At 61.8% G+C, this 57,671-nt stretch carries 43 protein-coding genes and 2 pseudogenes (2 of these 45 cut by a window edge); 27 read left to right on the forward strand and 18 right to left on the reverse strand.

The genetic code is table 11. From position 1 onward, the window contains the following. Both trxC and M1B34_RS23065 read right to left on the reverse strand, forming a co-directional pair. On the reverse strand, positions 1–203 hold the 5' end (the start) of the coding sequence (gene trxC, locus M1B34_RS23060; protein WP_268266306.1) for a thioredoxin TrxC. It extends 232 nt beyond the left edge of the window; only the first 203 of its 435 coding nucleotides appear in the window; its start codon is at positions 201–203; its stop codon lies off the left edge, out of view. Between the two features lie 91 nt (positions 204–294). Then, positions 295–648, reverse strand: a complete 354-nt coding sequence (locus tag M1B34_RS23065; RefSeq protein WP_268266307.1) for a DUF7716 domain-containing protein — start codon at positions 646–648, stop codon at positions 295–297. A 211-nt stretch (positions 649–859) separates the two neighbouring features. Here M1B34_RS23065 and M1B34_RS23070 point away from each other — a divergent pair, with 211 nt between their 5' ends. Together M1B34_RS23070 and M1B34_RS23075 are read left to right on the forward strand one after the other, a co-directional pair. Beyond that, positions 860–1,156, forward strand: a complete 297-nt coding sequence (locus tag M1B34_RS23070) for a type II toxin-antitoxin system HigB family toxin (RefSeq protein WP_123329419.1) — start codon at positions 860–862, stop codon at positions 1,154–1,156. Continuing rightward, positions 1,153–1,554: a helix-turn-helix domain-containing protein gene (locus tag M1B34_RS23075; RefSeq protein WP_268266308.1), complete on the forward strand. Its 402-nt coding sequence runs from the start codon at positions 1,153–1,155 to the stop codon at positions 1,552–1,554. The genes M1B34_RS23070 and M1B34_RS23075 overlap by 4 nt, the downstream gene beginning before the upstream one ends. Positions 1,555–1,564: 10 nt before the next feature. Here the strand turns inward: M1B34_RS23075 and selO are convergent, their stop codons facing one another. The 3 genes from selO to M1B34_RS23090 all read right to left on the reverse strand — a co-directional run bounded on the left by selO (position 1,565) and on the right by M1B34_RS23090 (position 8,241). Further along, positions 1,565–3,028: a protein adenylyltransferase SelO gene (gene selO, locus M1B34_RS23080; RefSeq protein WP_268266309.1), complete on the reverse strand. Its 1,464-nt coding sequence runs from the start codon at positions 3,026–3,028 to the stop codon at positions 1,565–1,567. Between the two features lie 49 nt (positions 3,029–3,077). Continuing rightward, positions 3,078–6,431 (reverse strand): mechanosensitive channel MscK, encoded by a 3,354-nt coding sequence (mscK, locus tag M1B34_RS23085; RefSeq protein WP_268262970.1) that lies wholly within the window; start codon positions 6,429–6,431, stop codon positions 3,078–3,080. 67 nt (positions 6,432–6,498) lie between these two features. Next, the gene (locus M1B34_RS23090) at positions 6,499–8,241 is read right to left on the reverse strand and encodes a potassium/proton antiporter (RefSeq protein ID WP_123329427.1); all 1,743 of its coding nucleotides are present in this window, start codon (positions 8,239–8,241) and stop codon (positions 6,499–6,501) included. A 407-nt stretch (positions 8,242–8,648) separates the two neighbouring features. On the opposite strand from M1B34_RS23090, the gene M1B34_RS23095 reads away from it, so the two are divergent. Together M1B34_RS23095 and M1B34_RS23100 are read left to right on the forward strand one after the other, a co-directional pair. Then, on the forward strand, positions 8,649–8,879 hold the full coding sequence (locus M1B34_RS23095; RefSeq protein ID WP_123329429.1) for a hypothetical protein: 231 nt from the start codon (positions 8,649–8,651) through the stop codon (positions 8,877–8,879). Further along, a complete protein-coding gene (locus M1B34_RS23100) occupies positions 8,876–9,178 on the forward strand; it encodes a cell division protein ZapA (RefSeq protein WP_123329430.1) in 303 nt (100 codons plus the stop codon). The genes M1B34_RS23095 and M1B34_RS23100 overlap by 4 nt, the downstream gene beginning before the upstream one ends. A 126-nt stretch (positions 9,179–9,304) precedes the next feature. Here the strand turns inward: M1B34_RS23100 and M1B34_RS23105 are convergent, their stop codons facing one another. Next, complete coding sequence (locus M1B34_RS23105; RefSeq protein WP_268266310.1) at positions 9,305–11,107, reverse strand: acyl-CoA dehydrogenase; 1,803 nt, start codon at positions 11,105–11,107, stop codon at positions 9,305–9,307. A 183-nt stretch (positions 11,108–11,290) separates the two neighbouring features. Then, entirely contained in the window at positions 11,291–15,244 is a 3,954-nt protein-coding gene (putA, locus tag M1B34_RS23110) for a trifunctional transcriptional regulator/proline dehydrogenase/L-glutamate gamma-semialdehyde dehydrogenase (RefSeq protein ID WP_123329434.1), read from the reverse strand. A gap of 461 nt (positions 15,245–15,705) precedes the next feature. On the opposite strand from putA, the gene putP reads away from it, so the two are divergent. After that, positions 15,706–17,190 carry a sodium/proline symporter PutP gene (putP, locus tag M1B34_RS23115; RefSeq protein WP_123329436.1) on the forward strand — a complete coding sequence of 495 codons (1,485 nt, stop codon included), beginning with the start codon at positions 15,706–15,708 and terminating at the stop codon, positions 17,188–17,190. An 81-nt stretch (positions 17,191–17,271) separates the two neighbouring features. On the opposite strand, the gene M1B34_RS23120 is transcribed toward putP, so the two are convergent. Both M1B34_RS23120 and M1B34_RS23125 read right to left on the reverse strand, forming a co-directional pair. Further along, on the reverse strand, positions 17,272–17,766 hold the full coding sequence (locus M1B34_RS23120) for a DUF2165 family protein (RefSeq protein WP_123329438.1): 495 nt from the start codon (positions 17,764–17,766) through the stop codon (positions 17,272–17,274). Positions 17,767–17,955: 189 nt separating this feature from the next. Then, positions 17,956–19,227, reverse strand: coding sequence for an O-acetylhomoserine aminocarboxypropyltransferase/cysteine synthase family protein (locus M1B34_RS23125; RefSeq protein ID WP_268266311.1), 1,272 nt, complete (start codon positions 19,225–19,227; stop codon positions 17,956–17,958). A gap of 199 nt (positions 19,228–19,426) precedes the next feature. Between M1B34_RS23125 and M1B34_RS23130 the strand changes: the two genes are divergently transcribed. Continuing rightward, positions 19,427–20,263, forward strand: a complete 837-nt coding sequence (locus M1B34_RS23130) for a 23S rRNA (adenine(2030)-N(6))-methyltransferase RlmJ (protein ID WP_268266312.1) — start codon at positions 19,427–19,429, stop codon at positions 20,261–20,263. A 119-nt stretch (positions 20,264–20,382) separates the two neighbouring features. On the opposite strand, the gene msrA is transcribed toward M1B34_RS23130, so the two are convergent. The 4 genes and pseudogenes from msrA to aceE form a co-directional block, all read right to left on the reverse strand. Continuing rightward, on the reverse strand, positions 20,383–21,030 hold the full coding sequence (gene msrA / locus M1B34_RS23135; protein WP_123329443.1) for a peptide-methionine (S)-S-oxide reductase MsrA: 648 nt from the start codon (positions 21,028–21,030) through the stop codon (positions 20,383–20,385). Between the two features lie 73 nt (positions 21,031–21,103). Then, positions 21,104–23,797, reverse strand: a complete 2,694-nt coding sequence (locus tag M1B34_RS23140) for a putative bifunctional diguanylate cyclase/phosphodiesterase (protein ID WP_268266313.1) — start codon at positions 23,795–23,797, stop codon at positions 21,104–21,106. A gap of 313 nt (positions 23,798–24,110) precedes the next feature. Continuing rightward, positions 24,111–26,062, reverse strand: a pseudogene (aceF, locus tag M1B34_RS23145) (dihydrolipoyllysine-residue acetyltransferase). A gap of 11 nt (positions 26,063–26,073) precedes the next feature. Beyond that, positions 26,074–28,718: pseudogene (gene aceE, locus M1B34_RS23150) on the reverse strand (pyruvate dehydrogenase (acetyl-transferring), homodimeric type). A gap of 384 nt (positions 28,719–29,102) precedes the next feature. On the opposite strand from aceE, the gene glnE reads away from it, so the two are divergent. The 15 genes from glnE to M1B34_RS23225 all read left to right on the forward strand — a co-directional run bounded on the left by glnE (position 29,103) and on the right by M1B34_RS23225 (position 47,450). Then, positions 29,103–32,042, forward strand: coding sequence for a bifunctional [glutamate--ammonia ligase]-adenylyl-L-tyrosine phosphorylase/[glutamate--ammonia-ligase] adenylyltransferase (glnE, locus tag M1B34_RS23155; RefSeq protein WP_268266314.1), 2,940 nt, complete (start codon positions 29,103–29,105; stop codon positions 32,040–32,042). Positions 32,043–32,176: 134 nt separating this feature from the next. Continuing rightward, on the forward strand, positions 32,177–33,211 hold the full coding sequence (gene waaF / locus M1B34_RS23160) for a lipopolysaccharide heptosyltransferase II (protein ID WP_268262835.1): 1,035 nt from the start codon (positions 32,177–32,179) through the stop codon (positions 33,209–33,211). Between the two features lies 1 nt (position 33,212). Beyond that, positions 33,213–34,274, forward strand: coding sequence for a lipopolysaccharide heptosyltransferase I (gene waaC / locus M1B34_RS23165; protein WP_123329455.1), 1,062 nt, complete (start codon positions 33,213–33,215; stop codon positions 34,272–34,274). Next, on the forward strand, positions 34,274–35,395 hold the full coding sequence (locus M1B34_RS23170) for a glycosyltransferase family 4 protein (protein ID WP_123329457.1): 1,122 nt from the start codon (positions 34,274–34,276) through the stop codon (positions 35,393–35,395). Before waaC ends, M1B34_RS23170 begins: the two co-directional genes overlap by 1 nt. Further along, the gene (rfaP, locus tag M1B34_RS23175) at positions 35,395–36,201 is read left to right on the forward strand and encodes a lipopolysaccharide core heptose(I) kinase RfaP (RefSeq protein ID WP_268266315.1); all 807 of its coding nucleotides are present in this window, start codon (positions 35,395–35,397) and stop codon (positions 36,199–36,201) included. The genes M1B34_RS23170 and rfaP overlap by 1 nt, the downstream gene beginning before the upstream one ends. Further along, entirely contained in the window at positions 36,201–36,935 is a 735-nt protein-coding gene (locus M1B34_RS23180) for a lipopolysaccharide kinase InaA family protein (RefSeq protein ID WP_268266316.1), read from the forward strand. Before rfaP ends, M1B34_RS23180 begins: the two co-directional genes overlap by 1 nt. Further along, positions 36,932–37,684: a lipopolysaccharide kinase InaA family protein gene (locus M1B34_RS23185; RefSeq protein WP_268266317.1), complete on the forward strand. Its 753-nt coding sequence runs from the start codon at positions 36,932–36,934 to the stop codon at positions 37,682–37,684. The genes M1B34_RS23180 and M1B34_RS23185 overlap by 4 nt, the downstream gene beginning before the upstream one ends. Continuing rightward, entirely contained in the window at positions 37,684–39,138 is a 1,455-nt protein-coding gene (locus M1B34_RS23190; RefSeq protein WP_268266318.1) for a lipopolysaccharide kinase InaA family protein, read from the forward strand. Before M1B34_RS23185 ends, M1B34_RS23190 begins: the two co-directional genes overlap by 1 nt. A gap of 199 nt (positions 39,139–39,337) precedes the next feature. Continuing rightward, the gene (locus M1B34_RS23195; RefSeq protein ID WP_123329466.1) at positions 39,338–41,095 is read left to right on the forward strand and encodes a carbamoyltransferase family protein; all 1,758 of its coding nucleotides are present in this window, start codon (positions 39,338–39,340) and stop codon (positions 41,093–41,095) included. Continuing rightward, entirely contained in the window at positions 41,079–42,209 is a 1,131-nt protein-coding gene (locus M1B34_RS23200) for a glycosyltransferase (RefSeq protein ID WP_268266319.1), read from the forward strand. Before M1B34_RS23195 ends, M1B34_RS23200 begins: the two co-directional genes overlap by 17 nt. Further along, complete coding sequence (locus M1B34_RS23205) at positions 42,209–43,105, forward strand: antimicrobial resistance protein Mig-14 (protein WP_268266320.1); 897 nt, start codon at positions 42,209–42,211, stop codon at positions 43,103–43,105. The genes M1B34_RS23200 and M1B34_RS23205 overlap by 1 nt, the downstream gene beginning before the upstream one ends. A gap of 8 nt (positions 43,106–43,113) precedes the next feature. After that, entirely contained in the window at positions 43,114–44,538 is a 1,425-nt protein-coding gene (locus tag M1B34_RS23210) for a PIG-L deacetylase family protein (protein WP_268266321.1), read from the forward strand. Beyond that, entirely contained in the window at positions 44,535–45,491 is a 957-nt protein-coding gene (locus M1B34_RS23215; protein WP_268266322.1) for a glycosyltransferase family protein, read from the forward strand. The genes M1B34_RS23210 and M1B34_RS23215 overlap by 4 nt, the downstream gene beginning before the upstream one ends. Before the next feature lie 41 nt (positions 45,492–45,532). Beyond that, positions 45,533–46,300: a glycosyltransferase family 2 protein gene (locus M1B34_RS23220; protein WP_268266323.1), complete on the forward strand. Its 768-nt coding sequence runs from the start codon at positions 45,533–45,535 to the stop codon at positions 46,298–46,300. Next, positions 46,290–47,450, forward strand: coding sequence for an O-antigen ligase domain-containing protein (locus tag M1B34_RS23225; RefSeq protein WP_268266324.1), 1,161 nt, complete (start codon positions 46,290–46,292; stop codon positions 47,448–47,450). Before M1B34_RS23220 ends, M1B34_RS23225 begins: the two co-directional genes overlap by 11 nt. Positions 47,451–47,489: 39 nt before the next feature. Here the strand turns inward: M1B34_RS23225 and M1B34_RS23230 are convergent, their stop codons facing one another. Further along, positions 47,490–48,134, reverse strand: a complete 645-nt coding sequence (locus tag M1B34_RS23230) for a BUD32 family EKC/KEOPS complex subunit (protein ID WP_268266325.1) — start codon at positions 48,132–48,134, stop codon at positions 47,490–47,492. 115 nt (positions 48,135–48,249) lie between these two features. On the opposite strand from M1B34_RS23230, the gene msbA reads away from it, so the two are divergent. The 4 genes from msbA (at position 48,250) to hldE (ending at position 53,063) form a co-directional block, all read left to right on the forward strand. After that, positions 48,250–50,052, forward strand: coding sequence for a lipid A export permease/ATP-binding protein MsbA (gene msbA / locus M1B34_RS23235; RefSeq protein ID WP_425273533.1), 1,803 nt, complete (start codon positions 48,250–48,252; stop codon positions 50,050–50,052). A gap of 175 nt (positions 50,053–50,227) precedes the next feature. Then, a complete protein-coding gene (locus M1B34_RS23240; protein ID WP_268266327.1) occupies positions 50,228–50,932 on the forward strand; it encodes a sulfotransferase family 2 domain-containing protein in 705 nt (234 codons plus the stop codon). Next, positions 50,925–51,536 carry an adenylyl-sulfate kinase gene (gene cysC, locus M1B34_RS23245; RefSeq protein WP_268266328.1) on the forward strand — a complete coding sequence of 204 codons (612 nt, stop codon included), beginning with the start codon at positions 50,925–50,927 and terminating at the stop codon, positions 51,534–51,536. The genes M1B34_RS23240 and cysC overlap by 8 nt, the downstream gene beginning before the upstream one ends. A 102-nt stretch (positions 51,537–51,638) precedes the next feature. After that, a complete protein-coding gene (gene hldE, locus M1B34_RS23250; RefSeq protein WP_123329909.1) occupies positions 51,639–53,063 on the forward strand; it encodes a bifunctional D-glycero-beta-D-manno-heptose-7-phosphate kinase/D-glycero-beta-D-manno-heptose 1-phosphate adenylyltransferase HldE in 1,425 nt (474 codons plus the stop codon). 51 nt (positions 53,064–53,114) lie between these two features. Here hldE and M1B34_RS23255 read toward each other — a convergent pair whose 3' ends face one another. The 4 genes from M1B34_RS23255 to M1B34_RS23270 all read right to left on the reverse strand — a co-directional run bounded on the left by M1B34_RS23255 (position 53,115) and on the right by M1B34_RS23270 (position 56,533). Further along, positions 53,115–54,086: a metal ABC transporter ATPase gene (locus M1B34_RS23255; protein ID WP_268262826.1), complete on the reverse strand. Its 972-nt coding sequence runs from the start codon at positions 54,084–54,086 to the stop codon at positions 53,115–53,117. A gap of 41 nt (positions 54,087–54,127) precedes the next feature. Next, positions 54,128–54,940 (reverse strand): aldo/keto reductase, encoded by an 813-nt coding sequence (locus tag M1B34_RS23260; protein ID WP_123329488.1) that lies wholly within the window; start codon positions 54,938–54,940, stop codon positions 54,128–54,130. Beyond that, positions 54,937–56,112 carry an NAD(P)/FAD-dependent oxidoreductase gene (locus M1B34_RS23265; protein WP_268266329.1) on the reverse strand — a complete coding sequence of 392 codons (1,176 nt, stop codon included), beginning with the start codon at positions 56,110–56,112 and terminating at the stop codon, positions 54,937–54,939. The genes M1B34_RS23260 and M1B34_RS23265 overlap by 4 nt, the downstream gene beginning before the upstream one ends. Before the next feature lie 88 nt (positions 56,113–56,200). Beyond that, positions 56,201–56,533, reverse strand: a complete 333-nt coding sequence (locus M1B34_RS23270; protein ID WP_123329491.1) for a DMT family transporter — start codon at positions 56,531–56,533, stop codon at positions 56,201–56,203. 109 nt (positions 56,534–56,642) lie between these two features. On the opposite strand from M1B34_RS23270, the gene M1B34_RS23275 reads away from it, so the two are divergent. Both M1B34_RS23275 and waaA read left to right on the forward strand, forming a co-directional pair. Further along, a complete protein-coding gene (locus M1B34_RS23275; RefSeq protein ID WP_425273430.1) occupies positions 56,643–57,527 on the forward strand; it encodes a LysR family transcriptional regulator in 885 nt (294 codons plus the stop codon). A gap of 22 nt (positions 57,528–57,549) precedes the next feature. Further along, on the forward strand, positions 57,550–57,671 hold the beginning of the coding sequence (waaA, locus tag M1B34_RS23280) for a lipid IV(A) 3-deoxy-D-manno-octulosonic acid transferase (RefSeq protein WP_268266330.1). It continues 1,162 nt past the right edge of the window; the window shows 122 of its 1,284 coding nt (coding positions 1–122); its start codon is at positions 57,550–57,552; the stop codon falls past the right edge of the window.

Genomic DNA, 57,671 nt, shown 5'->3' on the forward strand with positions numbered 1-57,671 from the left:
CACCAGTCTGCCCAAACGTCCACCAGCAATGGCAGGTCGCCCTTGATCTGGCTGGCGTAATCACCCTGTTTCAATTCGAAAGGCTTGCCCAGCAGGACCTCGGCTTTGCAACGCCCGCACTTTGGCTGATCGCCCAGGCGTTCGCCGGGAATGCGGTTGAGGCCGTTGCAATGGGGGCAGGGGATCAGCAGTGGGGCGGTCATGCTCAGGGCTCCGAAGCGGGCGGTAGAGGTGCAGTAGATGATGGCAGCGGCCGCCAATATCAAGTAGCGGCAGGTTCGTCCGTGGCGCGGTTCAGTGGCTGGCGGGCCGCTCGAAACTCATGAAGCAATCGTGCTCGGTGTAGTAATCAATGGCGGCCAGCAACTCTTCATTGCTCGCCGTGGGCTTGTGCAGCAGGGCGCTCATGATCACGTCTTCCAGCAAGGCGTCGCTGAAGCAGAACTCCAGGCCCTGTTGCAGCACGTAATCCGGGTAGATTTCCTGGTCGTCGTCATCGATCAGTGGGAACGACTCGATCACGCACGGGCTGTCCAGACGGATGGCGGCATCGCCCGGCGCTATGTAGACGCAAAACTCTAGGGTCTTCTGCTGGGGGCGCAAGAGGTCGATCAACTGGTCGAAACTGAGGTGCTGCCGGTAATGCATGAACAATCTCCAGGGTGGTGCCCGGTGTCGCGGCAGCCTGCGGCGGTCATAACGCCTCACATATTCCGTGGGCCTGGGTGCCGCTGTCTATCTAGGCTTCCAAGTCGGGTTTTCAAATAGCTGAAACCGCCCGTCTGATCCGCCCTATAGCACCTTGCTATGGGGTTGTGACGGGGCTAGGTTTCATAGCGATATGCGATAGGGAGATTGCATGCACATCATCACCGTAAAGCGCATCAGGGAGGCCAAGGAGCGATGGCCGCAAGCGGCTCGTGCCCTGGATGTCTGGTATCGCCAGGCCAAAGGCGCCAGGCCCGAGGGTTTCGCCGATATGAGGGCCTTGTTTCCGGCGGTTGATAAGGTCGGGCGCTTCCATGTTTTCGACATTGGTGGCAATAAATTGAGATTGATCGCCCTGGTGCGTTATGGGGTTCAGCGCCTCTATATCAGGCATGTGCTGGACCACCAGGAATACGACAAGGGGCGTTGCAAGGAGGAATCGGGATGAGTGTTCTGGTCAAGCAGGCGGCAGAGCATTGGCAGTTTGTCGCGCCACTGCTGCGCAAGCCCCGGAGTGAGGCTGACTACGACGGATTGGTGCTGGCTCTGGATGAGTTGCTGGACATCATCGGGGAGGACGAGGCACACCCACTGACATCACTGGTGGACATCATCGGCGACTGGATCGAGGCCTACGACGAGGAGCACCACCCGATGCCAAGGGTCAGTGGCGTGGAGATGTTGCGTTGCTTGATGCGTGAGCACGGCCTGACTCAAGGTGACCTGCCCGGTGTCGGCGCGCAATCGGTGGTCTCGGAAGTGCTGAGCGGCAAGCGCCAGCTCAACCTGCGGCAGATCCGCTGGTTGGCCGGGCGCTTCAAGGTGTCGATGGAGGTTTTTACCTGAGGCCCGAGGCTCAGGACGAGCAACTGATTTCCAGGTGCTTGCCCCACTCGGGCGGGCGCTGGGCGTAGGCGGCCATGCCCGGTTGCTCTTCGAAGGGGCGGCTCAGGACCTGATGCAAACGGCGCACTTCGCTGTAGTCGCCGGCCTGCGCGGCATCGATGGCGTTTTGCGCCAAATAGTTTCGCAGGATGTACAGCGGGTTGACCTGGTGCATGCGCGTGCGGCGTTCTTCCTCGCCTTGCGCCGGGTCCCGGGCGACCCGTGCCAGGTAGCGCTCGGCCCAGGCGTCAAAGCCCTTGAGGTCGACAAAGTCATCCCGCAGGCGCGCCACCGCCAGCTCCGCAGGTTCATCCCCCAGGCGGCGGAAGAACAGGCTGTAGTCGACGCTGCTGCCCTGCATCAATGCCAGCAGGTTCTCCACCAGCGCCTGGTCATCGTCTTCGGCGTTGGTCAGCCCCAGGCGACGGCGCATCAGGTCCAGGTAATGGGCCTGGTACAGCGGCAGGAACAGGCCGAGGCATTCACGCAGTGCGTCGACGCTGATGAACGGCGTCAGGGCCTGGGCCAGGGCACTGAGGTTCCACTGGCCAACGGGCACCTGGTTGCTGAAGGAATAGCGGCCCTGGTCATCGGAATGGTTGCAGATGAAGTGGGCGTCGAAATCATCGAGGAAGGCAAAGGGCCCGAAGTCGAAGGTGATGCCCAGGATCGACATGTTGTCGGTGTTCATCACCCCGTGGCAGAAACCGTAGGCCTGCCATTTGGCGATCAGCTCGGCATTGCGCTCGACAATCTCGCGGAACATCGCCAGGTGGGGCTCGGGTTGTTCCAGGCAATGGGGGAAGTGCAGGGCCAGGACGTGTTCGGCCAGTTGCTTCTGCTGCTCGGGTTTTTTCGTGTAGTAGAAATACTCGAAATGGCCGAAGCGTACATGGCTCGGTGCCATGCGCAGCACCATGGCCGCCCGCTCCTGTTTCTCGCGCCACACCGGCGTGTCCGAACCGATCACACACAGTGCCCGGCTGCTGGGGATGCCCAGGGCATGCAGGGCTTCGGAGGCGAGGAACTCACGGATCGACGAGCGCAACACCGCCCGGCCGTCGCCCATGCGCGAGTAGGGAGTTTGCCCGGCGCCTTTGAGGTGCAGGTCCCAGTGTTCGCCGGCGCTGTTGTACACCTCGCCCAGCAGCAAGCCGCGACCGTCGCCCAGTTGTGGGTTGTAGGAGCCGAACTGATGGCCGGAATAGATCATCGCCCGTGGCTCGGCCTCGGCCCAGAGCTTGTGCCCGCCGAACAGCTCGGCGAACACCGGCTCCTCGGCCAGCGCCGGGTCCAGGTCCAGCAGCGCCATGGCCGCCGGGCTGACCGCCACCAGGCGTGGGTTGTCGATGGGCTCGGGCAGCACGTGGGTTGAGAAGGCATCGCCCAGGCGGGCGAAGCGATTGTCGAAGGTCAGTTCGTCGAGGGCTTTCAACGGCCGTCTCCCAGCAAAATGTCCGAGCATTCTGCTGGGGATTGGCGCCTTAGTCGAGTTTGCTCGGTGGCGGTTCCTGCAGCGGCTTGCCTTCGGGCACCGGGACGATGGTTTTGGTTTCCGGGTCGATCGGCACCATCTTGTACTCCTGGCCGTGGAGGTTCTTCAGGTAGACCTCCATCTGCCGGAACGAGATGTTGATGTGCTGGTTCTTGAACTCGCGGTTGATGAAGCGGTTGACTTCATCGATCACCGGGTTGCGGTCCCCGAGGTCGCGCACATGCATGCGCAGCTCGTGGTCCAGGGTGCTTTCACCGAAGTTCAGGAAGTACACGTGGGGCGCAGGGTCCTTGAGCACCCGCGGGTTGTCCTGGGCAGCCTTGAGCAGCAATTCCTTGACCAGGTCCAGGTCCGAGCCGTAGTCGACGCCGAGCTTGAGGGTCACCCGAGTAATGGTGTCGGTCAGCGACCAGTTGATCAGTTGCCCGGTGATGAAGGTCTTGTTCGGGACGATGATGTCCTTGCGGTCGAAGTCGGTGATGGTGGTGGCGCGGATGCGGATCTTGCTCACCGTGCCCGACAGGTTGCCGATGGTGATGGTGTCGCCGATGCGCACCGGGCGCTCGAACAGAATCATGATCCCGGAGATGAAGTTGGCGAAGATCTCCTGCATGCCGAAACCCAGGCCCACCGACAGCGCCGCCACCAGCCATTGCAGCTTGTCCCAGCTGACCCCGAGGGTGGACAGGGTGGAGACGAAGCCGATCCCGGCAATGGCATAGGACAGCAGGGTGGTGGTGGCGTAGGCGCTGCCCTGGGCCAAGTTCAGCTTGGACAGCACCAGCACTTCCAGCAGCCCCGGCAGGTTGCGCGCCAGGGCGAAGGTAATGCCGATGATGATCAGCGCGCCGAGCATGTCGCCGATGCTGATGGGCACCATGCTCATGTTGGCGCCGGTACCACTGGTGTATTCGTAGAGGGTGATGTTGTCGAGGTAGGAGAACACCGTGATCAGGTCCGACCACACCCAGTACAGCGCCGCCATGAAGCCGCCCAGCAGGGCCAGTCGAATCAGGCGCAGGGATTGTTCGTTGACCTTCTCGATATCCAGGGTCGGTTCTTCGATCACCGCTTCGCCGCTTTCCCCGGCCTCTTTGGCCGCTTGCCGCTTGCTCAGGGCGCGCTGGTAGGCCAGGCGTCGTGCCGCCACGCCCAGGCCGCGGACGAAGGTGGCTTCGATCACCAGCCAGAACATCAGCAGGTAAAGGGTGTTGATCAGGCGATCGCTGAGCTTTAGCGCGGTGTAGTAGTAGCCGAAGCACACCGCGATGAACAACGCGATGGGCAGCGCGGTGAACAGCACCCCCACCGATTTGCGGAACAGCGAGGCGTTCTGGTGCGTCGGGCTGCTGAGCAACAGGCGGCTGAGCAGCCAGGCCATCAGCGCGTAGCAGGTCAGCACCACGGCGATGCCTAGCACGTCTTCGGCCAGGGCCGCCGGTTGATGCTCGGCAACGGCCACCACGGCCACCAGTGCCAGCACCACCAGGCCCAGGCGCCGGATCCAGCCTTGGAGGAATTCGACCTGGGGCTTTTCCCAGCGGAAGTGCAATTCGGCCACGCCGCCCGGGGCGAGGATTCGGTACGCGGTGTAGAACACCAGCCAGGCCTGGGATATCTGCAGCAGCGCCGCCCCGAGGTTGGCGTTCTGCCCCCGGGCGTCGATCTGCAAGGCGTAGCCGCACAGCGCCAGGGCCAGGCTGACCGGCATGGCCAGGAGGATATTGACCAGGATCGCCAGGGGTGTGTGCCACTGGCTGTCACGCTTGAAGTGGCCGATGTCCTGGTGAACCTTGTTCAACTTGCCGTACAGGTAGCGACGTTTCCACAGCAGGGCGCCGATCAGCAGCAACAGCGGCAGAAACAGCAGCGGCCGTTGCGCCAGGCCGTCGGCCAGCTCGCTCAGGCTCGACGCCCAGGGCAGGGTGGTGACTTGGCGCTCCAGGCGCAGCGGCACGCCTTCCAGCCATTCCACATCCAGAGGCTTGTTGCTGGGGATCCAGAACATCTGCTCATCGAGGGTCGCCCGCAGGTTTTGCGAGGTGCTCAGCAGTTGCTTCTGGTTCAGTTGCAGGGTGATGGATTCATTGAGCAGTGCGCTCAACTCGCGGTTCAGCCGTTCCAGCAAGTCGGCGCGGGTCAGCGCCAGGTCCAGCAGGGTCTTGCGCAACTGCGGGGTGACTTGCTCGGAAGGCTGGCTGGCCAGCAGGTTGTCGACGTAGGTGCTGGGGCTGCTGATCAGCTCGCGCTGTTGATTGACTTCGAACTGGTACAGGCGGATGTCGGCGATCTGGTCGGCCAGGTCGCGGTCCAGACGCAGGCGCGGCAGGGACTGTTTCTGCTTATAGAGGATCTTCGACAGCAGCAGGCTGCCCTTGAGCACGCTGATCTGCTCGTCCAGGGCCGCGTCGCTCTGGGTCACGCTGTCCAGTTGCTGCTTGGTCTGCAGGTTCTGCTGGGTCAGTTCGTTGAGGCGGTCGGTGCTCTTGAGCAGGTAGTCGGAGAGCTTGAGGTTGGCCGCGCTCTCGGTGGCCAGCAGGCTGCTGCTGCCGGCTTTTTGTGCCTCGATGGACTGCTGGGTCACGGTTTCCTGGGACTGGGCCAGGCGCTTCTGGTTGATCAGGGTCTGCAGGTCCTGGATCTCTTGCTCCAGGCGCGCGGTCTTCTCCATCAGCAGGTCGTGCTGGCTGTTGCCCAGGTCCTGCAACTGGCTGTTGCCGGCCAGTTCCTGGCGGCGTAGCGGAATCAGTGCGTTCAAGGCCGCCAGCTCGGCATTGAGCTGGTTGCGCTGGTCGTTGCTGAGCAGCTTGCCGTTGTCGCGACCGGATTTGAGGGTGGCGTTGATTTGCAGGATGCGCGACTGGCTGTTACTGATTTCCGCCTGGGCGCGCTCGGGGCGGGTCTGGGCGGTGATGGTCAGGCTGTTGGCATCGGCCAGGGCTTTTTGCAGGTCGCCCTGCAAGGTGCTGCGCTCGGTCAGCAGCTGTTCCAGCTGCGACACCGGCAATGCGGCGTAGCGTTGGGCCACGGGCAGCACTTTAGTGGCCTTGAGGCGCACCAGCTCACGCTGGTTCTCCGTCGTCTGGCGCGGCGCGTTGTTCAGCTGTTGCTTGAGGTCGTTCAGCCGCTGCTCGTAATCCTGTTTGTTGCTCAGGTGGGTCAGGGTGGTTTGCAGCACCGTCTGCAGGGCTTTCTGATCGGCCTCCGGCAGTTTGCGATCGGCGATCTTGTCCAGGCTTTGCTGGACCGACTCGGCGCTGGGGGGATCAGCGGCCAGTGCGGTGCCGACGGAAAGACTCAGGCCCAGCAGGGCAACGGCGAAAAAAGTGCGCAGGGTTGGCATAGAGACCGGTCAAGCAAGTTGAAAAGGGGGGGAAGTGTGCCGGACATCTGCCGGCACGCCACCGAGTTTAGAGGAAGAGACCGGGGCCCGGGCGACTTCCTTCGGGGAATCTGACGCCCACTTTGCTGATCTTGTTCCCGTCCATCACCGCGACCGTCCAGATGGTGTTGTTCCACTCCACCTGGTCACCCACCACCGGCGCACCACCGACTTTCTGGGTGATGAAGCGGCTCAACGGCATGTCCGCATCGACGCCTTCCAGTTGCAACCCGTAGAGGGCCGAAACCGCGCCCAGCTGGGCGTCGCCTTCGAGCACGAAGTCGCCGAAGAAGCGCAGGTCCAGGCCCCGTTGCGGTGCCTGGCTGAAGAGTTTGCCCAAGGCCGGAAGGTTGTGTTCGTGGCCGATCACGCACAGCAGGTCATCGGCCTCAAGCACCGTACTACCCGACGGATGGAGCAGTTGCTGGCCACGGAACAGGGCAGCGATCCGCGTACCCTCGGGCATTTTCAGCTCGCGCAGGGCAGCACCGATGCACCACTTTTCCGCACCGAGGCGGTAGACGAACAGCTCCCACTCGCTGGTGACATGGACTTCCAGGGCAGCGCGGGAAATCGGCGCCGGCTCGGGTGGCACCGTGACCTTCAGCCACTTGGCGACCCACGGCAGGCTGGTGCCCTGGACCAAGAGCGAGATCAACACGATAAAGAACGCCAGGTTGAAGTACAGCTGGGCCTCCGGCAGCCCGGCCATCAACGGGAACACCGCAAGAATGATCGGCACCGCGCCGCGCAGGCCGACCCAGGAGATAAAGACTTTTTCCCGGCCGTGGAAGGCCTTGAACGGCAGCAAGCCGACCATCACCGACAGCGGCCGGGCGAACAGGATCATCCACAGCGCCAGGCCCAGGGCCGGCAAGGCGATGGGCAGCAGGTCGTGGGGCGTGACCAGCAGCCCCAGCACCAGGAACATGCCGATCTGCGCCAGCCAGGCCATGCCGTCGAGCATGTGCAGGATGCCGTGGCGGCTGCGCACCGGGCGGTTGCCGATCACCAGGCCGCACAGGTACACGGCGAGGAAGCCGCTGCCGTGCAGGGCGTTGGTCAGGGCGAACACCAACAGGCCGCCGGCGATCACCAGGATCGGGTACAGGCCGTTGGCCAGGTTGATGCGATTGACCAGTTGCAGCATCAACCAGCCGCCACCCAGGCCGACCACGCCGCCAATGCCGAACTCGCGCACCAGGTGCCCCAGCAGGCTCCAGTGCAGGCCGGTCTGGCCGCTGGCGAGCATGTCGATCAGGGTCACGGTGAGAAACACCGCCATGGGGTCGTTACTGCCGGACTCGATTTCCAGGGTGGCGGTGACCCGTTCGTTCAGGCCCTTGCCCCCAAGCAGGGAAAACACCGCTGCCGCGTCCGTGGAACCGACAATGGCGCCGATCAGCAAGCCCTGGATCGGGTTGAGGTCGAACAGCCAGGCGGCAGCCATGCCCGTCAGGCCGGTGGTGATCAGCACCCCCACCGTTGCCAGGGACAGCGCCGGCCATAGGGCCACGCGGAAACTGGCCACCCGGGTGCGCAGCCCGCCGTCGAGCAGGATCACCGCCAGCGCCAGGTTGCCGACCAGGTAGGCCGTTGGGTAGTTGTTGAAAATAATGCCGCCGCCATCGACCCCGGCGGCCATGCCCACGGCCAGGATAATCACCAGGATGGGGATGCCCAGGCGGGAGGACAGTGAACTCACCAGAATGCTTGCACCTACCAGCAACGCGCCGATCAAGAACAGGCTGTTGATGGTCGTCGCATTCAAAGGCAGTACTCCAGGGGGGGTTAAGGCGGGCACAAACTGACCATGCAGTCTGCGTGCCAGCGATTCTAACCTGTTGAAATACGATGATGTCAAAAAGCTTTTTAACTCTTTACTCATCCTTTTCCAGTCACTTCCCGCATCGCAAGGGCGGCGCTTGGTGCGGTTGTCGAGGCGGGTCTGCCTGGCCTATCGAGCGCCTCAATCTTTTTTGCCTTGGCGGGCGTGTATTCAGAAAAATCTGACGGGGCGACGAGGTGTCAGGAACCAGATGGGGCATCGGCAGTCTTTAAAGCTCGCAGACAAGGTTGCCCACCAGGTAAATCAAGGCCTTGCGCCCTGATAAGCCTGGTATCGACGGTGACTTTTCTTTATCGTACGCGCCCTTTGAAAATGCTCGGAAAATCAAAATGTTGGAAGCATCCCTAAGCCAATTGGAACAACTGGTCAGTGACCTGGTGCAACAGAACCAAGCGCTGCTCGGCACGAATGAAACCCTGAAAGCCGAACTGGCTCAGGCCAAGGATGAAAACGAAAGCCTGCAACTGAACCTGATGGAGCAGGAAGAGAAACAAGGCGCTACGGCTGCCCGCATCCAGGCCCTGGTTGAGCGCGTCAGCGCCGGTCCTGTCAGCGCATGAGGCACAGCACCGAAGGGGTAAAGGTCGTCTCGATTCTCGGGGAGGACTATTCGATCAAGGCCCCGGCCGGGGAAGAGCAGACCCTGCTGGACGCCGCACTTATGTTGAAAGCCGCATTGGCTGACACCAAGAAGAAATACCCGACGCTGATCGGTGACCGATTGTTGGTGCTGGCGGCGATGAATTTGTGCTCGCAGCAAATCGATATGCAAAAGCGCCACAAGCAGGAACTCAACCGTTACCAAGAGCAAGTCAGCGCCACGGTTGAAGTGATCGCCAAGACCATCAACCCGGCATGACCGGCGGTGGCGCAGGGCACTAGCGCAGGTCGCCAGGGAATGGCGCTCTGCGCAGGTGTGCTGTGACGGGGGTGGGGCGCCGGCGAAGCCACCTTCTCTTGCGCCGGGGTCTCTTATGTTGCTCGGTCAGAACCACTCATCTTGCATGGCCAGGCAGGTATCGTCCCGCGCCTGCAAAATCGTCAGTTCATGGTGGCAGCCCGGGATTTCCCAGGTCAGGAAGTAGCGCGCCGCCTGCAGCTTGCCTCGGTAAAACGCAGCATCGGCCGCATTGCCCCTGGCCAGCCCCTCTTCGGCGCGAATCGCCTGTTCCAGCCAGCGCCAGCCGATCACCGTGTGCCCGAATACCTTCAGATACAGCGCCGAGTTGGCCAGGCTGCTGTTGACCTTGCCTTGCCCGAGGTCGGTCAGCAGGCCCAAAGTCACGCTTTGCAGGTGGCTCACCAGGGTTTCCAGAGGTTGGCGCAGCGCAGTCAGCGACTCATAAGCTTGTGCCCGTTCGCTGCTGTCGGCGATCAGCCGGAGCAATCGCTTCAAGCCCGCCCCATTGTTTTGCGCCAGCTTGCGCCCCAGCAGGTCCAGGGACTGAATGCCGTGGGTGCCTTCATGGATCGGGTTCAGACGGTTATCGCGGTAGTACTGCTCCACCGGGTATTCCCGGGTGTAGCCGTGGCCGCCGAGGATCTGGATCGCCAGTTCGTTGGCCTTGAGGCAGAACTCCGAAGGCCAGGATTTGACGATCGGCGTCAGCAGGTCCAGCAGCTCGTGGGCCTGCTTGCGTTCGGTGTCGCTGGCCAGGGTGGTGGTGTCGTCGAACAGCCGTGCGGCATACAGGCCCAGGTCAAAGGCGCCTTCGACGTAGGCCTTCTGGGTCAACAGCATGCGCTTGACGTCGGCGTGCTGGATGATCGACACCGGGGCGGTGTTCGGGTCCTTGCTGTCGGGCAGCCGCCCTTGCGGGCGTTCGCGGGCGTAGTCCAGGGAGTACAAATAGCCGGCGTAACCCAGCATCACCGCGCCCATGCCGACGCCGATCCGCGCCTCGTTCATCATTTGGAACATGTAGCTCAGGCCCTGATGGGGTTTACCCACCAGGTAGCCGACACAGGCCCCGTTATCGCCGAAGTTCAAGGCGGTGGAGGTGGTGCCGCGCCAGCCCATCTTGTGGAACAGCCCGGCCAGCAGCACGTCGTTGCGCGGGCCCAGGCTGCCGTCATCGTTGACCAGGAACTTGGGCACGATAAACAGCGAGATGCCCTTCACCCCCGCCGGTGCGTCCGGCAGTTTGGCCAGGACCATGTGCACGATGTTTTCCGACAGTGGGTGATCGCCACCGGAGATAAAGATCTTGTTGCCCTTGAGGCGATAACTGCCGTCTGCCGCGGGTTCGGCGCGGGTGCGGATGTCCGAGAGCGAGGAGCCGGCGTGGGGCTCGGTCAGGGCCATGGTGCCGAAGAAACGGCCATCGATCATCGGCTGCAGGAAGCGCTGCTTCTGTTCGTCGGTGCCGAAGCTTTCAATCAGGTTGGCCGCGCCCATGGTCAGGAACGGATAGGAAGTGGACGCCGCGTTGGCCGATTGGAAGTGCGCGAAGCAGGCCTGGGACAGCAGGGTGGGCAGTTGCATGCCGCCGTCTTCGAAGCGGCGGGCGGCGTTGAGAAAACCGGCCTCCAGAAACGCATCGACTGCCGGTTTCACTTCCGGAATCAGAATCGCCTGGCCGTCTTCATAACGGGGTTCGTTTTCGTCGTTCTTACGGTTGTGGGGCGCGAAGTATTTTTCGGCAATGCTGCGCGCCGTGCTGATGGCGGCGTCGAAGGTTTCCCGGTTGTGCTCGGCAAACCGCTCACGCTGGGTCAGGCCCTCGGCATCGAGCACCTCATACAGTTCAAAGGCCAGATTGCGGGAACTGAGCAACGTCTCGGACATGACGGCGTACCTGTAGAAAAGTATGCCGCAGTCTAAGAAGGCTTATAAAAATGGGGAAGGAAGATAGATCGGGGTGATGGGGGAGCAGAAGAGATGCGCTACAAGCTTCAAGCGGCAAGAGAAAGCAGGTCCGAACCGAACCGCTCTTCCTTGCCGCTTGCCGCTTGAAACTTGCCGCTGCTCTTAACCGATCGTCATCAAGCTGGCATTGCCGCCGGCTGCCGCGGTGTTGACGCTCAGGGCGCGTTCGATCACCAGGCGTTCCAGGGCGATGCCGGTTTCGCCCTGGGACAGGCCGTGAACCCCGACAATCGCACCGGCGCGCTGGGCCACTTGCTGGCAGACGCCGCGCAACTGGTCGGAGTCGCCGTGGTGCAGCACAGCATCGAACACCACCTCGTCCTTGGTCCAATCCGCCACACGCTGGATGCGCGCTTGCACGTCCTTCGGCAGGCGGGCGAACAGCGCCTTGCTGACATCGCTTTCCGGCCAAACCGCCGAGCCGCCGACGGCCAGCACGGCCGCCAGTTGGTTGAGCAGGTCGCTTTCCAGGTCCGCCAGGCACAGCACGTGTTCGCGCGGCAGGATCGCGTAGCTGTTGCGCTCGCCGGTCGGGCCCACCAGTTGGCGGGTGATGCCGCTTTGCGATTGGGCAGCGAACTGCGCACACAGGGCGCTGAGGTCGTTGAGCTGATTGCCTTGGGCCCAGGTGTTGAGGGCTGTCAGCGGGGCGCTCATGGCGTCACGCAGGCGCAGGTCCGGTGCATTCAGCGCGTCGCCACGGACGAACGACTGCTCGATGGCGTCCACCGGGCGGGTCGACAGCAAGCGGTACAGGTACAGCGGGCCGCCGGCTTTCGGGCCGGTGCCCGACAGGCCTTCGCCGCCGAACGGTTGCACACCGACCACAGCGCCGACGATGTTGCGGTTGACGTAGACGTTCCCTGCGTTGACGTTGTCCACCACCTTGGCAATGGTTTCGTCGATGCGGGTGTGCACGCCCAGGGTCAGGCCGTAGCCAGATGCATTGATCTGGGCGATCAACTGGTCGATCTCTTTACGCTTGTAGCGCACCACGTGCAGCACCGGACCAAAGATCTCCCGTTGCAGCTCGTCGAAGCTTTCCAGTTCGATCAGGGTCGGCATGACGAAGGTGCCGCGTTTGCTTTCTTCGCTGTCGGCAATTGCCATCTGGTACACGCTGCGACCTTTGTCGCGCATGGCCTGGATGTGCTTCTCGATGCCGGCCTTGGCTTCGGCGTCGATCACTGGGCCGATGTCCACCGACAGGCGTTCCGGGTTGCCCAGGCGGGATTCAGCCATGGCGCCCTTGAGCATTTCGATCACGCGGTCGGCGGAATCTTCCTGCAGGCACAGTACGCGCAGGGCCGAGCACCGCTGGCCGGCACTGTCGAAGGCCGAGGACACCACATCGATGACCACTTGTTCGGTCAGGGCCGAGGAGTCAACGATCATCGCGTTCTGGCCGCCGGTTTCGGCGATCAGCGGGATCGGGCGGCCCTGGTTGTCCAGGCGTCCGGCGATGTTGCGTTGCAGCAGGCGGGCGACTTCGGTGGAGCCGGTGAACATCACGCCTTTGACCCGCTCGTCACCCACCAGGCGGGCACCGACGCTTTCGCCCTGGCCGGGCAGCAGTTGCAGCACGCCTTCAGGAATGCCGGCTTCCAGCAACAGGCGCACGGCCTGGGCCGCCACCAGCGGGGTTTGTTCGGCCGGTTTGGCCAGGACCGGGTTACCGGCGGCCAGGGCGGCAGCCACTTGGCCACTGAAGATCGCCAGCGGGAAGTTCCACGGGCTGATGCACACCACCGGGCCCAGTGGGCGGTGGGCGTCATTGGTGAAGTCGTTGCGTGCCTGCACCGCGTAGTAGCGCAGGAAGTCTACGGCCTCACGCACTTCGGCGATGGCGTTGGCGAAGGTCTTGCCGGCTTCACGGGCCAGCAGGCCCATCAGCGGTTGGATCTCGCCTTCCATCAGGTCGGCGGCGCGCTCCAGGATCGCGGCGCGTTCGGCCGGCGGCGTGGCTTGCCAGATCGGTGCGGCGTTCAAGGCGCACTGGATGGCGTTGTCGACGTCAGCGACGGTGGCTTCCTGCACGTGACCAACCACGTCACGGTGATCGGCCGGGTTCAGCACCGGGCTGGCGGCTTCGTTGCTGGAGGCACAACCAAGGATCGGCGCGGCTTTCCAGCTGTTATGAGCGGTCGCCAGCAAGGCGCAGGACAGCGACGCCAAGCGGTGTTCGTTGGCCAGGTCGATGCCGGCGGAGTTGGCGCGTTCGCTGCCGTACAGGTCGCGTGGCAGCGGGATGCGTGGGTGCGGCAGGCCGAAGCCGCCTTCCAGGGTCGCCATCTGCTCGATGCTGGCCACTGGATCGGCCACCAGTTCCTGAATGGAGATCGACTGGTCGGCAATACGGTTGACGAACGAGGTGTTGGCGCCGTTTTCCAGCAGGCGACGCACCAGGTAGGCCAGCAGGGTTTCGTGGGTGCCCACCGGTGCGTACACGCGGCACGGACGGTTGAGCTTGCCTTCGGAAACCTTGCCTACAACCTGTTCGTACAGCGGTTCACCCATGCCGTGCAGGCACTGGAACTCGTACTGGCCGGGGTAATAGTTCTGACCGGCGATGTGGTAGATGGCCGACAGGGTGTGGGCGTTGTGGGTGGCGAATTGCGGGTAGATGACTTCCGGCACCGACAGCAGTTTGCGTGCGCAAGCGATGTAGGAAACGTCGGTGTACACCTTGCGGGTGTACACCGGATAGCCTTCCAGGCCTTCGACCTGGGCGCGCTTGATTTCGCTGTCCCAGTACGCGCCTTTTACCAGGCGGATCATCAGGCGATGGCGGCTGCGGCGCGCCAGGTCGATAACGTAGTCGATCACGTACGGGCAACGCTTCTGGTAGGCCTGGATCACGAAGCCGATGCCGTTCCAGCCAGTCAGCTGCGGCTCGAAGCACAGGCGTTCCAGCAGGTCCAGGGACAGCTCCAGGCGGTCCGCTTCCTCGGCGTCGATGTTCAGGCCGATGTCGTATTGCTTGGCCAGCAGGGTCAGGGACAGCAGGCGCGGGTACAGCTCGTCCATCACACGTTCGTATTGGGCGCGGCTGTAGCGTGGGTGCAGGGCCGAGAGCTTGATGGAGATGCCCGGGCCTTCATAAATGCCCCGGCCGTGTGAGGCTTTGCCGATGGAGTGGATGGCCTGCTCGTAGGACGCCAGGTACTTCTGCGCGTCGTGCTCGGTCAGGGCCGCTTCGCCGAGCATGTCGTAGGAATAACGGAAGCCCTTGGCTTCGAACTTGCTGGCGTTGGCCAGGGCTTCGGCGATGGTTTCACCGGTGACGAACTGCTCGCCCATCAGGCGCATGGCCATGTCCACGCCCTTGCGGATCATCGGCTCGCCGCTCTTGCCGATGATGCGGCTCAGGGACGAGGTCAGGCCCGCTTCGTTGTGGGTGGAGACCAGCTTGCCAGTCAGCAACAGGCCCCAGGTCGCGGCGTTGACGAACAGCGACGGGCTGTTGCCCAGGTGCGGCTGCCAGTTGCCGGTGCTGATCTTGTCGCGGATCAGCGCGTCGCGGGTGCCCTTGTCGGGGATGCGCAGCAGGGCTTCGGCCAGGCACATCAGTGCCACGCCTTCCTGGGACGACAGGGAGAACTCCTGCAGCAGGCCCTGGACGATGCCGGCGCGGCCACCGGCGCTCTTCTGATTGCGCAGTTTTTCGGCAATCGAGGCAGCGAGCTTGTGGGTGGCTTCAGCCATCTGCGCCGGCAGGCGCGCCTGCTCCAGCAACATCGGCACCACTTCCGGTTCCGGGCGGCGGTAGGCGGCAGTGATCGCGGCACGCAACACCGACTGCGGGAGGATGCTTTCGGCAAACTCCAGGAAGCACTGATGGGCGTGGTCAGCCTGGACTTCGCCGGCGTCGTCGCCGTCTTTGCCGGTCGCACCGCTCAGCTCGGTCAGGGTTGCACCACCCTCGAGTTTCTCCAGGTAATTGAAAATCGCCTGTTTGATCAGCCAGTGGGGCGTGCGATCAATGGAGGTTGCCGCGGCCTTCAAACGCTCGCGGGTAGGGTCGTCGAGTTTGACCCCGAGGGTGGTGGTAGCCATATTTTTATCCTCATGTTTGCCACGACTGCGTGGCATCAGCTGGCGGCAAGATTAGCCTTGCGCTGAATGGGGTGCAACCGGGTGCAACCCTTTTTTTACCGGAAACAATCACAGCTCGTCAGGAAGTGAATTGGCTGAGCCAACGCCCGCATTGCCTTGGTGCGATTAATTCTGGAAAGTTGGTTTTTTGCTCCAAAAAGGAGCAAAAACATTCGTTCCGGTCCTAAATTCGATGAGGTGCAACTGAATTCCGTGAAACAGGTTGCACCTCGCTGGAATTGTTGAATAGGATTCGCGCCTCAGGTGCAACCTCCCTTTGCGGCGGTTCATCGGCTGATGGCTTTCCTGGGGAAACATCAGTCATAAATGCGCGTAATACCCGATCGTCTCTCAAACGTATCCGTTGGGCGGCGGTTGTGCTGACCGCTGCTACATAAAAACAAAGCCAGGGCGTAACTCACATGAGTGCAAGCAATCCAACCTTGATCACGTTCGTGATCTACATCGCAGCAATGGTGCTGATCGGCTTTATGGCCTATCGCTCCACCAACAACCTTTCCGATTACATTCTGGGCGGTCGCAGCCTTGGCAGCGTGGTCACCGCGTTGTCCGCCGGTGCGTCCGACATGAGTGGCTGGCTGCTGATGGGCCTGCCGGGCGCCATCTACATGTCCGGCCTGTCGGAAAGCTGGATCGCCATCGGCCTGATCGTCGGTGCCTACCTGAACTGGCTGTTCGTGGCCGGCCGCCTGCGGGTGCAGACCGAGCACAACGGCGATGCGCTGACCCTGCCGGACTACTTCTCCAGCCGTTTTGAAGACAGAAGCGGCCTGCTGCGGATCATTTCCGCGGTGGTGATCCTGGTGTTCTTCACCATCTATTGCGCTTCCGGCATCGTTGCCGGTGCCCGTCTGTTCGAAAGCACCTTCGGTATGCCTTACGAGACGGCGCTGTGGGCCGGTGCTGCCGCGACCATCGCCTATACCTTCGTTGGCGGTTTCCTGGCGGTGAGCTGGACTGACACGGTGCAAGCCACCCTGATGATCTTCGCCCTGATCCTCACCCCGATCATCGTGCTGCTGGCTACCGGCGGTGTCGATACCACCTTCCTGGCGATCGAGGCCAAGGACGCCACCAACTTCGACATGCTGAAGAACACCACCTTCATCGGCGTGATCTCGTTGCTGGGCTGGGGCTTGGGCTACTTTGGCCAGCCGCACATCCTGGCGCGCTTCATGGCGGCGGATTCGGTCAAGTCGATCGCCAACGCCCGTCGCATCTCCATGACCTGGATGATCCTGTGCCTGGGCGGCACCGTGGCAGTGGGCTTCTTCGGTATCGCTTACTTCTCGGCGCACCCTGAAGTGGCCGGCCCCGTGGCCGAGAACCCTGAGCGGGTGTTTATCGAGTTGGCCAAGCTGTTGTTCAACCCATGGATTGCCGGTGTGCTGTTGTCGGCCATCCTTGCGGCCGTGATGAGCACCTTGAGCTGCCAGTTGCTGGTGTGCTCCAGCGCCCTGACCGAAGACTTCTACAAAGCCTTCCTGCGTAAACGCGCTTCCCAACAGGAGCTGGTGTGGGTTGGCCGGGCGATGGTGCTGGTGGTCGCGCTGGTGGCGATTGGCCTGGCTGCCGACCCGACTAACCGTGTACTGGGCCTGGTCAGCTACGCCTGGGCCGGTTTCGGTGCGGCCTTCGGTCCGGTGGTGCTGATCTCGGTGATCTGGAAAGGCATGACCCGCAACGGCGCGTTGGCCGGGATTATCGTCGGCGCGCTGACCGTGGTGCTGTGGAAGCACTTCGAGCTGCTGGGCCTGTACGAAATCATCCCAGGCTTTATCTTCGCCAGCCTGGCCATTCTCTTGGTGAGCAAGATGAGCGCACCGAGCGCCGGCATGGTCCAGCGTTTCGAAGCTGCGGAAAAAGACTTCAAGCTCAACCGCTGAGGTCGCCCCGTGCAGTGAGCCTTAGCTGAACTGCAAAAGGCCCGCCCTGGATGCCAGGGCGGGCCTTTTTTTGCCTTTGATTCAGCTCAGCTCAGGGTCGGGCTGGTTGAGGAAGATCAGCAGCCCGAGGATCGCCATATAGAACTTGAAGGCCGCTTCCTGGCCGTTCCAGGTGTGGGATTGCCACATCATGAACCATTCGCCGCCCACCACCATGAAGCCGAAGAACCAGACCATAAAGCCCAGGCACAGGCCGGCCAGTGCCGGGGCTTTGGCGCGGTTGAAGCGGGCGCCATCGGCATGCCGGTTGCGCCACAGGGTCAGGGCGCCCCAGGCCAGGAGCAGGCCGGTCAGGGCTTCACCGCTGATGATCAGCCAGTAGCCGCTGTGCCACAGCCAAGGCGCGGTGATGGCGCGGCCGGTGGCCGTGTTGCCGGGGAACAGGGTGTCCATGCTCAGGACGTGCTGGACGAAGGCGAAGTTGGAGGCGTAGTCGCTGATGTTGTTGAAGGCCACCAACAGGGCGAAGGCGGCGATGGCCAAAGTCATGGCGATTTTTGCGTAACGGGCGGTCATGGTGGAGTTTGTCCTTTGTCAGTCTGTGGTTGAGTCCCATGGCGCCTGTTGCGGGTGGAAGAGAGGCCGGCGCTGGAAGGTGGGGGCAGCACAGCCGTCCGCTGCGGGCCGGATAGGGAGAGCCGGCGCGGCAGAGGGGTCATCCGGAGTGGAAGACGCCCCGCAGCCTGAAGGGTGCGGGGCGTTTTTTCAAGCCAGGGCGAGGGCCTGGTCGAGGTCTTGCAGCAGGTCTTCGATGGCTTCGATGCCCACTGAGAGGCGAATCATCTCCGGCTTGACCCCGGCCTTGGCCTGTTCTTCTTCGTTCATCTGGCGATGGGTGGTGGAGGCCGGGTGGCACGCCAGGGACTTGGCGTCGCCGATGTTCACCAGGCGCTTGAAAATCTGCAGCCCATCGTAGAAACGCACGCCGGCCTGGTAGCCACCCTTGAGGCCGAACGAAAGAATCGCTGACGGCTTGCCCTTCATGTATTTCTGCGCCAGCTCATGGTGCGGGTGGTCAGGCAGCCCGGCGTAGCTGACCCAGGCCACTTGCGCGTGGTCTTGGAGAAAGGTCGCCACCTTGAGGGCGTTCTCGGTGTGGCGCTCCATGCGCAGGGCCAGGGTTTCCAGGCCTTGCAGCAGGAGGAAGGCGTTCATCGGCGCGAGGGCCGCGCCGGTGTTGCGCAGCGGCACGGTGCGGGCGCGGGCGATAAAGGCGGCGGGGCCGAATTTCTCGGTGTAAACCACGCCGTGGTAGGCCGGCTCCGGGGTGTTGAGGCTGGCGAACTTTTCCGGGTGATCGGCCCAGGGGAAGGTGCCGCTGTCGACGATCACCCCGCCCAGGGAGTTGCCGTGGCCGCCCACGTATTTGGTCACCGAATGCACCACGATGTCGGCACCGAACTGGATCGGCTTGCACAGAATCGGCGTGGCCACGGTGTTGTCCACCATCAGCGGCACGCCGCGGGCATGGGCCGCCTGGGCCAGGGCTTCGAGGTCGACGATATTGCCCGCCGGGTTGCCGATGCTTTCGCAGTACACCAGCTTGGTCTTGTCGTCGATCAGCTCGGCGATGGCTTCGGCCGAGTCATCCCGGGCAAAACGAACGTCGACGCCGAAACTCGGCAGCAGGTGGGCAAACAGGGTGTAGGTGCCGCCGTACAGCTGCGGGGTGGAGACAATATTGTCACCGGCCTGGGTCAGGGTCTGGATCGCGTAGTGGATCGCAGCACTGCCTGCCGCCACCGCCAGTCCGGCGATCCCGCCTTCCAGCGCCGCCATGCGCTGTTCCAGCACATCGTTGGTGGGGTTCATGATGCGGGTGTAGATATTGCCTGGCACATCGAGGTTGAACAGGTCGGCGCCGTGCTGGGCGTTATCGAACTCGAAGGCGACGTTCTGGTAGATCGGCACGGCCACGGCCTTGGTGGTCGGGTCTGATTTGAATCCATGGTGCAGCGCGATCGTTGCGTCTTTCATGAGTGGCTTGACCTCCTTGGCTTGCTTTGGTTTTTTTGTAGGGCCTGAATGTAATGCCTCCGCAGCGAACAGGTCCCTACCGGCATTAGACCTTTTTTTCGTGCCGACCCTGGTTTGCGGCATAAGCCAGGGGCAGCGCGGCGTGACCTGACGACGGCGCGTGTACAAGGTAAACTTCGCCCCCTGCGCAGGAGCAACCATGAACTATCGTCACGCCTTCCACGCCGGCAACCACGCCGACGTCTTCAAACACCTGACCCTGACCCGCCTCTTCGCCCTGATGTCGCGCAAGGAGCAGCCGTTCGCCTACCTCGACAGCCACGCCGGCATTGGTCTGTACGACCTCAAGGGCGACCAGGCGTCGCGTACCGGCGAATACCTGGAAGGCATTGCCCGCCTGTGGGGTGAGCAGGACCTGCCGCCGTTGACCGCGGATTACATGCAACTGCTGCACAAGATGAACCCGGATGGCGAGCTGCGTTATTACCCGGGCTCGCCGGAGCTGGCGCGGCAATTGACCCGGTCCCAGGATCGGGTGCTGCTCAACGAAAAGCACCCGCAGGACGGCTTGCTGCTCAAGGACAATATGAAGGGGGATCGCCGGGTGGCGGTGCACCTGGGCGAGGGCTGGCACGTGGCGCGGGCCTTGCTGCCAGTGGCCGAGAAGCGGGCGTTGATGCTGATCGACCCGCCGTTCGAGCAGCTCGATGAAATGCAGCGCTGTGCGGCGTCGCTGAAGGAGGCCATCAGCCGGATGCGCCAGACCGTGGCGGCCATCTGGTACCCGGTGAAGGATCAGCGCATGTTGCGGCGCTTCTACCAGGACCTGGCCGGCACCGGCGCGCCGAAGTTGTTGCGCGTGGAATTGCTGGTGCACCCACTGGACACCCCCAACAGCCTGAACGGCTCGGGCCTGGCCATTGCCAATCCGCCGTGGGGGCTGGAAGAGGAACTGCGCGAGCTGCTGCCGTGGTTGTCGAAGAAACTCGGCCAGACCCAGGGCGGCTGGCAGATGGATTGGTTGATAGCGGAGTAGGTCAGGGGCAGCGGCGAGTTTTGAGCGGTAAGCGGCAAGCTGGAGCGGAGGGTGATCCGCTTTTTGCTTGCCGCTTTTGTTTCTAGCGTCTGACGTGCAGCGTGAAGCTTACCGCGGCCTCAAATCGGACACGTCACGCCCGTGCCGCCGATGCCGCAGTAGCCCTGGGGATTTTTCGCCAGGTATTGCTGGTGATAGGCCTCGGCGAAGTAGACGGTCGGGGCTTCGTCGATTTCGGTGGTGATGGTGCCCAGGCCGGCTTTGGTCAGCTCTTGCTGATAGGCCTGTGCGCTGGCTTTTGCCGCGGCCAGTTGCTCTGGGGTGGTGGCATAGATCACCGAGCGGTACTGGCTGCCGATGTCGTTGCCTTGGCGCATGCCTTGGGTCGGGTTGTGCAGTTCCCAGAACATCTTCAACAGCTCTTCGTAGCTGACCTTGTCCTGGTCGTACACCACCAGCACCACTTCGCTGTGGCCGGTCAGGCCTGAGCAGACTTCTTCATAGGTCGGGTTTGGCGTATAGCCGCCTGCGTAGCCCACCACCGTGCTGACGATGCCATCACGCTGCCAGAAGCGCCGCTCGGCGCCCCAGAAGCAGCCCAGGCCAAAGATCGCAAAGCCGACGTTGTCGAGGAATGGGCCCAGCAGGGGGTTACCGTTGACGAAGTGAGTCTCAGGCAAGGCCATCGGGGTTTCACGGCCAGGCAATGCTTGTTCTTGAGTCGGGAGCACGTTTTTGTTCACCAGAATTTCCGAGCGCAGAACCATGATCAGTCCTCTCAGTCAGGGTGGGAGTCAGTAAAAATTCAGACACGCAGTTTGCCCGAGTGTTGCAGCGCTGTCAGGCGATTGGGCCGCGCGGGTAGCGTCTGAGCTTGTCGACCAGTTCGGTCCCCGGGATGGGCCGGTCGAACAGGTAGCCCTGGCCCACGTCGCAGCGGTGGCGGCGCAGGAACGCCAGTTGATCGGACGTCTCGATGCCCTCGGCGACCACTTTGATTTTCAGGTTGTGGGCCATGGCAATGACCGCTGAGGTGATTTCCATGTCGTCCTGGTTGTCGGGGATCTCGTGGATAAAGCTGCGATCGATCTTGATGATGTCGATGGGGAATTTTTTCAAGTAGCTCAGCGACGAATAACCGGTCCCGAAGTCATCCATCGCCAGGGTCAGCCCCAGGGTCTTCAGCTGTTCGAGCTGCTGGTGGGTGTCTTCGGTGGCTTCCAGCAACAGGCCTTCGGTGAGCTCCAGTTCCAGCAGCGAAGAGGGCAACTGTTCTTCCTTGAGGATACTGGCGATCGAGGCCACCAGGTCCGGGTCGGAGAACTGCTTGGGCGACAGGTTGATCGCCACGTGCAGATTGCCCAGCCCCGAGGCCGTCAGCTGTTTGCTCATGCGGCAGGCCTGACGCGCGACCCATTTGCCGATAGGGATGATCAGGCCGGTTTCTTCCGCCACGCTGATGAACTGGTCGGGGCGGATCATGCCCTTTTCCGGGTGATTCCAGCGCAGCAGCGCTTCCATCCCCAGCAAGCGACCGCTGCGCAGGCAGAGTTTGGGCTGGTAGAACACGTCCAACTCGTTCTGGGTCAGGGCGCGGCGCAGGTTGTTCTCGACGAACAGCTTGTAGCTGGCCTCGGCGTTCAGGGCTTCGGTAAACACCTGTACCTGGTGTTTGCCGTTGGCCTTGGCCTTGTGCAGCGCCAGGCCGGCGTTGCGCATCAGTGTCTGCGGGTCACGCCCGTGCAGCGGCGCGCTGGCCAGGCCTACGGAGCCGGTGACGCTGATCAACTGGTTGTCGACGAACATCGGCTTGTCCAGGGTCATCAGCAGTTGGCTGGCGATCTGTTGGCCGGTTTCCAGGTCGGTGTTGTCCAGCAGCACGGCAAACTCGTTACTGGCAAAGCGCGCCAGGCTGCCGCTGGGACTCAGGCTATTACGCAGGCGCCGCGCCAGGCTGATCAGCAGTTTGTCGCCGGTCTGGTGGCCGAGGCTGTCGTTGATCCGCTTGAAGTTGTCGATGTCCACCAGCAGCAGGCTGATGGGCGTGTCGGTATCCCGGGCGAAGCGTTCATCGAGGTTGCGGATAAACGCCGGGCGGTTGCCCAGGTTGGTCAGGTTGTCGGTGTAGGCCAGGCGCTCGATGCGTTGTTGGGCGAGCTTGGCCTGGGTGATGTCTTCGTAGATGCCGATGTAGTGGGTCAGCTCGCGGTTGTCGCCGTAGACCTTGGAAATCGACAACTGGCCCCAGTAGGGCTCGAGGTTCTTGCGCCGGCTCTTGAACTCGCCCTGCCAGCTGTTGCTCTTGGCCAGGCTGGAAGGGGCGTCGAACAGCAGTTCGCTGAGGTTTTCCAAGGCCGGCAGTTCCGACAGGCGATGGCCGTGGACTTCCTCGGTGCTGTACTGGGTGATCGCGGTGAAGCTCGGGTTGACGTACTCCACCACGCCGTCGCAGTTGACCAGCAAAAAGGCGTTGGCGCTTTGTTCCACTGCCCGTTGGAACAGGTGCAGGGCGCTGGTGGCGACGCGACGGTTGTGGTTGTTGATGACCTGGGCAAATTGGTCCGCCAGCTCGCCGGCAAAGGCGATCTCGTCCGACTGCCAGGCCCGGGTGGTGCCGGTTTGCTCCAGGCACAGCACGCCCACCACCTGGCCGTCTATGCGGATGCTGGCATCGAGCATGGCGTTGACGTCGCGCGGCCTCAGGCTTTCGGCCATTTCCCGGGTGCGCGGGTCGCGGATGGCGTTGTGGGCGTCAATGGCGCGGCAGCTGTGCAGGGCTTCCAGGTAATCGGGGAAGTTGCCGGCATCGATGGGCTCCGGCATCCGATATTCCTGCGGGCCGCGATGGTAGGCGGCAATCGGCGTCAGTTGCTGGTCTTCCAGGTTCCACAGGCTGGCGCAATCGATCTGGTAGATGTCGCAGGCGCAGCGGGTGATCAGCTCGGCGGCTTCCTTGAGGGAGTTGCCGGTGCTGTAACGCTGGCGGGTCAGCAGCAGGATCAGGTCTTGCTGGGCACGCACCCGGTCCAGGTGCTGCAGTTGTTCCTGCTGGGCGCGCTGGTTGAGCTCTAGGGCGATCTGCAGTCGGCTGTTCTGGGTTTCCAGGTCCAGCGTGGGCAGGGCCGGCAAGTCGCTGAACAGGCCGCCGACGACCAGCAGATAGCCGCGCAGCAGGTGGCGATTGTGTTGTTTGTAGGCTTCGCCCAGCTCCAGGATGCTCACCGGCCCTTGGCTGGTGTGCAGCGTGTAGCGGATCAGGTAATGGGGGGATTTGCTCAGTTGTTGCTGGATGGTGTCGTGCAGGTGGTAGCGCGCTTCGGGCTCCATCAGGCTGGCGTAGGGCGAACCCACCAGGGCGCAGAGCTCAATCGCCGGCAAACCGAACTGGCGCTCACAATTGGGATCGAGAAACAGCAGGGCCCAGCTTGCCTCATTCAGCCGTTCGAAACGCAGCATGCCGAGCCGCGAGGGCACGGGCAACTGCGTCACTACCTCGGCCGCCGTACGGCTGGCGGCATCGGGTTGGCTTTTCATGGGGGGAAACTCGCTTCGAAAATACTGATCGCGCCGGGCTCGCGCCCTCTTTATTGCTGCCTGCGGCAAGGTTGCATCATGCGGCCGTGACTGACAAGTAAGGATGAAGGCTAAGTGCTATAAGAATTTATCGGCAGAGCGGCAGATTTCTGAAAAGTTATCTTCAGACGTCCGACAACAGGCTTTTATCGGGGGGATTTCGGGGTTTTCGACAAAAAAAAGCCCCGCCAAATTGACGGGGTTGAGGTGCGAGCGTGGCGCTCGAAAACGGTGTCGCAGCGGTTCTCCCATGACAGGAGAACCGCGGTGTCGCTTACAACAGCATGGTGCGGATATCGCCCAGCAGATCGCTCAGACGCTTGGTGAAGCGTGCGGCGGCTGCACCGTTGATCACACGGTGATCGTAGGACAGCGACAGAGGCAGCATCAGCTTCGGCTGGAAGGCTTTGCCATCCCAGACAGGCTGGATGGTGGCCTTGGAAACACCGAGGATCGCCACTTCCGGCGCGTTGACGATCGGCGTGAAGCCGGTGCCGCCAATGTGGCCGAGGCTGGAGATGGTGAAGCAAGCGCCCTGCATGTCGTCCGCCGAGAGCTTCTTGGTCCGGGCTTTTTCAGCCAGGGCAGCCGCTTCGGCAGCCAGTTGCAGCAAGCTCTTCTGGTCGACGTTCTTGATCACAGGGACCAGCAGGCCATCCGGGGTGTCTACGGCGAAGCCGATGTTGACGTACTTCTTGCGGATGATCGCCTTGCCGCTTGGCGCCAGGGAGCTGTTGAAGTCCGGCAGTTCCTTGAGCAGGTGGGCGCAGGTCTTGAGCAGCAGTGGCAGCACGGTCAGCTTGACGCCAGCCTTCTCGGCCACGGCTTTCTGGGCAACGCGGAAAGCTTCCAGCTCGGTGATATCAGCCGAATCGAACTGAGTCACGTGAGGCACGTTGAGCCAGCTGCGATGCAGGTTGGTGGCACGGCCTGCATCAGGCGGGTCATCGGCACTTCTTCGGTTTCACCGAAGCGGCTGAAGTCCACCACTGGGATCGGCGGGATGCCGGCGCCGCCGGTTGCGCCAGCAGCGGCTGCTGGTGCTTCCTTGGCTTTCTGCATCATGGCCTTGACGTAAACCTGCACGTCTTCCTTCAGTACGCGACCGTGTGGGCCGCTTGGGCTCACCGCGCTCAGCTCGACGCCGAACTCGCGGGCCAATTGGCGTACTGCCGGGCCTGCGTGAACCTTGGCGCCAGGCTTGGCCGGGGCTGCTGCCGGTGCTGCGGCTGGCGCTGGCGCGGCGGCCACAGGGGCGGCTTCAGCCTTGGCGGCGGCGGGTGCGGCAGCCGGAGCAGGAGCGGCCGCTGGGGCAGCGCCTTTGACCTTGAGTTTGAGGATCAGGTCGCCGGTACCGACTTCGTCGTCCAACTTGATCGATACGCTTTCCACGATGCCGGCGGCTGGCGATGGAATTTCCATGCTGGCTTTGTCGGACTCGAGGGTGATCAGCGATTGATCCGCTTCGACGCTGTCGCCGGCCTTGACCAGGACTTCGATGATCTTGGCCTTGCCCGCAGAACCGATGTCCGGAACGTGAATGTCCTGGACGCTGTCGGCCACCGGTGCAGCAGGAGCTGCGGCGGCCGGTGCCGGAGCGGCGGCTGGAGCAGCGGCCTGGGCCGGCGCTGGAGCAGCCGGTGCCGCAGCACCCACCACTTTCAGGGCCAGGATCAGGTCGCCGGTGCCGACTTCGTCGTTGAGCTTGACGCTGATGCTCTCGACCACGCCTGCAACGGGCGAAGGAATCTCCATGCTGGCCTTGTCGGACTCCAGGGTGATCAGCGATTGATCAGCCTCGACGGTGTCGCCGACCTTGACCTGGATCTCGATGATCTGGGCCTTGCCCGACGAACCGATATCCGGCACGTGGACTTGTTGGGTGCTGGCAGCCGCCGGCGCCGCTGCAGGGGCAGCAGCGGCCGGGGCGGCAGCTGGTTTTTCTTCAGCCTTGGCAGCCGGTGCGGCAGCCGCAGGGGCCGCAGCAGCGGCACCTTTGACTTCCAGCTCAAGCAGTTCGTCGCCTTCTTTCAGGCGGTCGCCCAGCTTCACTTTCAGGCTTTTGACGATGCCGGCCTTGGGAGCAGGAATTTCCATGCTCGCCTTGTCCGATTCCAGCGTCAGGATGCTCTGGTCGGCTTCGACACGGTCGCCGACCTTCACAAACAGTTCAATTACTTCACCTTCACCGCTGCCGATGTCAGGTACGCGAATGAGTTCGCTCACAAAAAGTCTCCTCAGCAGTCCAGTGGGTTGCGTTTTTCCGGGTTGATACCGAACTTGGCGATGGCTTCAGCCACAACCTTAGGTTCGATGTCACCACGGTCAGCCAAGGCTTCCAGGGCTGCCAACACCACGAAATGACGATCGACTTCGAAGAAATGACGCAGTTTCTTGCGGCTGTCGCTGCGGCCGAAACCGTCGGTGCCCAGCACCTTGAATTCCTTGGAAGGAACCCACTGACGGATCTGCTCGGCAAACAGCTTCATGTAGTCGGTGGAGGCGATGACCGGGCCTTTACGGCCGGTCAGGCATTCTTCGACGAAGGTGCGCTGTGGCTTCTGGCCAGGGTGCAGGCGGTTGTGACGCTCTACGGCCAGGCCGTCGCGGCGCAGTTCGTTGAAGCTGGTAACGCTCCATACGTCAGCGCCGATGTTGAACTCGTCACGCAGGATCTTCGCCGCTTCACGCACTTCACGCAGGATGGTGCCGGAGCCCATCAGCTGTACGTGGTGTGCCGCTTCCTTGGTGTCTTCTTCGAGCAGGTACATGCCCTTGATGATGCCTTCCTCGACACCGGCCGGCATGGCTGGTTGCTGGTAGGACTCGTTCATCACAGTGATGTAGTAGAAAACGTCCTGCTGCTCTTCGGTCATCTTCTTCATGCCGTCCTGGATGATCACCGCCAGCTCGTAGCCGTAGGTTGGATCAAAGGTGCGGCAGTTCGGGATGGTGGCAGCCAGGATGTGGCTGTGACCGTCTTCGTGTTGCAGGCCTTCGCCGTTCAGCGTGGTGCGGCCGGCGGTGCCGCCGATCAGGAAGCCACGGGTGCGGCTGTCGCCAGCGGCCCAGGCCAGGTCACCGATACGCTGGAAGCCGAACATCGAGTAGAAGATGTAGAACGGCAGCATGGGCTGGTTGTGGCTGGAGTACGAAGTACCGGCAGCGATGAAGGAGCTCATGGCGCCCGCTTCGTTGATGCCTTCTTCGAGGATCTGGCCCTTTTTGTCTTCCTTGTAGAACATCACCTGGTCTTTATCGACTGGCTCGTAGAGCTGGCCAACGGACGAGTAGATGCCCAACTGACGGAACATGCCTTCCATACCGAAGGTACGGGCTTCGTCCGGGATGATTGGAACGATGCGTGGGCCGATGTCCTTGTCCTTGACCAGTTGCGCGAGGATCCGCACGAAGGCCATGGTGGTGGAGATTTCGCGGTCGCCCGAGCCGTCGAGGATGGCTTTGAGGGTGTCCAGGTCCGGCGTCGGTACGCTGAAGCTCTGGGCGCGGCGCTGTGGCACGAAACCGCCCAGTGCAGTGCGACGCTCGCTGAGGTAGCGGGCTTCGGCGCTGTTCGGCTCTGGCTTGAAGAACGGCAGGTTCTCCAGCTCTTCGTCCTTGACCGGAATGTCGAAGCGGTCGCGGAACAACTTCAGGCTGTCGACATCGACTTTCTTGGTGTTGTGCGCGGTGTTTTTCGCTTCGCCGGCACCGGTGCCATAACCCTTGATGGTCTTGGCCAGGATGACGGTAGGTTGTTCTTTGTGGTTGACCGCTTCGTGGTACGCCGCATAGACCTTGTACGGGTCTGGCCGCCACGGTTGAGTTTCCAGATCTCGTCGTCGGACAGATCGGCAACCATCGCCTTGAGTTCAGGCGTGTTGAAGAAGTGTTCACGTACGAACGCGCCGTCTTTGGCTTTGTAGTTCTGGTACTCGCCGTCGATGACTTCGTCCATGCGACGTTGCAGGATGCCGTCGACGTCCTTGGCCAGCAGTGGGTCCCAGAAACGGCCCCAGATGACTTTGGTGACGTTCCACTGAGCTCCGCGGAACACGCCTTCGAGTTCCTGGATGATCTTGCCGTTGCCGCGAACCGGGCCGTCGAGGCGCTGCAGGTTGCAGTTGATGACGAAGATCAGGTTGTCCAGCTTCTCGCGGCCGGCCAGGGAGATGGCGCCCAGGGATTCCGGCTCGTCACACTCGCCGTCGCCCAGGAAGCACCAGACTTTCTGCTTGCCTTCCGGAATGAAGCCACGGGCTTCCAGGTACTTCATGAAGCGTGCCTGGTAGATCGCCTGGATCGGGCCCAGGCCCATGGACACAGTCGGGAACTGCCAGAAATCAGGCATCAGCCAAGGGTGCGGATAGGACGAAAGGCCCTGGCCGTCCACTTCCTGGCGGAAGTTGTTCATTTGTTCTTCGGTGATGCGACCTTCCATGAACGCGCGGGCGTAGACGCCTGGCGAGGTGTGGCCCTGGAAGTAGATCAGGTCGCCGCCGTGTTCGTCGGTCGGGGCCTGGAAGAAGTAGTTGAAGCCGATGTCGTACAGGGTGGCGCTGGAGGCGAAGCTGGAGATGTGACCGCCCAGGTCAGAATCTTTCAGGTTCGTGCGCATCACCATGGCCATCGCGTTCCAGCGTACCAACGAGCGAATGCGGCGTTCCATGAACAGGTCGCCAGGCATGCGTGCTTCGTGGGTGACGGGGATGGTGTTGCGGTATGGCGTGGTGATGGCGTAAGGCAGTTGCGAGCCGCTGCGGGTCGCAAGTTCGCCCATACGGGTCATCAGATAGTGAGCACGGTCTTCGCCTTCTTTGTCGAGAACCGATTCCAGGGCGTCCAGCCATTCCTGGGTTTCGACGGGATCGAGGTCTTGCATGGCTTGCTCCAGGGCGGAAAGGCTTCCAGAATCGGTTGCCTGAGTTTGCGACTGGCCTTGTGGGCAGACGATTATAAATTCTTGGATTGCCGGAGGGTTGATCCGGCGGCGTGTAGTTTTACTACAAATCGTCGGCCATTTCAGCCTTTCGAATGTATAGACGAGTAGTAAAACTACAGAAGAATGGCTCGTGGCCTCCTGCTGGGTTGTGAGAATAATCGTTACTGTTGGTCTCTGATCGACGGGAATAGGTAAAAAATTGATGTTTGCTGCCAAAGAAAAACAATTTTCAGCTATTTCTAACCTTTGTTCGACACTTCGTCACCTGGCCGGCTTTCGCCGAGCGCCGCAGCACGTACTTTCCACGCCGATCAAGGATAGCCCATGAGCCTGCCCGCGCTTGCCGAACTTCCAGCGATTCTCCAGCCATTTGTCAGCCGTGGGGAGCAGTCGTTCCGTGGTGCGGTCGCAGCGCTGGAGGGCGAGCATGATCTTGCCGCCTGGAGCCCCGAGCGCTGGGCGGCGTTTGCCCGGGTCGGCGCGGCGAGCGACTTTGTCATTGAACAGAGCGTACGTGACCCTTTGATGTTGCTGGAGCTGGTCCGCAGCGGCGAACTGGACCGCCCCTTCGCTACCGGGGAAATGTGTGCACAGATCGCCGCCGCCGTGCAGCAGGCCGAGACCGAGGATGAGCTGGGGCGGGTGCTGCGTCGCCAGCGCACGCGGCAGCAGGTGCGGATCATCTGGCGCGACCTGACCCGCCAGGCCGACCTGGTGCAGACCTGCCGCGACCTGTCCGATATGGCCGACGCCAGCATCGACCAGGCCTATCAGTGGTTGTATCAGCGCCACAGCCAGCAATTCGGCATTCCCACCGGCCGCCGCAGTGGCGAGGCCCAGCACATGGTCATCCTCGGCATGGGCAAGCTGGGGGCGGTGGAGCTCAATCTGTCGTCCGACATCGACCTGATCTTCGCCTACCCGGAAGGCGGCGAGACGGTGGGGGTCAAGCGCCCTCTGGATAACCAGGAGTTTTTCATCCGCCTGGGCCAGCGCCTGATCAAGGCCCTGGACCCGATGACCGTCGACGGTTTTGTGTTTCGCGTCGACATGCGCCTGCGCCCTTACGGCTCGGCGGGCGCGCTGGTGCTGAGTTTCAACGCGCTGGAGCAGTACTACCAGGACCAGGGCCGGGACTGGGAACGCTACGCCATGATCAAGGCGCGGGTGGTGGCCGGGGACCAGGTCGCCGGCGCGCAATTGCTGGAGATGCTGCGGCCCTTCGTTTATCGGCGTTACCTGGACTTTTCCGCCATCGAAGCGCTGCGCACCATGAAGCAGTTGATCCAGCAGGAAGTGCGGCGCAAGGGCATGGCGGAGAACATCAAGCTGGGCTCCGGCGGCATTCGCGAAGTGGAATTTATCGCCCAGGCGTTTCAGCTGATCCATGGCGGTCGCGACCTGAGTCTGCAGCAGCGCCCTCTATTAAAGGTACTGAGTACCCTGGAGGGGCAGGGCTACCTGCCGCCCGCGGTCATCAACGAGTTGCGTGAGGGCTATGAATTCCTGCGCTACACCGAGCACGCGATCCAGGCGATTGCCGACCGACAGACGCAGATGCTGCCGGACGGCGATGCGGATCGGGCGCGTATTGCCTTTATGTTGGGTTTTACCGATTGGCAGGCGTTTCACGAACAATTGATGCACTGGCGCGGCCGGGTGGAGTGGCACTTCCGCCAGGTGATTGCCGACCCTGATGAAGAGGAAGGCGCCGAGAGTGAAGTGGTGGTGGGCGGTGAGTGGCTGCCGCTCTGGGAAGAGGCCCAGGACGAGGAGGCCGCCTGCCGTCAGTTGCAGGACGGTGGTTTCAATGATGGGCCCAAGGCCCTGAAAGCCTTGGCCGGTCTGCGTGGCAGCCCGCAACTGCGCGCCATGCAGCGCCTTGGACGGGAGCGCCTCGATGCCTTTATCCCGCGCTTGCTGGCCCAGGCCGTGGAGCATGCCAATCCTGACCTGGTGCTGGAGCGGGTGTTGCCCCTGGTCGAGGCGGTGGCACGGCGTTCCGCCTACCTGGTGCTGCTGACCGAGAACCCGGGGGCCTTGCGCCGTTTGCTGACCCTGTGTGCCGCCAGCCCGTGGATTGCCGAGCAGATCACTCGCTTCCCGCTATTGCTCGATGAATTGCTCAACGAGGGGCGCCTGTTCAAGCCGCCCCTGGCGCCGGAGTTGGCGGCCGAGTTGCGCGAGCGCCTGACGCGGATTCCCGAGGATGACCTTGAGCAGCAAATGGAAGCCTTGCGCCACTTCAAGCTGGCCCACCGGCTGCGGGTGGCGGCGTCGGAAATCGCCGGCAGCCTGCCGTTGATGAAGGTCAGCGATTACCTGACCTGGCTGGCCGAAGCGATCCTCGAGCAAGTCCTGGCCTTGGCCTGGCGCCAGACGGTGGCCAAGTACGGCGCGCCGCAACGCAGCGACGGCACCTTGTGCGACCCAGGATTTATCATCGTCGGTTATGGCAAGGTCGGCGGGATCGAACTGGGGCACGGTTCCGACTTGGACCTGGTGTTTATCCACGACGGTGATCCTCAGGCGGAAACCGATGGCGCCAAGCCCATCGACGGCGCGCAGTTCTTTACTCGTCTGGGCCAGCGCATCATTCACCTGCTGACCACCCAGACCAACTCCGGCCAGCTCTATGAAGTGGACATGCGCCTGCGGCCTTCCGGTGCCTCGGGGCTGTTGGTGAGTTCTCTGGGGGCGTTTGCCCGCTACCAGGAAAATGAAGCCTGGACCTGGGAACACCAGGCCCTGATCCGCGCGCGGGTGCTGGTGGGCAGCCAGGATGTCGGGCAGGCCTTTGAGAAAGTCCGCGCGGCGGTGTTGGGCAAGGCGCGGGACCTGCCCAAGCTGCGCCAGGAGGTCAGCGAGATGCGGGCCAAGATGCGCGACAACCTGGGTAGCAAGCTGACGGCCGCCGGCACGGCGGCAAATGCCTTTGAAGCCACGGCGCCGTTCGACCTCAAGCAGGATGCCGGAGGTATCGTCGATATCGAATTTATGGTGCAATACGCGACCCTGGCGTGGTCCGAAGAGCACCCGTCATTGCTGCGCTACACCGACAATATCCGCATTCTGGAGGGCTTGGAGGAGGTTGGGCTGATGCCCGCGACCGATGCCAGCCTGTTGCGCGAGGTCTACAAAGCCTATCGCTCCGCCGCTCACCGCCAGGCCTTGCAGAATGAGGCCGGGATTATCACGGGTGATCAGTTTGTGACCCAGCGGCGGGAAGTTTTGCGGATTTGGCGTGAGCTGGGGCTAAGCTAGGCAACGTCGAGTTGCTAAAAATTATCCGGCGAACCGCTCACGGTTCGTCCAAATGAGCTGGCGGTGAAGGCCGCGGGTGCTGGATTCTCGAGGCGGGGAGGCGAATGCCTCCCCGGCTCGTTTTTGGAAACCACATGAATATTCTGATCGTTGGGCCCAGTTGGGTCGGTGACATGGTGATGGCGCAGACACTCTTCCAGTGCCTGAAACAACGCCATCCTCAATGCGAGATCGACGTGCTGGCCCCCGAGTGGAGCCGGCCGATCCTCGAACGCATGCCCGAAGTGCGCCAGGCCTTGAGCTTTCCCCTCGGTCACGGAGCCCTGGAGCTGGCGACACGCCGGCGCATCGGCAAGACCCTGGCCGGCCAGTACGATCAGGCGATCTTGCTGCCCAACTCTCTGAAGTCGGCGCTGGTGCCGTTTTTCGCCGGCATCCCCAAACGCACTGGCTGGCGTGGCGAGTTTCGCTACGGCCTGCTCAACGACGTGCGCAAGCTGGACAAACAACGCTACCCGCTGATGATCGAGCGCTTCATGGCCCTAGCCTATGAGCCGGGCGCCGAGCTGCCTCAGCCTTATCCGCGGCCGCGTCTGCAGATCGACCCGGCGAGCCGCGAGGCGACCCTGGCCAAGTTCGGCCTGAGCCTGGACCGCCCGGTATTGGCCCTGTGCCCGGGCGCCGAATTCGGTGAAGCCAAGCGTTGGCCATCCGAGCATTACGCCCAGGTTGCCGAATTGAAAATTCGCGAAGGCTGGCAGGTCTGGCTGTTCGGCTCGAAGAACGATCACGCGGTGGGTGAGGAAATTCGCGAGCGGCTGATCCCCGGCCTGCGGGAAGAGTCGGTCAACCTCTGTGGCGGCACCTCCCTGGCTGAAGCCATCGACCTGCTGTCTTGCGCTGATTCGGTGGTCTCCAACGACTCCGGGCTGATGCACGTAGCGGCCGCGTTGAACCGCCCGTTGGTGGCCGTCTACGGTTCGACGTCGCCGGGCTTCACCCCGCCGCTGGCGGACCAGGTGGAAGTGGTGCGCCTGGGGCTGGAATGCAGCCCGTGCTTTGACCGCACCTGCCGCTTCGGCCATTACAACTGCTTGCGTCAGCTGCTGCCGCAGCCGGTGACCGAGGCGCTGCAGCGCTTGCAGGGCACCGTGGTCGAGGTTCATTAAGTTGCGGGTACTGTTGATCAAGACCTCATCCCTGGGGGACGTGATTCATGCGTTGCCGGCCCTGACCGATGCCGCGCGGGCGATTCCCGGGATCACCTTCGACTGGGTGGTGGAAGAAGGCTTTGCCGAGATTCCAACCTGGCATCCGGCGGTGGGCAAGGTGATTCCGGTGGCGATCCGTCGCTGGCGCAAGAACCTCTGGCAGACCATCAAGAGTGGCGAATGGCGACGCTTCAAACAGAATGTGCGCGCCACCCAATACGACTTGGTGATCGACGCCCAGGGCCTGCTGAAAAGCGCCTGGCTGACCCGTTACGTACGGGCCCCTGTGGCCGGTCTGGACAAGGACTCGGCCCGTGAGCCTTTGGCGGCGCGTTTCTATTCGCGGCGCCTGGCAGTGGCTCGTGGTCAGCATGCGGTGGAGCGAGTGCGCCAGCTGTTCGCCGTGGCCCTGGGTTATGACCTGCCTCAGGGCCTGGGGGATTACGGCCTGAGCGTCGAGCGCCTGGTGGAACTGCCGCGCAAGAACCCCTTTGTGCTGTTCCTCCACGGCACGACCTGGGACACCAAGCACTGGCCCGAAGCCTACTGGCGCGAGTTGACCGAGCGCATGGGCATGCTTGGGGTCGATGTCCAGTTGCCGTGGGGCAATCCAGCGGAGAAGGCCCGTGCCGAGCGCATTGCCGAGGGCCTGAGTAACGCCACGGTCCTGCCCAAGCTGAACCTGGCCGGTGTGGCCAAGGTGCTGGCCCAGGCCCAGGCCTGTGTCGCTGTGGACACCGGGCTGGGGCATTTGGCTGCGGCCCTGGATGTGCCGACCATTTCCCTGTTTGGCCCGACCAATCCCGGGCTGACCGGTGCCTACGGCCGGGTGCAGATTCACTTGGGCAGCAACTTCCCGTGCGCGCCCTGCCTGCAGAAGCAGTGCACCTATCAACCGTCTGCCGTTGACCAGCAGCGGTATGACCTGAAACGCGAGTGGCCGCTGTGCTTCACTCGCCTGAATCCCGAGCGTGTCGCGAGCCGACTGAGCACGTTGTTACTGGCTGAGGAGCTGCGCTGATGCAATTGGCTTTTGTGTTGTACAAATATTTTCCCTTTGGCGGCCTGCAGCGCGATTTCATGCGCATTGCCCTGGAGTGCCAGCAGCGCGGCCATCAGATCCGCGTCTACACCCTGATCTGGGAAGGTGATATTCCGCCGGGCTTTGAAGTACTGGTGGCGCCGGTCAAGGCCTTCTTCAACCATCGGCGCAACGAGAAGCTCAGCGCCTGGATGGAAGCCGACCTGGCCAAGCGCCCAGTGGACCGGCTGATTGGATTCAACAAAATGCCCGGGCTGGATGTGTACTACGCCGCCGATGGCTGCTTCGAGGACAAGGCGCAGAACCTGCGTAACTCCCTGTACCGCCGTTGGGGCCGCTACCGGCACTTCGCCGAGTACGAGCGTGCGGTGTTCGCCAAGGACGCCAAGACCGAAGTGCTGATGATTTCCGAAGTGCAGCAGCCGCTGTTCATCAAGCATTACGACACGCCGCTGTCGCGCTTCCACCTGTTGCCGCCGGGGATTGCCCAGGACCGCCGGGCGCCGCCGAACGCGGCCGAGATTCGTGCCGAATTCCGCCGTGAGTTCGCCCTCAAGGACGACGACCTGTTGCTGGTGCAGATCGGCTCCGGGTTCAAGACCAAGGGCGTTGATCGCAGCCTCAAGGCCGTGGCTGCACTGCCGCCGGAGCTGAAGAAACGCACCCGGCTGTTTGTAATTGGCCAGGATGACCCCAAAGTATTCCAACTGCAGAGCGCCACGCTGGGGCTGGGGGAGCAGGTGCAGTTCCTCAAGGGCCGCAGCGATATTCCGCGCTTCCTGCTGGGCGCCGATCTGTTGATTCACCCGGCCTACAACGAAAACACCGGCACCGTGCTGCTCGAAGCGTTGGTGGCCGGCTTGCCGGTGCTGGTCAGCGCGGTCTGTGGTTATGCCCATTACATCGCCGAGGCCGACAGCGGCCGGGTGCTGGACGAACCCTTTGAGCAGGCCCAGCTCAATCAATACCTCAACACCATGTTGACCGACGACGCTGCACGCGCGACCTGGAGCCGGAATGGCCTGGCGTTCGCCGAGACGGCCGACCTCTATAGCATGCCGCAGCACGCTGCGGATGTGATTCTGGCGGAGCAACACTGATGAAGTTGATTCTTGCCGAACCGTTCAAGAGCCTTTGGGCCGGACGCGATGCGTTCACCGAAGTCGAGGGCTTGAGCGGCCAGGTTTACCGTGAGCTGGAGGCCCGTCGCACCTTGCGCACCGAGGTCGCCGGCAACGGTTATTTCGTGAAGATCCACCGCGGCATCGGTTGGGGCGAGATCTTCAAGAACCTGCTCACGGCCAAGCTGCCGGTTCTGGGTGCGGGCCAAGAATGGCGGGCTATCCAGCGCTTGCAGGAGGTCGGCGTGCCGACCATGACGGCGGTGGCCTATGGCGAGCGCGGCAACAACCCGGCTGACCAGCATTCCTTTATCGTCACCGAGGAGCTGGCGCCCACCGTCAGCCTCGAAGACTTCAGCATCGACTGGGTCAAGCAGCCGCCGGAGCCTCAGCTCAAGCGTGCGCTGATCGCCGAAGTGGCACGCATGACTGGCATGATGCACCGCGCCGGGGTCAACCACCGTGACTGCTACATCTGCCACTTCCTGCTGCACACCGACAAGCCGGTGACGGCAGACGATTTCAAGCTCTCGGTGATCGACTTGCACCGGGCCCAGACCCGCCCGGCGATCACTCAGCGCTGGCGCAACAAAGACCTGGCGGCCCTGTACTTCTCCGCCCTGGATATCGGCCTGACCCGTCGCGACAAGCTGCGTTTCCTCAAGGGCTACTTCCAGCAGCCGTTGCGGCAGATCCTGGCTGAAGAGTCGGCGCTGCTGTCCTGGCTCGAGGGCAAGGCGAACAAGCTCTACGATCGCAAGCAGCGGTACGGAGATGCGCTCTGATGGCGGGCTGGAACCTTGAACCTGGTTACGAGCACCTGGCCGCGGATTTTGGCAGTCTTGACGCGGTTTTCGCCGTTGAGGGCGAGCGCCTGACCCGCGACCCGCTGTCGGAAGTCATTCGCGTCCAGCGCGATGGCGTCAACTATTACGTCAAGCGCTACACCGGTGCCGGCAAGAACTTGCGGCGCTATCTGGGCAAGCCCCGGGTCAAGTCCGAATGGCAGAACCTCAAGCGTTTTGCCAAGTGGGGCATTCCCACTGCGGAAGTGGTGGCGTGGGGGCTGGAGCGTCGCGGCCTGGCCTATGACCGGGGCGCGATGATCACCCGCGAGTTACCGCGCACCGAGGACTTGTCGGTCTTGGCCGAGCGCCACGACCCGTTGCTGGCGGACCGTCGCTGGGTTGAGGGGGTCAGCGCCCAGTTGGCGCGTTACACCCGCACCATGCATGACCACCGCTTCACCCATAACGATTTGAAGTGGCGCAACCTGCTGATCGACGATGACGCGAAGCTGTACCTGATCGATTGCCCGAACGGCGATTTCTGGCGCGGTTTCTGGCTCAAGTACCGCATTACCAAGGACTTGGCGTGCCTGGACAAGGTCGCCAAGTATCACCTGTCGGCCACCCAGCGCCTGCGTTTCTACCTGCAATACCGCCAGCGCACTCGCTTGAACGCGGCGGACAAGCAGCGCATTCGCCATGTGCTGAGATTTTTCGAGGGACGGGAATGACTGATTTCCTGGCGGCTGAAGAGCGCGCCTTGCTGGAGCGTCATGGCCTCGGCAGTTTTGATGCGCTGTGGGCCAAGCAGTTGGATGCTGTGGACGAGCCCAATACCAATCGTGGCGGCTGGAGTAGCGTGTTCCGCCTGGACCTGGAGGGGCGTGGCTTTTACCTCAAGCGCCAGAGCAACTACCTGACCCGGACCTTGCACCGACCTCTGGGCGAGCCGAGTTTTGCCCGAGAGTTTCGCAACATCAGCCGCTATCGGCAGTTGGGTATCCCGGCATTGCAGGCGGTGTTCTTCGGTGAGCGCAAGGTCGCCGGGGAAACCCGTGCGATCCTCCTGACCCGTGCCCTGGACGGCTGGAACGACCTGGATTCGCTGCTGCAGCAATGGGCTGAACTCAGCGACTTGCAGCACCTGGCGATCCTGCGCGCCTGCGGGCAACTGGCCCGCCAACTGCACGGGTTGCGGCAGGTGCATGGCTGCTTCTATCCCAAGCACATCTTCTTGCGGGCCACGGGCGAGGGTTACCAGGCGCAACTGATCGACCTGGAGAAAACCCGGCCGCTGCTGTTTGGCCAGCGTGATCGGGTCAAGGACCTGGAGCCGTTGCTGCGCCGGGCCAAGGTCTGGAGTCGCGACGAGGTGCGGGTATTGCTCGCGGCCTACCTCGACCTGTCGGCGGATGCCTCACTGGTGGATCGCTGGATCGAGCGCTTGACGGCCCGTAGCAGCAACAAGGGGGCTCGCTGATGCGTTTGTCCGAGCTGAAGAGCGCCGGTCGTACGCCGAGGCTGCCTATGAGCCTGGAGTTGGCGGATGCTGCCGGGCCGGCCCAGTTGCAATTATTGAGTCTGCTGCGGGTGTTGCCCGGGCAGCGTTATGTCGGGGCCGGCGTCTGGCGCGGTCGTCCGGTGCTGGCCAAGTTGCTGGTGGGGCCCAAGGCGGCGCGGCATTTCCAGCGTGAGCTGCGGGGTGTTCGCCAACTGGCCGAGCAGGACCTGACCACGCCGCTGTTGTTGGCTGATTGCCTCAAGGACGGCGAGGGAGGTTGGTTGCTGTTCGAGCTGCTCGAAGGCGCCGAGAGCCTGGGGGACGCCTGGCACCAGGTGCAGGCGTTGCCACCCCTGGCGGATGGGCAGCAGGCGGTGCTGGCCGAGGCCTTGGCGGCGATTGCACAGATGCACGGCAAGGGCCTGTGGCAGGAGGATCTGCACCTGGACAACCTGCTGCGTCACGACGGCAAGCTGTATTTGATCGATGGCGCCGGCATTGTGGCTGAAGAGGCGGGCAAGCCCCTGTCGCGGCAGAAGGTCCTGGAGAACCTGGGGGTGTTTTTCGCTCAGTTGCCTCAGGGCCTGGAGCCGTTCACCGAAGAGCTGCTGGTGCACTATCTGCTGAACAACGCCGAACATGCCTTGCCGCTGGAAGCCCTGCAAAAGCAGGTAGACAAGGTGCGTGGCTGGCGCCTGAGGGACTTTCTCAACAAGGTCGGTCGCGAGTGCAGCCTGTTCAGCGTGGTGCGTGGGCCTTTCGCCTTGCGGGCCATCCGCCGTGAAGAAGAGGCGGCCATGCTGCCGGTGCTGGAGCAGGCTGACGCCTTGCTCGACCAGGGCCACCTGTACAAGACCGGTGGCGCGGCCAGTGTCGGCCGGGTCGAAGTGGCGGGGCGCCCGTTGGTGATCAAACGCTACAACATCAAGGGTTTTGCCCATTGGCTCAAACGCTTCTGGCGCCCTAGCCGGGCCTGGCATTCCTGGCGCGAGGGCAATCGCCTGGCGTTCCTCGGCATTTCCACGCCCAAGCCGCTGGCGGTGTTGGAAAAGCGCTTTTTCTGGCTGCGCAGCCGGGCTTACCTGGTGACCGAATACCTGGCGGGGCCGGACATCATCGAGCGCTTTGCGCCCTATGTGGACAGTGGTGCCGCGCCCGAGGCCGAGTTGCTGGCCCTGGACCAGTTGTTTGCCGAGTTGCTCAAACAGCGCATCAGCCACGGTGATTTCAAGGGACATAACCTGTTCTGGCAGGAAGACCGCTGGGCGCTGATCGATCTGGACTCCATGTGCCAGCACGCCAGCCTGGGCAGCTTTGCGCCAGCCTATGCTCGGGATCGTGCGCGCTTCATGCGCAACTGGCCCGAGAGCAGTGCCTTGTATCAAGTGATCGACCGGCGCTTGCCGAAAACGGCCCAGGTCGATCAGGCCTGAGGTGCCTGGCCCGGGGCGCTGTTGCGGTCAGCAGCGGCGACTCGAGGCCTGGCGCCTGACTTGCCGCGTGCAGCTAGAGGTTTGCCGGTGCTTTTCAGTTATAATCCCGCCCTTTAGTTGTTTCTCGCCCCTCTTGCGAGCACCTATTTTTCTCCAGGCGCCCTGCGCCCGTATGCAGACTAAACGAGGCTAGACCCCTGTGGCATTGACGATTCTTGGCCTGTCCGGCGCCCTCAGCCATGATCCTTCAGCAGCCTTGTACATCGACGGCAAGCTGATCGCGGCCGCTGAAGAAGAGCGTTTCGTACGAGACAAGCATGCAAAGAACCGCATGCCTTACGAGTCGGCAAAGTTCTGCCTGGAACAGGCCGGCATCAAACCTTCGGATGTTGACGTGGTGGCGATTCCATTCGCGCCCATCAGCCTGTTCGGCAAAGCGCGCTGGCACTACGCCAAGCGTTACTGGTACGCCCCGGATCGCGCCCTTGATGCGCTGCTGATGGGCAACCGGCGCTACAAGCGCTATCGCAACAAGATTGTCTGGTGCCTCGAGCAACTGGGCTTCGATCCGAAGAAGATCAAGATCGAGCCGGTCGAGCATCACCTAGCCCACGCCTCCAGCGCCTATCACTGCTCGGGCTTCAAAGAGAAAACCGCGATCCTCGGGATCGACGGCAAGGGTGAGTACGCCACCACCTTCTTTGGCTACGGTGAAAACGGCAAGATCCACAAGATCAAGGAATTCTTCGACCCGGACTCCCTGGGTGGCCTGTATGGCGCCATCACCGAGTTCCTCGGCTTCGAGATGCTCGACGGCGAGTTCAAGGTCATGGGCATGGCGCCTTATGGCGATGCCAGCAAGTACGACTTCTCCCGTCTGGCCAGCTTTGAAAACGGCGAACTGGTGATCAACACCGACTACGCCAACGTCATTGGCCTGCGCCGCTACAAAGAGAAGGGCAAGGGGTTCTACTTCTCGCCAAAACTCATCGAGTGGCTGGGTCCCAAGCGCGAAGGCGACATCGCCGACGAGCCTTACATCCACTACGCCGCGAGCATGCAGGCGCTGTTCGAGAAACTGGCCCTGCAGATGATCGACCACTACCTGGGCGACGTCCTCAAGGAAACCGGCAAGCTTGCCTTCGCTGGCGGCTGCGCGCTGAACGTCAAGCTGAACCAGAAGATCATTGCCCGTCCTGAAGTCAAAGAGCTGTTCGTGCAGCCGGCTTCCGGCGACGCCGGCACTGCAGTGGGTGCTGCTGCGTACGTGTCCCATGCCCGTGGTGTGCCGGTCGAGAAGATGGAACACGTCTATCTCGGCCCGTCCTACAGCAACGAAGACGTGATCGCGGCCTGTGCCCGTCACCCGAACAAACCGGCCTGGCGCCAGATCGACAACACGCCTGAGCGTATTGCCAAGATCATGGTGGACGGCAACCCGGTGGCCTGGTTCCAGGGGCGCATGGAGTTCGGTCCGCGAGCCCTGGGTGGTCGTTCGATCATCGGTTGCCCGAGCGCCGCTGGCGTGGCCGACCGGATCAACGAGCAGATCAAGTTCCGCGAGCGCTGGAGGCCTTTCTGCCCGTCCATGCTCGACACCGTCGGCCCGCAGATGATCAAGGTCGATCACCCGGCGCCGTTCATGACCTTCACCTTTGAAGTGGCGGAAGAGTGGAAGACCCGTGTGCCGGAAGTGGTCCACGAGGACGGCACGTCCCGGGCCCAGGTGCTCAAGCGCGAATACAACCCGCGCTACTACGACATGATGAAAGCCCTGGAAGTGCTGACCGGCAACGGTGTGTCCCTGAACACCTCGCTCAATCGCCGTGGTGAGCCGATGATCTGCTCGCCTACCGATGCGCTGAACATGTTCTTCGGTTCCGATCTGCAGTACTTGATCATGGAAGACATCCTGGTGGTCAAAGACGGCGTGGATCCTTATGACACGCTCGGCTGAACGCCATGTGCTGCAGTTCTGCCACGGCTATGACGGGCCGTTCCTGGACTGCGCACGGCAGTACGCCAGCCTGTTTGTGAGCAGCGGTTATCGGGTGACCACGGTCTTTCTGACCGGGGTGGCCGATGCCAACGTCGCAGCTGGCTGCAACTCGGATGAAGTGCTGTTCATGGAATACAGCTCTCAGGCCATCCGCGGCCTGAAGCTGGGAGCGATCGGTGATTTACGTAAAATTGTCGCGTCACGCAATTTCAGCTTTTGTATCGCCCACCGCTTCAAACCAATCTATATCGCCCTGTTGGGTAGCGGCTTGCCGGTGATTGGTGTGCACCATGCGTTTAGCGATTACCAGCGACGCAGCCGCAAACTTTTTGCTTGGCTATTCCGCCGACGCTTGAGCCTGCTCGGTGTCTCTGATGCGGTGCGTGACGACCTGCGTCGTTGCCTCCCCAGTTGGCCGGCTGAGCGGATTCAAACCCTCTACAACCGCATCGATGTCGATGCCTTGCAGGCTTCCCAAGTAGGTACCGCCGAGGCCCGCAAGGAACTGGGGCTGGACGCCAATGCCTGGATTGTCGGCAATGTGGGTCGGTTGCACCCCGATAAGGATCAAGCCACCTTGTTGCGTGGTTTTGCCGTTGCCTTGCCGGGCCTGCCTGAAAACAGTCAGTTGGCCATTCTCGGTACCGGCCGCCTGGAGCAAGACCTCAAGGCCCTGGCCCGTGAACTCGGGGTGGCGGATCGCGTGCTGTTCCTCGGTCAGGTGGCCGAGGCTCGGCGTTATTTCCGCGCATTCGATGTGTTTGCCCTGAGCTCTGACCACGAGCCGTTTGGCATGGTGCTGTTGGAGGCGATGGCCGCTGGCGTGCCATTACTGGCGACGGCCTGCGGCGGCGCCAAGGAAGTGGTCGAAGGCGTGGGCATCCTGTTCCCATTGGGTGATGCCGAGCATATGGCCCAGGGGCTGCAACACCTGGCTGCAATGGACGGGCAACAGCGCCAGCAGTGTGCCGAGCTGATGCTCGACCGCCTGCGTGAGCGTTTCTCGGATCGTGCGGTGCGTGATGCGTTCTGGCGTTTGCCAGTCGTCGTCGACCTGACGTCGGGGGTCTGATGCTCAACCGATTTCAAGGCTGGCGGGAGCGTGGCTGGTCCGTCATCGACGCATCGACTTATGCGACGACCTGGCAGCGCTTCGGCGGCAGTGTCGCCACCCACCCCCTCGTGGTCGAGCGCCTGGCAGACCTGGCGAACATCCCGGTCCGCTACCTGGGCTGGGAGCAGAACGGTGAGCTGCAAGCGGCCATCCCCACCTGGGGGCGCGACTTGGCGCTGTCCAAGGACGTGCTTAAGCGTGCCGGCAAGAAGGGCCTGTTCGACCTGGGCAATGCCGAGCTGATCCTGCCTGCCGCCGCCGAGGCCCAGGCGCCGCTGCGTCATCGCGGACGTTATCTGTCGGCGTTGAACGAGGGGCGCTTCAGTGCCCTAAAGCCCCAGGCCGAGCAACTGGCCATGGCGCGAACCCCGGAAGAACTGTCGAAAAAGTTTCGCTACAACCAGCGCCGTGAACTGCGCCTGTTGGAAGAGGCGGGTGGTGTGGTGCGGCCAGTCACGGAGTTTTCCAGTACCGAATTGGCGGCGATCTACTGTGACTTGTTCCAGCGTCGCTGGGGCTTCGTCGCCACCGGCGCCCAGCACATGGCTCAGGTTCTTGACCTGCTTGGCGAGTTGTTGATCGGTTCGGTGATTTTCCTCAAGGACGCGCCGATCGCTGTGCAGCTGGTGTACCGGGTGGAAGCATCGGAGTGGATCAGCGTCGAGTACGTCAATGGCGGTGTCGATCCTGAAACCCGCGAGTTCAGCCCCGGTAGCGTGTTGAGTTTTCTCAATACCCAGAGTGCCTGGGAGCAGGCCCGGTTGCTGGGCAAGCCGCTGCGTTTCTCCTTCGGCCGTGCCGATCGCGAATACAAGGATCGATGGTGCAACCCTGTACCGGTCTTCCAGGTGTGAGTCAGCCTATGAGTCGCAAACAGCAGTTGCTCAATCGCCATCGACGTAACAAGCGCATTGGCCTGTTGGTCGGTGTGTTGCTGCTGCTCGCCGTCGGCCTGCTTGTGGCATGGTGGCTGCCACTGCTGTTGGCTGTTCTGGGCTGGGTGGCCCATGAAGCCTGGTTTGCTGATCACCTGTTCTACTCGCCCAAGGATGATTACGACTATCAGTTGTTGGCTGATGAGCGTCTGGCGCTGAGCTTGGAGGCCGATGGCCTTGTGTTGCCCGAAGATCTTCTATTGGGGGCTGGCGATACCCTGTTGCTGAAAGTCCGGATTCGTTCGTCCTGGGCTGGGCGGCTGTTTGATCCGGGAGTCAGCATCCAGGGCGACACCCCGGATCGGCAAGACTTCGAACGCGGCGGGCGTGGGATTCGCTATATCAACCTGACCGGGCAGTATCAGGCACTGAACAGCGGCAAGCTCAAGCTTAAAGGGCATTTCTGCAAGCTCGATGAGCAGGTGGAGCTGCTGGTGGTGCGTCATCCGGATTATCGGACTCAGCGTCTGATGGTGATTGCGCCCCATGCCGATGATGCCGAACTCGCCGCTTTTGGCCTTTACAGCACGGCTGAGCAGAGCTGGGTGGTGACCCTGACTGCCGGTGAAATCGAAGCTGAGCATTATCAGGCGATGGGACTGGACGGTGTGGCTGCCGCGCGATTGAAAGGGTCGTTGCGGGCCTGGGACAGCATCAGCGTGCCGCTATGGGCGGGTGTTCCCCAAGAGCGTTGCGTGCAGTTGGGGTACTTCTGCCTGCAACTGCCGCAGATGCAGGCCTCTCCGAGTGTGGCGATGGCTTCCCGGGAGGCGGATCTCAGTGACACTCGTTATTTCCGGCGTTTCAATGCCATGGCCTTGGACAGTGACGCCAACGGCATAGCGTCCTGGGACAACTTGGTCGCCGATCTTGTCCAGTTGCTCGAACGTATCGAACCTCAGGTGATCGTCTTGCCACACCCGCGTTTCGACCCCCATCCCGACCATATCTGCGCCCAGCAAGCGCTGATGCAAGCTCTGGCGCGCAGCACCTGGCAGCCGGAGTCGTTGCTGCATTACGCCAACCACCTGCATGACAATGATCGTTGGCCCATGGGCGCAGCCGGTTGTGGCGTGGCGTTGCCACCGCAATTGGCCAGCCACGGTCCTTTGCGTCCCTGGGCGCTGCCGGTTTCAGCGGATCAGCAGTGGCAAAAGGCTATGTCGTTGGGCATGATGCACGATTTGCAGCCATTACCGCCTTTCAAACGTCGGCTGCGGCGCTTTATTCAGCGCTACCTGGCAGCCCGGCGTTGGCCGGCCTTCGGTAACAACGAGTTCTTTCGCAAGGCGGTTCGGCAGCACGAACTGTTCTGGGTAGACGACAACGTCAACAAGAGAGAGACACAGTGAAAGTTCTGTTTCTGGTGCAGAAAGAACAACGAGCGATTCTTGATCGGTTTTACGAGGGTATCGCTGAGCGCTGCGACTGCGACATGCGTGAGCTGACCAGCGCTCAGCAAGACAACCTGCGCAAATACTTTCGTGAGCACGTGGATGTCTCGCGTTATGAGCGAATTGTTTTCTTTTTGCGTTTCAAGAAAGAAGCCAGACAGGCTGCGTTCATTAAGACCGTGCCCAACCTGGTTATTCTTGAGCACGACGCTTACCAGAATTACATCCCTTGCAAATACACCGGAAAATTCAGCGCGCATTATCGCCAAGTACCTTGGGCTCGGGTGATCAGCTCAGGCTTTATGGTCAGCAAGCGTTTGCGTGATGAAGGCTTCGACGCGCACTTCGTGCCTAAGGGTTACGACCAGGCACTGCTGCAGAATCGGGGACGGGTGCGGGACATCGAGTTGGGGTTCGTGGGCAGCCTCAACAGCGTGGCCTATGCGGGTCGCAAAGCCATGCTGGAATCTGTGGCAGAAGTGGAAAACCTACTGATCACGCGGACCAAGTCCGGTGAAGAGTACTGCGAAACCCTGAGCCGCATTCGCTATTTCGTCAGCGCCGATGTTGACATGGGCGAGTACATGATCAAGAACTTCGAGGCGATGGCCTGTGGTTGCGTGCTGTTTGCCTTTGACCAGGGCGCTGAGGAAAACCAGGCCTTGGGCTTTGTCGATATGCACAACATCGTGTTGTACCGCACGCGAGAAGAGCTCCAAGAGAAACTGGCGGTCTTGCGTGCCGACCCTACCTTGGGCCAGGTCATCGCGCTGGCTGGCCAGGTGCTGGTCGAGGAACGTTACAGTTTCCGGGCGCTCGGGCATGCCGTGGTCGAGGCCATGAGGGCTCCTCTGCGTGAGCAGGCACCCTTGAGCTGGAAAGAAAAACTACGTCGGTCGTTAGGTTTTTAAGCGCCTGCGGCTACTCCACCCTTAATAAGGCGGTGCAAAAAATGCTGTTCAGTGAGAGTAGCGATATTTCAGTAATGGTGACCAGTTGTGGTCGTTTCGATCTGCTGAAACGAACCCTTGAGACATTCGATCGCTTTAACACTGCGCCGATTCGTAAGGTCTTTATTACTGAAGACTCTGGCGATCAAGCGGTCAGGGATTGCATTCCGGAGCATTGGAAGCCGCATACCGTATTCTTTATCAATAATCCGCGCCTGGGGCAGCTGCGCTCCATTGATCTGGCGTATGAGCAGATTGAAACCTCGTGGATCTTTCATTGTGAGGATGACTGGGACTTTTATCGCCAGGGGTTTATTGAAGAGTCCCAATGCCTCCTCGAAGAGGATCCACAGGCCCTGCAAGTATGGTTGCGCAGTGCGCACCACGATTTGGCCGTGCACAGCCCTTATGTGTTTTTGAACGAGCGTAAGGTGGTCCAAGGTATTCCTTTCTATGTACTGGGATCCCACAAGGCGGATTGGCAGGGCTTCTCTTTCAACCCGGGGTTGCGCCGTCGTGCCGACTATTTACTGCATGCACCTTATTCGGCGTTCTCAGGCGAGAAGGATCTGTCGCGTCTTTATGCGCAAGAGAATCGCTATGCGTTGATTCTGGAAAATGACGCCGTGCTCCATACCGGATTTGGTGAGCACGTAGTGGTGCCAGAAGAGCGCTCAAACAAACAGCGACGTAAACGTCGTGATCGCTTCAAGCTGTTGGCTACTTTTATTTTGGGTCTTGCGATGGGATGGATTCTTCATGGAATTTGATGGTGCCAAGTCTGGCAGAACAGCCTTTTACTTTAGTCTGATGCTATGCCTGTTCTTGTTGAGCTTTGTTGTTGGGTGGTCGTCAAAGTGGACCAATAACCTGTTTTATGGACTTATTGCCCTGCCGGGGATGTTTTTTCTGCTGAAGGGGCACGGCGTCAAGTTGTTAAAGGAACCATTGGCCTGGATGTGGCTGGTCTTTATTCTTTGGTTTTTCGTGCCGGCCGCTCTCGCCGACAAAGGTCAGTTCTATAAGCACATTATTTACGTTTTACTGTTTGTTTTTACCGTGGCAGCGTTGACGAATCCAGAATTTTTCCGCAGTCCACAGTTTGTACGGGCGCACTTTTGGATTCTTGTCCTCTATATTTATCTGTGTGCTGTATATAGCTGGAGTACTGGGCAGTTCGCCTTCGGTAGTCGAGTGGCATTGCTGCCTGCGCGCCTGCAGAATGTGATTTATGCCAGTATCTGGCTGTTTTGTGCACTCGCGTTGGCCATGCCACTCTGGATACGCTCCAAGCGCTGGCTAGAGTGCGCTTTGGCAATCATGTTGTCGGTAGTTGCCGTCACTTTTGTCCTACAGACTCGAACTGCTTTAGTGGGCGCGTTATTCCTCTTCGGCTTGTGGGTCTTGTATGGTCTTTATCTGCGTCCGAAGCTGGTAGGTAGCTCCATTCTCCTTGCGGCTTTGATTCTGGGCTTGATTATCTGGGGTGTGCACAATGAAACTTGGTATATCTCGCTCTGGAATCGTGGCGATTCTTACCGAGTCGAAATGTTCAATATCATGGTCGGCGAATGGCGTAATTGTGGTTGGGTGCTGGGCTGTGGGATTGATTTTCATAGCGATCAGTTATTGGGTGGGGTAATGCCTATTCAGCATCCACATAATATTTTCGTGGCTCTGGGGCTTTACACCGGAGCTCCAGCTTTACTGATCTTTGTTGCTTTGATGCTGGTCACATTGATTAGCGCCTGGCGTCTGCGCGACGCTTGGGGGATGTTCCTAGCGTGTGCTCTGGTGATGCTGAACTTCGATGGCAGCCTGTTGATTGGCAACCCGGATGAGTTGTGGCCACTGGTGTTATTGCCGGCAGCGATGGTGTTGGGCGGGGTTTTGAGGGCGCGTCAGTTACAACATATTTGATGACGTGAATCCGCCAGTGCCACGGCACTGGCGGATGACTCAAATTTTCTGCAGTTGTACGCTTAGTTCTTGCATGGAACAGGTTGTCTGAGATTTTACATAGTGCTCGACAAACACGTTGCCGTTTTGCTCCAACAACCATTGGCGGTCTTCGGTATAACGCAACATGTGTTTGAAGTTGCGCAGGCGCAAGGCTTTGCGTAAAGGACGTGAGAAGACTTTCAGGTCAGCGATATCAATCAGGCCTAATTGCCGTTCCGGTGTCAGCACAATATTGCCCAAATGTGCCGAACGGAAGTAGATGCCACGTTCGTGCAGTATGGCCATAAAGGTGCCCAGCTGGGCTCTCAGGGTCTCGGCTTCGGCCTCCGCTTCCAGCAACTGACGCAAGGTCTGGCCCGGTAGTGGATCGTAGTGCACGGCATCGCGCTGGATGCTGGGAATACGGTAAACCTGGCGGACTGTTGGGCTAGGTATTTCGAGATCTTTCAAGCGCTGGCAGTTATCGGCAAAACGTTGCGCATAGGGGTACCAGGCGGCTGAGGTCAATAGGCGCTTGCGGCGAAAAAGCTTGAGGATCGAACCATCGGTCAAGCGCAATACCTTGTCGCCGGAACCGTCGGCCTCCAGGACTTCAGCGGCTTCGCGCAAAGCGAGGTAGTGGTCATGATCAAGCGCGTGCATCAATACTCCAAAGTTCAACGTCAGCAGGTACGGACGGTGCACATGGTACCGTAGCTCATCGACTAAAACGGCCTGTGTTATAGTCGCGAGCTCATTTCTCATGCAACGGCTTCTCATGACTACCCCTGATTCTCCTGCCGTGTCGAGCTTGAAGATTTACTTGCGACTGCTCTCCTACGTTCGTCCCTATTGGGGCATGTTTGCTCTGAGTATCGTGGGCTTTATCATTTTTGCCTCGACCCAGCCCATGCTGGCGGGGATCCTCAAATATTTTGTCGACGGTTTGAGTAACCCTGAAGCGGTGCTCTTTCCCTCTGTGCCTTATTTGCGCGATCTGCAATTGCTGCAGGCCGTGCCCATGCTGATTGTGTTGATTGCCGCCTGGCAGGGCCTGGGCTCCTTCTTGGGTAACTATTACCTGGCCAAGGTTTCTCTGGGGCTGGTGCACGATCTGCGTGTCGAACTGTTTAACAAGTTGCTGGTTCTGCCTAACCGGTATTTTGATACCCACAACTCCGGGCACCTGATTTCCCGTATTACCTTCAACGTGACCATGGTCACGGGCGCCGCAACCGATGCGATCAAGGTTGTGATTCGCGAAGGTCTGACGGTGGTCTTCCTGTTCATGTATCTGCTGTGGATGAACTGGCAACTGACGCTGGTGATGGTCGCGATCATGCCGGTGATTGCCATCATGGTCAGCAGTACCAGCAAGAAATTCCGCAAGCAAAGCAAGAAGATCCAGGTGGCCATGGGCGATGTGACTCATGTGGCCTCGGAAACCATTCAGGGGTATCGCGTGGTGCGCAGTTTTGGCGGCGAGACCTATGAACAGGAACGCTTCGCTACTGCCAGCCAGAGCAATACCGACAAGCAACTGCGCATGACCAAGACCGGTGCGGTTTACACGCCCATGTTGCAGTTGGTGATCTACACGGCGATGGCTGTGCTGATGTTCCTGGTGCTGTTCCTGCGTGGCGACGCCACGGCCGGTGATCTGGTGGCTTACATCACTGCTGCGGGCTTGCTACCCAAGCCGATTCGCCAGTTGTCTGAGGTCAGCTCGACCATCCAGAAAGGTGTCGCGGGTGCCGAGAGTATTTTCGAGCAGTTGGATGTGGAGCCGGAAGAGGACAAGGGCACCGTTGAGCTGGAGCGGGTCGAAGGTCGCCTGGAGGTTCGTAACCTGAGCTTCACCTATCCGGGTACTGAACGCGAAGTGCTAAAGGACATCAACTTCTGCGCCGATCCCGGTCAGATGATTGCTTTGGTCGGACGCTCCGGTAGCGGCAAGTCCACCCTGGCGGGGCTGATTCCTCGCTTTTACCACCATGATGTCGGACAGATTCTTCTCGATGGTGTCGATATCGAAGACTACCGTCTGCGCAACTTGCGTCGCCATGTGGCGCAGGTCACTCAGCACGTGACCTTGTTCAATGACACTGTTGCCAACAACATCGCCTACGGTGACTTGGCCGGCGCGCCGCGTGAAGACATCGAGAAAGCCGCGGTGGATGCCTATGCCATGGACTTCATCGCCCAGTTGCCCGAGGGCCTGGACACCCAGGTCGGCGAGAACGGCGTGCTGTTGTCCGGTGGCCAGCGTCAGCGTCTGGCGATTGCCCGGGCGTTGTTGAAGAACGCGCCGTTGTTGATTCTCGACGAGGCCACCTCGGCCCTGGACACCGAGTCCGAGCGGCATATCCAGGCCGCCCTGGACAAGGTCATGAAGGGGCGTACCACCCTGGTCATTGCGCACCGTCTGTCGACTATCGAGAAGGCCGACCTGATCCTGGTCATGGATCAGGGGCGCATTGTCGAGCGTGGCACCCACAGTGAGCTGTTGGCGCAGAACGGCTACTACGCCCGTCTGCACGCCATGGGCCTTGAGGAACCGGTGCCCAACGGCATCGCCTGATCCTCTGGGGGGAGGCCGAACCTCCCCCTTGCCGCGTGCTTTGCCTCCGGGTTTGTAACCAGCCCCATACAGTCTTGACCAAGCCTAAATAATTCCGCCCAACGCCCTTGTTATGGTTCCCGCCTGAATCTATTGAACAGATCGACGGGGCCATCCCCGTTGCGTGGGTGTTGGAATGTTGCAACGTTATCTGTGGAAGTTATTACCCAAGTCCCAGCGCAGTTTCTTGCTCGGGCGCTTGTCTGTGGTGGACCGCCAGGTGGTGAACAAGGCGATGTCTGCCAATGTGCGCTTCCCCCAGGCCTTCTCCCGGCAATCATGCCTGTTCATCCATGTGCCCAAATGTGCCGGTAGCAGTGTCTGTGCGGCCCTGTTCGACGGTTGGAGCCCCGGGCACCTACCGTTGTACTGGTATGAACAGCAGTTTCCCCGGGAGTTTTCCAGCAGCTTCAAGTTCGCCTTTGTGCGTGATCCGTTGGAGCGTGCCTATTCGGCCTACGCCTTTCTGCGGGGCAATCGACTCGGCAACCGCGATCAGGCGGCCCAGGCACTGGTCAGCCATTACCGGGATTTCGATGACTTCGTCAGTCGCTGGCTGCGCCCGGAAAACATCCCGCGGCAGATGCACTTTGCTGCCCAAAGTGACTTTCTCACTGACTCCCTTGGGCGCTTGTCCATGGACTTCATCGGCTACCAGGAACACCTGGAGCGTGACTTCCACCTGCTCTGCGATCACCTCGGCGTGACCTCGCAACTGCCTCGTCTGAATGTTTCCCAGCACCGGCATGCCCAGCCAGTCCGCGAGTTGTGCACGGTGCGCACCCGGCGCCTGGTGCGGCGAGTCTATGAGCGTGACTACGAGATGCTCGGCTATGAATGAGCCTGCCTTCAGCACCCAGGAACAGCCGCAGATCCGTCCTTACACGCTGGCCCTTTCGTGTTCATCCCGGGCTGCCCTCAAGCACCAGAAACCCCGCTGCATCTGGTTGACCGGGCTCTCTGGTGCCGGCAAGTCGACCCTGGCCAATCAGTTGGAGTTGCGGTTGAACGAGCGGGGCCGGCACACCTTCCTGCTCGATGGCGACAATGTGCGCAGCGGCTTGTGCAGTGACTTGGGCATGGGGCCAGAGGCGCGCAAGGAAAACATCCGGCGCATGGCGGAAGTGGCGCGGTTGATGGTGGATGCCGGACTGTTGGTGATTGTCTCGGCGATCTCGCCGTTCCGCGCTGAGCGTGACGCCGCCCGGGCCTTGTTCGGGCCTGATGAGTTTCTTGAGGTGTACATCAGCACGGCCTTCGAGACTTGTGCCCGGCGAGACCCCAAGGGGTTGTACCAGGCGGCCCTGGCAGGGCGGATCAAGGATTTCACCGGCCTGGACAGCCCTTACGAAGCCCCGCAGAACCCTGAGTGTGAAATCGATACCGCCAGCGTCGGGCTGGCCCAGGCCACGGCGCGCTTGCTGGGCCTGTTGCTGGAGAAATGAGCGGTTTTAATTCTTCACACAGCTGGCTGAAGCCATTGAACTAGGCGGCGCCAACCCTGTGTTAATATCGCGCCCCTGTTCATTTTGTATGTGGGTTGCTCCATGAAGTTGTCCATGCCGCGATTCGATCAAGCCCCTGTCTTGGTGGTCGGCGATGTCATGCTCGACCGTTACTGGCATGGTGGTACCTCACGGATTTCCCCTGAGGCGCCGGTGCCGGTGGTCAAGGTCGAGCAAATCGAGGACCGCCCCGGCGGTGCCGCCAACGTTGCCCTGAACATCGCCGCCCTCGGCGCACCTGCCTCATTGGTGGGCGTGACCGGTGACGATGAAGCGGCTGAAAGCCTGACCAACAGTCTCCACGGCGCTGGTGTACGGGCTATTTTCCAACGCATCGCCCATCAGCCGACCATCGTCAAGCTGCGGGTCATGAGTCGTCACCAGCAACTGCTGCGAATTGATTTCGAAGAGCCGTTCGCCACTGACGCCCTGGCCCTGGCCACTGAAGTCGACGCGTTGCTAGAGGGGGTCAAGGTGCTGGTGTTGTCGGACTACGGCAAAGGCGCCCTGAAGAACCATCAGGTCCTGATCCAGGCCGCCCGCAACCGCGGTATTCCGGTGCTGGCGGACCCCAAGGGCAAGGATTTCTCCATCTACCGTGGCGCCAGCCTGATCACCCCTAACCTCAGTGAGTTCGAAACCATCGTTGGTGGTTGTGCCGACGAGCACGAACTGGTGAGCAAGGGCGCAACGCTGATGCACGACCTGGAATTGGGTGCCTTGCTGGTGACCCGTGGCGAGCACGGTATGACCCTGCTGCGCCCCGATCATCCGGCCCTGCATTTGCCGGCCCGGGCCCGTGAAGTGTTCGATGTCACCGGTGCCGGCGATACCGTCATCTCGACCCTGGCTGCGGCCATTGCGGCCGGCGAAGAGCTGCCCCACGCGGTGGCCCTGGCCAATCTGGCGGCGGGCATTGTGGTGGGCAAACTCGGTACTGCGGCGATCAGCGCCCCGGAGCTGCGTCGTGCCATCCAGCGTGAGGAAGGTTCCGAGCGTGGTGTGCTGAGCCTCGACCAGTTGTTGCTGGCGATCGACGATGCCCGTGCGCACAACGAGAAGATTGTCTTCACCAACGGCTGTTTCGACATTCTCCATGCCGGCCACGTGACCTACTTGGAGCAGGCGCGTGCCCAGGGCGATCGCCTGATCGTGGCGATCAACGACGATGCGTCGGTCAGCCGCCTGAAAGGGCCAGGCCGACCGATCAACAGCGTTGACCGGCGCATGGCCGTGCTGGCGGGGTTGGGCGCGGTGGATTGGGTAATCAGCTTCCCTGAAGGTACGCCGGAAAACCTGCTGAGCCAGGTCAAGCCCGATGTGCTGGTCAAGGGCGGTGACTACGGTATCGACCAAGTGGTCGGCGCCGATATCGTCAAGGCCTACGGCGGTACGGTGAAGGTCTTGGGGCTGGTGGAAAACAGCTCGACCACCGCCATCGTAGAGAAAATCCGCAAGTCCGAGTAAGGCCTGTCGGGTGTTGGCGTGTTCCCGCAGGGGAGCACGCCGCCTGTGGGTTCAGCGTTGCTGGCTGGCCTTCGCGGGCACGATCTTGCGCAAGATCTGCCGCGCCTTGCCGGTCAAACGCTTGAGTTTCGAGTCCTTTTCCGGCGCACTCAGGCCACGCTGCCTGAGCCAGTCTTTCCAGCGAATCCGCTCATCACGCACCAGCCAACCGTCCTGTTGGGCGAAGCTTTCTGCCAGGTACAAACCGCGAGTGCTGGCCGGGTGCAGGCGGTCTTTTTTCAGGGTGTAGAGCTCGCCGCAAGGCTGGCCATCCGTCAGCGGCATCAGGTACAGGTCCGGGCGCTTGCGATCCAGGCGTGCGACCAGTTGGTCGCCTTCCAGGCGTTCGTCGACATGGAACAGGCTCAGGGACTTGGCTTCCTTGGGGACGTCGAGGCGCAAGTCATAAATCAATTGCAATGACGCTGTGGGCAGGTGGACATAGGCCCGTGGGCGCTCGATCAATTGCAGGTTGGCGCACCGCACCGGGCGCGCCGCGCCAGACAGCGGCGTCAGGCGAAAGGGCAGGGCTTCGCGGTAATGCAGGGCGCCGGAGTAGGGCGTGGGCAGCCAGGTGTCGTTGAAGCGCCCGCCCAGCCAGCCCTCGGGCGTCTCCAGCAGGCATTCTTCGGCGATTTCCTGGATGGCCGTGTGCAGCGGCAGGTTCAGTTCCTGGGCCGGTACGTAACCGGAGATCAGCTTGAGCACCACGTCGCCGCGATCCTGACGGCGCTGGCGCACCAATACCCAGTAGTCGCGGTTTTGCCAATGCAGGGTCAGGCGCACCGAGACCCCGAGGTTGGCCAGTTCCAGGGCGAAACGCTCGGGATCGGCCACGGCCACCGGGCGGCGGCGTTGCAGGGTCTGGGAAAAATTTAGCGGCATCCCGACGCTCTGGTAGCTCAGGCCTTCGGGGGTCGCTTCGACGAATAACGGCAGGGTCTTGAAGTTGCTGGGGTTCTTTCTTATCAGCGTTCGCGGCATGTCGGCTCCTTCTTGCGTCGGGGTCGGCCGCGTCGGCGGCATCAGTTTTTGCTCAGGACCTGGGCAACGGTCGTCACATTATGGGCCAGGTGCAGGGGGTTGATGGTCCCGACAATAGCACTGGCAACGCCCGGCTGGTCAAACAACAACTCGAAGCTGGCGCGGACCGGGTCCACGCCCGGGCTGAGGCACACGTGGCCGCTGGCCAGGGCCTTTTTCACCAGGATGGCTTTGCCGTGGCGCGCCGCATAATCAATGACCGCCCGCTCGCTTTGTTCGTTCAGATTGTAGGTGACCATGGCGCAGTCGCCTTGCTCCAGTGCCTTGAGGCCGCCTTCGACGGTCTTGCCGGAAAAGCCGAAGCCACGGATCTTGCCTTCACGCTTGAGCGCCGCCAGGGTCTGGTAGACCTCGCCGTCATCGAGGATCGCCAAGTCATTGCCATCGGAGTGCACCAGCACCAGATCGATCACATCGGTTTCCAGGCGTTGCAGGCTGCGTTCCACCGATGCGCGGGTGTGCTGGGCGCTGAAGTCGTGCTGGGACAGGCCGTTGCTGAACTCTTCTCCCACCTTGCTGACAATCACCCAGTCCTGGCGCTGACCGCGCAGCAGCGGGCCCAGGCGTTCTTCACTGCGGCCGTAGGCCGGCGCGGTGTCGATCAGGTTGATGCCCAGGTCGCGGGCCAGTTTGAGCAGCATGCGGGCTTCGTCGTCCCCCGGGATCTGGAAGCCATTGGGGTACTTGACCCCTTGGTCGCGGCCCAGCTTGACGGTGCCCAGGCCCAGGGGCGACACCTGCAAGCCGGTGTTGCCCAGGGGGCGATGAAGGTCGTGCAGGGTGGCTTGGCTCATGGCAACAGTTGCTCCCAGGCGGGTTGTGCCACGGGCGGCTTGGGCAGACTGGGCAAGGTGTGCGCAGGGCCAGGCTGGATACCGTCACGGGCCAGCGCGGCCAACACCCGGTCGGCGAAATCCGGGGCCAGGGCCAATTTGGTCGGCCAGCCCACCAGCAGGCGATTCTGTTCGGCGAGAAAGGCGTTGTCCGGCCGGGTCAGGCCCGATTGTGCCGGCTCGGCGCGATCCACCCGCAAGGTGGCCCATTGCGCCTGGCTCAGGTCGACCCAGGGCAGCAGGTTGCCCAGCTCTTTTTGCGCGGCCGCGATCTGTGCGGCCGGTTCCCGGGCCACGCCTTCGGCTTCGGCGATGTCGCCACCCAGGTACCAGACCCACTGGCCATCGGCTGCAGGATGGGTGGTCACGGTGATCCGTGGCTTGGGGCCGCCGCCCAGGCAGTGGGCGTACAGCGGTTTCAGGCTCGGGCCCTTGACCATCACCATGTGCAAGGGGCGGCGTTGCATGGTCGGCTGGCTCAGGCCCAGGGCGCTGAGCAGTTCGGCGTTGCCGGCACCGGCGCTGAGGACGATGCGCTGGGCACGGATTTCGCGCTCATCGACGCGCAGCCCGACCAGTTCGCCCTGCTCCAGCAGCGGCTCGACGTGCTGCCCGGCCAGCAGGCCGTCACCGGCCAGTTGGGCCAGGCGCTCGATCAGGCTGGGCACGTCCACCACCAGTTCGGCCAAGCGATAGACCTTGCCCTTGAAGCGCTTGTCTTGCAGGGCAGGGGGCAGTTGCTCGCCCTTGACCTGATCGACCCGGCCGCGCACCGCCTTGCTGGCGAAGAAGCTGGTGAGGTTGCCGGCCAGGGTGCCAGGGGACCAGAGGTAGTGGGCTTCCGAGAGCAGGCGCACGCTGGACAGGTCCAGTTCGCCGTTGCCGGCCAGGGCCTCGCGCCAGCGGCGGGGCATGTCGGCGATGGCTTCCGAGGCGCCGGTCAGGGCACCGTGCAGGGCGTATTTGGCGCCGCCGTGGATGATGCCCTGGGATTTCACACTCTGCCCGCCGCCGAGGCTGGCACTTTCCACCAGCACAGTGGAAAAGCCCTGGCGACGCAGGCGCGCGTTGAGCCAGAGCCCGGCGACGCCAGCGCCGACAATCAGCACGTCGGTGGAAATAGCGGATGGCATGCAGCGACCTCGGGAAATAAAACGAAGCGGCAAGTTTCAAGCTTCAAGCCACAAGCTGCAAGCGTGGCGCTTTTCTTGCCGCTGTTTTTCAGTGCCCGGCGGTTTTCGAAAACAACTGGATCACCACCACTCCCAGGACGATCAGGGCCATGCCGAGCATGGCCGGGATGTCGAGCTTCTGCCCGTAGAGGAACAGCGCGGCGATGCTGACCATGACAATGCCCATGCCGGCCCAGACCGCGTAGGCCACGCCCACCGGCACCGTGCGCACCACCAGCGTCAGCATCCAGAAGGCGATGCCGTAGCCGACGATGATCAGCAGCAGGGGAATCGGGGTGCTCAGGCCCTTGACCGCTTTCATCGAAACAGTGGCGATCACTTCGGCGCAGATGGCGATGGCCAGGTAGTAGTAAGCGTTCATGGGGGTGTTCCTCGTGTAGATGCGGCGTTCTGAGGTGCGCATTCTAGGGCGAACACAGATGGGGTAAAGTCATTACCTATCTGAATGGGAGATAGGTTGAACCATGAGCGTGCAATGGAACCTGGAGCAAATGCGCTTGTTCGTCAGCGTGGCCGAGCAGCGTTCGTTTTCCGCTGTGGCGCGTCAGCAGCGCAAGGCCCAGTCGGCGGTCAGCAGTTCGATTGCCCTGCTGGAGGAAGACCTGGGCGTCAGCCTGTTCGAGCGTAGCAGCGGGCGCCAGCCCCGGCTTACCGAAGCCGGCAGCGCCCTGTTGCAGGAGGCCCGGGAAATATTGCGCCAATGCGATCGTCTCAACGGCCGGGCGCTAGCCATGATGCGCGGCCAGGAAGCCCGTTTGCGCCTGGCCCAGGACGAGGCGATGCCGTTTCAGCCGGTGCTCGACAGCCTGGAAGCCCTGGCCGAGGAATTCCCCAGCCTGGAAGTGCAACTGGCCAGCGCGGCCCAGGGCGATGTGGCGCGCAAACTCTTGGAGCGACGCGCTGACCTGGGCTTGCTGTTTCACCATGAGCACATGCCCGAGGCCCTGGAGCGGCAGGCGTTGGGTAGCGTCGAGATGGTCACGGTGTGCGCGGTGGGCCATCCCCTGGCCCATGAACAGCGTGTCGATCGCCAACTGTTGGCGCGCCACCGGCAGTTGTTGATTTCACCCTTGACCAGCGGCTACCCCGGCGGCGAAGCGATCAGCCCCCAGGTGTGGCGCGCCGACAGTTTCTACGTCATGGCCGAGTGGCTGATGCGGGGCCTGGGCTGGGCCTGGCTGCCGCGGCACGTGGTGCAGTACCCGGCCTATCAGCACCAGATGGTGGAACTGGTCAGTGAATGGACCCCGCCGGCGCTGGTGGTGGAGTTGGTCTGGCGCCGAGACGAGCCCCTGGGCCTGGCTGCCCGTTGGCTGGCGCAACGTTTTGCCGTGCACTTGAAGGCGATTGGCTAAAAAACCGATAAACTCCGCCGCCATGAATAGAACTCTCTACACCGCGCTGTTTTACCTGGGGCTGCCATTGGTGGCGATTCGGCTGTGGCTTCGGGCGCGCAAGGCGCCGGCCTATGCCCGGCGGATTGGCGAACGCTTCTCCTT

Origin of the sequence: Pseudomonas morbosilactucae (assembly GCF_023241715.1) — a bacterium.
Taxonomy (GTDB): Bacteria; Pseudomonadota; Gammaproteobacteria; order Pseudomonadales; family Pseudomonadaceae; genus Aquipseudomonas; species Aquipseudomonas morbosilactucae.

Bases quoted from the DNA above. Each gene is read 5' to 3' on its own strand.
- M1B34_RS23185 (WP_268266317.1), top strand. From the start codon at position 36,932: ATGACTGATTTCCTGGCGGCTGAAGAGCGCGCCTTGCTGGAGCGTCAT.
- msbA (WP_425273533.1), top strand. From the start codon at position 48,250: ATGACTACCCCTGATTCTCCTGCCGTGTCGAGCTTGAAGATTTACTTG.
- M1B34_RS23170 (WP_123329457.1), top strand. From the start codon at position 34,274: ATGCAATTGGCTTTTGTGTTGTACAAATATTTTCCCTTTGGCGGCCTG.
- M1B34_RS23270 (WP_123329491.1), bottom strand. From the start codon at position 56,533: ATGAACGCTTACTACTACCTGGCCATCGCCATCTGCGCCGAAGTGATC.
- M1B34_RS23190 (WP_268266318.1), top strand. From the start codon at position 37,684: ATGCGTTTGTCCGAGCTGAAGAGCGCCGGTCGTACGCCGAGGCTGCCT.
- glnE (WP_268266314.1), top strand. From the start codon at position 29,103: ATGAGCCTGCCCGCGCTTGCCGAACTTCCAGCGATTCTCCAGCCATTT.
- M1B34_RS23265 (WP_268266329.1), bottom strand. From the start codon at position 56,112: ATGCCATCCGCTATTTCCACCGACGTGCTGATTGTCGGCGCTGGCGTC.
- M1B34_RS23070 (WP_123329419.1), top strand. From the start codon at position 860: ATGCACATCATCACCGTAAAGCGCATCAGGGAGGCCAAGGAGCGATGG.
- M1B34_RS23140 (WP_268266313.1), bottom strand. From the start codon at position 23,797: ATGAAAAGCCAACCCGATGCCGCCAGCCGTACGGCGGCCGAGGTAGTG.
- mscK (WP_268262970.1), bottom strand. From the start codon at position 6,431: ATGCCAACCCTGCGCACTTTTTTCGCCGTTGCCCTGCTGGGCCTGAGT.
- M1B34_RS23210 (WP_268266321.1), top strand. From the start codon at position 43,114: ATGAGTCGCAAACAGCAGTTGCTCAATCGCCATCGACGTAACAAGCGC.
- M1B34_RS23225 (WP_268266324.1), top strand. From the start codon at position 46,290: ATGGAATTTGATGGTGCCAAGTCTGGCAGAACAGCCTTTTACTTTAGT.
- M1B34_RS23230 (WP_268266325.1), bottom strand. From the start codon at position 48,134: ATGCACGCGCTTGATCATGACCACTACCTCGCTTTGCGCGAAGCCGCT.
- M1B34_RS23180 (WP_268266316.1), top strand. From the start codon at position 36,201: ATGGCGGGCTGGAACCTTGAACCTGGTTACGAGCACCTGGCCGCGGAT.
- cysC (WP_268266328.1), top strand. From the start codon at position 50,925: ATGAATGAGCCTGCCTTCAGCACCCAGGAACAGCCGCAGATCCGTCCT.
- M1B34_RS23260 (WP_123329488.1), bottom strand. From the start codon at position 54,940: ATGAGCCAAGCCACCCTGCACGACCTTCATCGCCCCCTGGGCAACACC.
- M1B34_RS23100 (WP_123329430.1), top strand. From the start codon at position 8,876: ATGAGGCACAGCACCGAAGGGGTAAAGGTCGTCTCGATTCTCGGGGAG.
- putA (WP_123329434.1), bottom strand. From the start codon at position 15,244: ATGGCTACCACCACCCTCGGGGTCAAACTCGACGACCCTACCCGCGAG.
- M1B34_RS23255 (WP_268262826.1), bottom strand. From the start codon at position 54,086: ATGCCGCGAACGCTGATAAGAAAGAACCCCAGCAACTTCAAGACCCTG.
- M1B34_RS23095 (WP_123329429.1), top strand. From the start codon at position 8,649: ATGTTGGAAGCATCCCTAAGCCAATTGGAACAACTGGTCAGTGACCTG.
- M1B34_RS23240 (WP_268266327.1), top strand. From the start codon at position 50,228: ATGTTGCAACGTTATCTGTGGAAGTTATTACCCAAGTCCCAGCGCAGT.
- M1B34_RS23075 (WP_268266308.1), top strand. From the start codon at position 1,153: ATGAGTGTTCTGGTCAAGCAGGCGGCAGAGCATTGGCAGTTTGTCGCG.
- putP (WP_123329436.1), top strand. From the start codon at position 15,706: ATGAGTGCAAGCAATCCAACCTTGATCACGTTCGTGATCTACATCGCA.
- waaF (WP_268262835.1), top strand. From the start codon at position 32,177: ATGAATATTCTGATCGTTGGGCCCAGTTGGGTCGGTGACATGGTGATG.
- M1B34_RS23125 (WP_268266311.1), bottom strand. From the start codon at position 19,227: ATGAAAGACGCAACGATCGCGCTGCACCATGGATTCAAATCAGACCCG.
- M1B34_RS23220 (WP_268266323.1), top strand. From the start codon at position 45,533: ATGCTGTTCAGTGAGAGTAGCGATATTTCAGTAATGGTGACCAGTTGT.
- M1B34_RS23065 (WP_268266307.1), bottom strand. From the start codon at position 648: ATGCATTACCGGCAGCACCTCAGTTTCGACCAGTTGATCGACCTCTTG.
- M1B34_RS23205 (WP_268266320.1), top strand. From the start codon at position 42,209: ATGCTCAACCGATTTCAAGGCTGGCGGGAGCGTGGCTGGTCCGTCATC.
- M1B34_RS23130 (WP_268266312.1), top strand. From the start codon at position 19,427: ATGAACTATCGTCACGCCTTCCACGCCGGCAACCACGCCGACGTCTTC.
- M1B34_RS23120 (WP_123329438.1), bottom strand. From the start codon at position 17,766: ATGACCGCCCGTTACGCAAAAATCGCCATGACTTTGGCCATCGCCGCC.
- hldE (WP_123329909.1), top strand. From the start codon at position 51,639: ATGAAGTTGTCCATGCCGCGATTCGATCAAGCCCCTGTCTTGGTGGTC.
- rfaP (WP_268266315.1), top strand. From the start codon at position 35,395: ATGAAGTTGATTCTTGCCGAACCGTTCAAGAGCCTTTGGGCCGGACGC.
- M1B34_RS23105 (WP_268266310.1), bottom strand. From the start codon at position 11,107: ATGTCCGAGACGTTGCTCAGTTCCCGCAATCTGGCCTTTGAACTGTAT.
- msrA (WP_123329443.1), bottom strand. From the start codon at position 21,030: ATGGTTCTGCGCTCGGAAATTCTGGTGAACAAAAACGTGCTCCCGACT.
- M1B34_RS23200 (WP_268266319.1), top strand. From the start codon at position 41,079: ATGACACGCTCGGCTGAACGCCATGTGCTGCAGTTCTGCCACGGCTAT.